Source organism: Mycobacterium sp., from assembly GCF_004298145.1.
Taxonomy (GTDB): domain Bacteria; phylum Actinomycetota; class Actinomycetes; order Mycobacteriales; family Mycobacteriaceae; genus Mycobacterium.
Map to the genome: position 1 here is coordinate 114139 of NZ_SCRH01000033.1, position 56384 is coordinate 170522.

General features: G+C 64.8%; 58 protein-coding genes and 2 pseudogenes (1 of these 60 running past the window's edge). 15 read left to right on the forward strand and 45 right to left on the reverse strand.

Features of this window, described 5'->3' with window-relative positions:
- The 4 genes from EPN51_RS13020 to EPN51_RS13035 all read left to right on the forward strand — a co-directional run.
- On the forward strand, positions 1–563 hold the 3' portion of the coding sequence (locus tag EPN51_RS13020) for a hemerythrin domain-containing protein (protein ID WP_293042963.1). The gene continues 10 nt to the left of window position 1, outside the view; 563 of the gene's 573 nt are visible here — the last part of the coding sequence; the start codon falls outside the window, past its left edge; it ends in the stop codon at positions 561–563.
- Positions 564–860: 297 nt separating this feature from the next.
- Positions 861–2192 carry an MFS transporter gene (locus EPN51_RS13025; RefSeq protein WP_293042966.1) on the forward strand — a complete coding sequence of 444 codons (1332 nt, stop codon included), beginning with the start codon at positions 861–863 and terminating at the stop codon, positions 2190–2192.
- 183 nt (positions 2193–2375) lie between these two features.
- Complete coding sequence (locus EPN51_RS13030; RefSeq protein ID WP_293042969.1) at positions 2376–3731, forward strand: wax ester/triacylglycerol synthase family O-acyltransferase; 1356 nt, start codon at positions 2376–2378, stop codon at positions 3729–3731.
- A 162-nt stretch (positions 3732–3893) separates the two neighbouring features.
- Entirely contained in the window at positions 3894–5111 is a 1218-nt protein-coding gene (locus EPN51_RS13035) for a cytochrome P450 (protein ID WP_293042972.1), read from the forward strand.
- Between the two features lie 25 nt (positions 5112–5136).
- Here the strand turns inward: EPN51_RS13035 and EPN51_RS13040 are convergent, their stop codons facing one another.
- On the reverse strand, positions 5137–5556 hold the full coding sequence (locus EPN51_RS13040; protein ID WP_293043253.1) for an ATP-binding protein: 420 nt from the start codon (positions 5554–5556) through the stop codon (positions 5137–5139).
- Positions 5557–5707: 151 nt separating this feature from the next.
- On the reverse strand, positions 5708–6682 hold the full coding sequence (locus tag EPN51_RS13045) for a 2-hydroxyacid dehydrogenase (protein ID WP_293042975.1): 975 nt from the start codon (positions 6680–6682) through the stop codon (positions 5708–5710).
- 85 nt (positions 6683–6767) lie between these two features.
- Between EPN51_RS13045 and EPN51_RS13050 the strand changes: the two genes are divergently transcribed.
- On the forward strand, positions 6768–7625 hold the full coding sequence (locus EPN51_RS13050; protein ID WP_293042978.1) for an LLM class F420-dependent oxidoreductase: 858 nt from the start codon (positions 6768–6770) through the stop codon (positions 7623–7625).
- Positions 7626–7645: 20 nt separating this feature from the next.
- Here the strand turns inward: EPN51_RS13050 and EPN51_RS13055 are convergent.
- A pseudogene (locus tag EPN51_RS13055) lies at positions 7646–8314 on the reverse strand (SulP family inorganic anion transporter); the annotation flags it as partial.
- Positions 8315–8371: 57 nt separating this feature from the next.
- On the opposite strand from EPN51_RS13055, the gene EPN51_RS13060 reads away from it, so the two are divergent.
- Positions 8372–9061 carry a class I SAM-dependent methyltransferase gene (locus EPN51_RS13060; RefSeq protein WP_293042981.1) on the forward strand — a complete coding sequence of 230 codons (690 nt, stop codon included), beginning with the start codon at positions 8372–8374 and terminating at the stop codon, positions 9059–9061.
- 265 nt (positions 9062–9326) lie between these two features.
- Positions 9327–9494 (forward strand): hypothetical protein, encoded by a 168-nt coding sequence (locus EPN51_RS13065; RefSeq protein ID WP_293042984.1) that lies wholly within the window; start codon positions 9327–9329, stop codon positions 9492–9494.
- A 53-nt stretch (positions 9495–9547) separates the two neighbouring features.
- Here EPN51_RS13065 and EPN51_RS13070 read toward each other — a convergent pair whose 3' ends face one another.
- The 13 genes from EPN51_RS13070 to EPN51_RS13130 all read right to left on the reverse strand — a co-directional run bounded on the left by EPN51_RS13070 (position 9548) and on the right by EPN51_RS13130 (position 22253).
- Complete coding sequence (locus tag EPN51_RS13070; RefSeq protein WP_293042987.1) at positions 9548–9919, reverse strand: hypothetical protein; 372 nt, start codon at positions 9917–9919, stop codon at positions 9548–9550.
- Positions 9920–9932: 13 nt separating this feature from the next.
- Entirely contained in the window at positions 9933–10157 is a 225-nt protein-coding gene (locus EPN51_RS13075; protein WP_293042990.1) for a hypothetical protein, read from the reverse strand.
- A gap of 274 nt (positions 10158–10431) precedes the next feature.
- Positions 10432–11691 (reverse strand): TetR/AcrR family transcriptional regulator, encoded by a 1260-nt coding sequence (locus EPN51_RS13080; protein WP_293042993.1) that lies wholly within the window; start codon positions 11689–11691, stop codon positions 10432–10434.
- Positions 11692–11820: 129 nt separating this feature from the next.
- Positions 11821–12606, reverse strand: a complete 786-nt coding sequence (locus EPN51_RS13085) for a mannan-binding family protein (protein WP_293042996.1) — start codon at positions 12604–12606, stop codon at positions 11821–11823.
- 12 nt (positions 12607–12618) lie between these two features.
- On the reverse strand, positions 12619–13218 hold the full coding sequence (locus EPN51_RS13090; RefSeq protein ID WP_293042999.1) for an Mce protein: 600 nt from the start codon (positions 13216–13218) through the stop codon (positions 12619–12621).
- A 37-nt stretch (positions 13219–13255) separates the two neighbouring features.
- Positions 13256–14506: an MlaD family protein gene (locus EPN51_RS13095; RefSeq protein WP_293043002.1), complete on the reverse strand. Its 1251-nt coding sequence runs from the start codon at positions 14504–14506 to the stop codon at positions 13256–13258.
- Positions 14503–15735 (reverse strand): MlaD family protein, encoded by a 1233-nt coding sequence (locus EPN51_RS13100; RefSeq protein ID WP_293043256.1) that lies wholly within the window; start codon positions 15733–15735, stop codon positions 14503–14505. The genes EPN51_RS13095 and EPN51_RS13100 overlap by 4 nt, the downstream gene beginning before the upstream one ends.
- Positions 15736–15737: 2 nt before the next feature.
- Positions 15738–16850 (reverse strand): MCE family protein, encoded by a 1113-nt coding sequence (locus EPN51_RS13105; protein WP_293043005.1) that lies wholly within the window; start codon positions 16848–16850, stop codon positions 15738–15740.
- Positions 16847–17890, reverse strand: coding sequence for an MlaD family protein (locus tag EPN51_RS13110; protein ID WP_293043008.1), 1044 nt, complete (start codon positions 17888–17890; stop codon positions 16847–16849). Before EPN51_RS13110 ends, EPN51_RS13105 begins: the two co-directional genes overlap by 4 nt.
- Positions 17883–18962, reverse strand: a complete 1080-nt coding sequence (locus tag EPN51_RS13115; protein ID WP_293043011.1) for an MCE family protein — start codon at positions 18960–18962, stop codon at positions 17883–17885. Before EPN51_RS13115 ends, EPN51_RS13110 begins: the two co-directional genes overlap by 8 nt.
- Entirely contained in the window at positions 18959–20524 is a 1566-nt protein-coding gene (locus EPN51_RS13120) for an MCE family protein (protein WP_293043014.1), read from the reverse strand. The genes EPN51_RS13115 and EPN51_RS13120 overlap by 4 nt, the downstream gene beginning before the upstream one ends.
- Positions 20525–21382, reverse strand: coding sequence for an ABC transporter permease (locus EPN51_RS13125; RefSeq protein WP_293043016.1), 858 nt, complete (start codon positions 21380–21382; stop codon positions 20525–20527).
- A 1-nt stretch (position 21383) separates the two neighbouring features.
- Positions 21384–22253, reverse strand: coding sequence for an ABC transporter permease (locus tag EPN51_RS13130; protein WP_293043019.1), 870 nt, complete (start codon positions 22251–22253; stop codon positions 21384–21386).
- 313 nt (positions 22254–22566) lie between these two features.
- Between EPN51_RS13130 and EPN51_RS13135 the strand changes: the two genes are divergently transcribed.
- From EPN51_RS13135 to EPN51_RS13145, 3 genes are all read left to right on the forward strand, one after another.
- A complete protein-coding gene (locus EPN51_RS13135; RefSeq protein ID WP_293043259.1) occupies positions 22567–23187 on the forward strand; it encodes a hypothetical protein in 621 nt (206 codons plus the stop codon).
- Positions 23178–23855: an Mce protein gene (locus EPN51_RS13140; RefSeq protein ID WP_293043022.1), complete on the forward strand. Its 678-nt coding sequence runs from the start codon at positions 23178–23180 to the stop codon at positions 23853–23855. Before EPN51_RS13135 ends, EPN51_RS13140 begins: the two co-directional genes overlap by 10 nt.
- A 320-nt stretch (positions 23856–24175) precedes the next feature.
- Complete coding sequence (locus tag EPN51_RS13145) at positions 24176–24931, forward strand: alpha/beta hydrolase (RefSeq protein WP_293043262.1); 756 nt, start codon at positions 24176–24178, stop codon at positions 24929–24931.
- An 8-nt stretch (positions 24932–24939) separates the two neighbouring features.
- On the opposite strand, the gene EPN51_RS13150 is transcribed toward EPN51_RS13145, so the two are convergent.
- From EPN51_RS13150 to EPN51_RS13205, 13 genes are all read right to left on the reverse strand, one after another.
- Positions 24940–25617, reverse strand: a complete 678-nt coding sequence (locus EPN51_RS13150; protein WP_293043025.1) for a Crp/Fnr family transcriptional regulator — start codon at positions 25615–25617, stop codon at positions 24940–24942.
- Between the two features lie 400 nt (positions 25618–26017).
- On the reverse strand, positions 26018–27454 hold the full coding sequence (locus EPN51_RS13155; protein WP_293043028.1) for an FAD-binding oxidoreductase: 1437 nt from the start codon (positions 27452–27454) through the stop codon (positions 26018–26020).
- A 99-nt stretch (positions 27455–27553) separates the two neighbouring features.
- Positions 27554–28294 carry an SDR family oxidoreductase gene (locus EPN51_RS13160; RefSeq protein ID WP_293043031.1) on the reverse strand — a complete coding sequence of 247 codons (741 nt, stop codon included), beginning with the start codon at positions 28292–28294 and terminating at the stop codon, positions 27554–27556.
- Positions 28295–28348: 54 nt separating this feature from the next.
- The gene (locus tag EPN51_RS13165) at positions 28349–28621 is read right to left on the reverse strand and encodes a hypothetical protein (RefSeq protein WP_293043033.1); all 273 of its coding nucleotides are present in this window, start codon (positions 28619–28621) and stop codon (positions 28349–28351) included.
- Positions 28622–28831: 210 nt separating this feature from the next.
- Positions 28832–29956 (reverse strand): acyl-CoA dehydrogenase family protein, encoded by a 1125-nt coding sequence (locus tag EPN51_RS13170; protein WP_293043036.1) that lies wholly within the window; start codon positions 29954–29956, stop codon positions 28832–28834.
- Positions 29957–31189, reverse strand: coding sequence for an acyl-CoA dehydrogenase family protein (locus EPN51_RS13175; protein ID WP_293043038.1), 1233 nt, complete (start codon positions 31187–31189; stop codon positions 29957–29959). It abuts the gene before it with no gap.
- Between the two features lie 407 nt (positions 31190–31596).
- The gene (locus EPN51_RS13180; RefSeq protein ID WP_293043041.1) at positions 31597–32199 is read right to left on the reverse strand and encodes a TetR/AcrR family transcriptional regulator; all 603 of its coding nucleotides are present in this window, start codon (positions 32197–32199) and stop codon (positions 31597–31599) included.
- A gap of 40 nt (positions 32200–32239) precedes the next feature.
- Positions 32240–32899, reverse strand: a complete 660-nt coding sequence (locus tag EPN51_RS13185; protein ID WP_293043043.1) for a hypothetical protein — start codon at positions 32897–32899, stop codon at positions 32240–32242.
- Between the two features lie 17 nt (positions 32900–32916).
- Positions 32917–33174, reverse strand: coding sequence for a cytochrome C oxidase subunit IV family protein (locus EPN51_RS29000; RefSeq protein ID WP_366509432.1), 258 nt, complete (start codon positions 33172–33174; stop codon positions 32917–32919).
- Between the two features lie 103 nt (positions 33175–33277).
- Complete coding sequence (locus tag EPN51_RS13190) at positions 33278–33919, reverse strand: cytochrome c oxidase subunit 3 (RefSeq protein WP_293043046.1); 642 nt, start codon at positions 33917–33919, stop codon at positions 33278–33280.
- A 10-nt stretch (positions 33920–33929) separates the two neighbouring features.
- On the reverse strand, positions 33930–34703 hold the full coding sequence (locus EPN51_RS13195) for a hypothetical protein (protein WP_293043048.1): 774 nt from the start codon (positions 34701–34703) through the stop codon (positions 33930–33932).
- Between the two features lie 1194 nt (positions 34704–35897).
- The gene (locus tag EPN51_RS13200) at positions 35898–36653 is read right to left on the reverse strand and encodes a hypothetical protein (protein ID WP_293043051.1); all 756 of its coding nucleotides are present in this window, start codon (positions 36651–36653) and stop codon (positions 35898–35900) included.
- A gap of 364 nt (positions 36654–37017) precedes the next feature.
- Entirely contained in the window at positions 37018–37545 is a 528-nt protein-coding gene (locus EPN51_RS13205; protein ID WP_293043265.1) for a TetR/AcrR family transcriptional regulator, read from the reverse strand.
- A 128-nt stretch (positions 37546–37673) separates the two neighbouring features.
- Between EPN51_RS13205 and EPN51_RS13210 the strand changes: the two genes are divergently transcribed.
- Both EPN51_RS13210 and EPN51_RS13215 read left to right on the forward strand, forming a co-directional pair.
- Complete coding sequence (locus EPN51_RS13210; RefSeq protein WP_293043055.1) at positions 37674–38831, forward strand: LLM class flavin-dependent oxidoreductase; 1158 nt, start codon at positions 37674–37676, stop codon at positions 38829–38831.
- An 11-nt stretch (positions 38832–38842) separates the two neighbouring features.
- A complete protein-coding gene (locus tag EPN51_RS13215) occupies positions 38843–39892 on the forward strand; it encodes an LLM class flavin-dependent oxidoreductase (protein WP_293043058.1) in 1050 nt (349 codons plus the stop codon).
- A 128-nt stretch (positions 39893–40020) separates the two neighbouring features.
- Here EPN51_RS13215 and EPN51_RS13220 read toward each other — a convergent pair whose 3' ends face one another.
- On the reverse strand, positions 40021–40614 hold the full coding sequence (locus tag EPN51_RS13220) for a TetR/AcrR family transcriptional regulator (RefSeq protein ID WP_293043061.1): 594 nt from the start codon (positions 40612–40614) through the stop codon (positions 40021–40023).
- 196 nt (positions 40615–40810) lie between these two features.
- Between EPN51_RS13220 and EPN51_RS13225 the strand changes: the two genes are divergently transcribed.
- The 3 genes from EPN51_RS13225 (at position 40811) to EPN51_RS29005 (ending at position 42399) form a co-directional block, all read left to right on the forward strand.
- Complete coding sequence (locus EPN51_RS13225; RefSeq protein ID WP_293043064.1) at positions 40811–41203, forward strand: cupin domain-containing protein; 393 nt, start codon at positions 40811–40813, stop codon at positions 41201–41203.
- 25 nt (positions 41204–41228) lie between these two features.
- A complete protein-coding gene (locus tag EPN51_RS13230; RefSeq protein WP_293043066.1) occupies positions 41229–41942 on the forward strand; it encodes a hypothetical protein in 714 nt (237 codons plus the stop codon).
- Positions 41943–42156: 214 nt separating this feature from the next.
- Entirely contained in the window at positions 42157–42399 is a 243-nt protein-coding gene (locus tag EPN51_RS29005; protein WP_366509433.1) for a helix-turn-helix domain-containing protein, read from the forward strand.
- 86 nt (positions 42400–42485) lie between these two features.
- On the opposite strand, the gene EPN51_RS13235 is transcribed toward EPN51_RS29005, so the two are convergent.
- The 15 genes and pseudogenes from EPN51_RS13235 to EPN51_RS13300 all read right to left on the reverse strand — a co-directional run bounded on the left by EPN51_RS13235 (position 42486) and on the right by EPN51_RS13300 (position 56336).
- Positions 42486–42986, reverse strand: a complete 501-nt coding sequence (locus EPN51_RS13235; protein ID WP_293043069.1) for a hypothetical protein — start codon at positions 42984–42986, stop codon at positions 42486–42488.
- Positions 42987–43021: 35 nt separating this feature from the next.
- Complete coding sequence (locus EPN51_RS13240; protein WP_293043071.1) at positions 43022–43213, reverse strand: hypothetical protein; 192 nt, start codon at positions 43211–43213, stop codon at positions 43022–43024.
- A gap of 27 nt (positions 43214–43240) precedes the next feature.
- Entirely contained in the window at positions 43241–44179 is a 939-nt protein-coding gene (locus EPN51_RS13245; RefSeq protein WP_293043074.1) for a sigma-70 family RNA polymerase sigma factor, read from the reverse strand.
- A gap of 10 nt (positions 44180–44189) precedes the next feature.
- Complete coding sequence (locus tag EPN51_RS13250) at positions 44190–45380, reverse strand: FAD-dependent oxidoreductase (RefSeq protein WP_293043077.1); 1191 nt, start codon at positions 45378–45380, stop codon at positions 44190–44192.
- A gap of 400 nt (positions 45381–45780) precedes the next feature.
- A pseudogene (locus EPN51_RS29010) lies at positions 45781–46005 on the reverse strand (DUF3732 domain-containing protein); the annotation flags it as partial.
- Between the two features lie 238 nt (positions 46006–46243).
- The gene (locus tag EPN51_RS13255; protein ID WP_293043080.1) at positions 46244–46867 is read right to left on the reverse strand and encodes a Fic family protein; all 624 of its coding nucleotides are present in this window, start codon (positions 46865–46867) and stop codon (positions 46244–46246) included.
- Positions 46868–47184: 317 nt separating this feature from the next.
- Positions 47185–48561 (reverse strand): replicative DNA helicase, encoded by a 1377-nt coding sequence (dnaB, locus tag EPN51_RS13260; RefSeq protein ID WP_293043083.1) that lies wholly within the window; start codon positions 48559–48561, stop codon positions 47185–47187.
- Between the two features lie 531 nt (positions 48562–49092).
- On the reverse strand, positions 49093–49551 hold the full coding sequence (gene rplI / locus EPN51_RS13265; protein WP_293043086.1) for a 50S ribosomal protein L9: 459 nt from the start codon (positions 49549–49551) through the stop codon (positions 49093–49095).
- 30 nt (positions 49552–49581) lie between these two features.
- A complete protein-coding gene (gene rpsR / locus EPN51_RS13270) occupies positions 49582–49836 on the reverse strand; it encodes a 30S ribosomal protein S18 (protein ID WP_293043089.1) in 255 nt (84 codons plus the stop codon).
- Between the two features lie 42 nt (positions 49837–49878).
- The gene (locus EPN51_RS13275; RefSeq protein ID WP_293043092.1) at positions 49879–50406 is read right to left on the reverse strand and encodes a single-stranded DNA-binding protein; all 528 of its coding nucleotides are present in this window, start codon (positions 50404–50406) and stop codon (positions 49879–49881) included.
- Positions 50407–50512: 106 nt separating this feature from the next.
- Complete coding sequence (rpsF, locus tag EPN51_RS13280; RefSeq protein ID WP_007771721.1) at positions 50513–50803, reverse strand: 30S ribosomal protein S6; 291 nt, start codon at positions 50801–50803, stop codon at positions 50513–50515.
- Between the two features lie 134 nt (positions 50804–50937).
- Positions 50938–51579 carry a DJ-1/PfpI family protein gene (locus EPN51_RS13285; RefSeq protein ID WP_293043170.1) on the reverse strand — a complete coding sequence of 214 codons (642 nt, stop codon included), beginning with the start codon at positions 51577–51579 and terminating at the stop codon, positions 50938–50940.
- Between the two features lie 64 nt (positions 51580–51643).
- Positions 51644–53290 (reverse strand): glycosyltransferase family 87 protein, encoded by a 1647-nt coding sequence (locus EPN51_RS13290; protein WP_293043173.1) that lies wholly within the window; start codon positions 53288–53290, stop codon positions 51644–51646.
- Positions 53287–55905 (reverse strand): transglycosylase domain-containing protein, encoded by a 2619-nt coding sequence (locus tag EPN51_RS13295; protein ID WP_293043176.1) that lies wholly within the window; start codon positions 55903–55905, stop codon positions 53287–53289. Before EPN51_RS13295 ends, EPN51_RS13290 begins: the two co-directional genes overlap by 4 nt.
- Complete coding sequence (locus tag EPN51_RS13300) at positions 55902–56336, reverse strand: DUF5318 family protein (protein ID WP_293043179.1); 435 nt, start codon at positions 56334–56336, stop codon at positions 55902–55904. The genes EPN51_RS13295 and EPN51_RS13300 overlap by 4 nt, the downstream gene beginning before the upstream one ends.
- Positions 56337–56384 lie beyond the last annotated feature (48 nt).

Here is a 56384-nt window from a genome sequence, read left to right on the forward strand (position 1 = left end):
TCACCATGTTGATCCTCGCCGACCATGACTGGTTCCGCGAACAGTTCGCCCGCCTCGATTACCTGCAGGGCCAGCGTCCGGCCGACCGGGCCGCGCTCGAACGGGTGTGGCGACCGCTCGGAGACAAGCTCGACGTGCACGCCTACATCGAGGAAAAAATCTTCTACCCGCAGCTCCTCAAACGCGGCGGTGACGACGCCGAAGGCGAGACTCTGGACGCCATCGGCGATCACAACGACATTCGCGACGGAGTGCGCGAGGCCGATGCGGCCGAACTCGGCAGCGAGCAGTGGTGGGCGGCGGTCGGGCGAACCCGGGCGGCCAACGACGATCACATGGGCGAAGAGGAGCGCGAAGGGCTGTCGGATTTCCGTCGCAACGCCCCTATCGGTCTTCGTGAAGCGCTCGGGCGCCAGTACAGCGGGTTCATGGCCGAGCACCCCACCACCGCGGGGTTGCCGATCGCGGACCGGGACCCGCGTCTCTACGTCGAGCAGGTGGAAGCCCCGCAGTCCAAACCTACGGACTTCTCGTTGCGCATCGGCAGCCTCAAGGGTCACTGATCTCCGATCGTGCACGGAGCAACGTGACAGGGATAACCCACCCGGGCTCCGGCGACTCACGATACCTTCGTCGCCGGTGGCGGCAACCCCGTCTAGCTGGCGTTTGTCACACGCGATGAAAGCCGCGCGAGAGCAAGCCGGGTCGCCGCGGTCGCCGTCGGCCGACCGGCGACAAACGCGGTTGCCCGACCCCGTTGGTTCGCCCCCGGAAAGTTTCGGGTAAGCCATCATTCGATGGTTATTCGACGCCGCCGGAGGAAATGGGCACGTAAAGAAATCAGAGTTGCCGACCCCGCGATGCGCCGAACCATCATGGGCACCGCGATCGGCAACTTCATGGAGTGGTACGACTTCGGGGTCTACGGGTATATCGCGACCACGATCGCCCAGGTGTTCTATCCCGGCAAGAGCGTCAGCGGAGTCCATCTGATCGCGACCTTCGGGACGCTCGCGGCGGCATTCGTCGTGCGTCCGCTCGGCGGGTTCATCTTCGGTCCGCTGGGTGACCGCATCGGACGACACCGCGTTCTGGTGGTCACCATCCTGATGATGACGGTGAGCACGACCATGACGGGCTTGCTGCCCACCTACAGCACCATCGGCATCTGGGCGCCGATCCTGCTCGTGATCGCACGAATATTTCAGGGCCTGTCGACCGGTGGCGAGTACGTCGGCGCCATGACCTATCTCGTCGAGCAGGCCCCCGACCACAAACGCGGCATGATGGTCGGGTTCTTGCCGATGGGCAATCTGGTGGGGTTCGTCCTGGCCGGCTTGCTGGTGACCGGCTTGCAGACGTGGCTGCCGGACGACGACATGCTGACGTACGGTTGGCGGATTCCGCTGCTGCTGGGCCTGCCTTTCGGCCTGGTCGCGCTGTTCCTGCGGCTACGGCTGGAGGAGTCATCGGCCTACCGGAACGCCCACGAGGATGCGCACGCGTCGGGTGGAAGCGGCCGGCAGCTGATTCGGCGCACCATCGTCGAGCAGTGGCGGCCGATGCTGATCTGCGCGGCGCTGGTGTTGACCTCTCAGGTCGCCGATTTCATGCTCACCGGATATCTGCCGACGTACCTGCGACTCTTCGTGCGGGTAGGGCACACCGCCGGACTGGTCATGATCGTGTCCACGTTGGCGATCCTGATGGTCACCGTGGTGCTCGTGGCCGCCCTGTCCGATCGCATCGGCGTCAAACCCATCATGTGGACGGGCTGCGGCCTGCTGATCGCCGCCTCCATCCCGGCTTTCCTGCTCATCCGCTTCGGCGGCATTTATCCGGTGATCTTCCTCGGCGTGCTGCTGATCGGCCTGATGGAACTGTGCTTCGACAGCACCGGGCCGGCCATGCTGCCGGCGCTGTTTCCCACCAACGTGCGCTACGGGGCGCTGGCCATCTCGTACAACATCTCGATTTCGCTCGTCGGCGGTATCACCCCGCTGATCGCCCAGGCACTGGTATCGGGCACCGGCAATGTGATGGTGCCGGCCTACATGCTGATCTTCGGTGGCGTGGTGGGCGCGATCACGTTGCTGTTCACCCCCGAGGTCGCCGGCAAGCCGTTGCCGGGCTCCGGGCCCGCGGTCGAAACCGAGCGGGAGGCTCGCGCGCTCGCCGACGACACCCGCTAGCGACAACGCGCGGGCGGTGGCGTTCTCGGAAAGTTCCGCGACGGCCGTTGACCGCCCGTTCCCGCCCCTTCCGGCGGGGGTACGTCGGCTCATTTGGGTGTGGCCGGCGTCCGCTTTGGCTATTAGAAGGTAGGCCGTCCATCCGGTGGGCGGCGCGACGGCAACAGCTTGGGGGCGGCACCTATGGAACCGATATCACCGACGGATGCGTTGTTCCTCATCGGCGAGTCACGCGAGCATCCGATGCACGTGGGCTCGCTGCAGCTCTTCGAGCCCCCGGAGGATGCCGGCCCCCATTTCGTGCGCGAGTGCTATCAGGCGATGCTCGAATGCACCGACGTGCAACCGGCCTTCAGCAAACGTCCGGCCTTCTTCGGCGGCGTCACCAATATCGCGTGGTCCTTCGACAAGAATGTCGAACTCGACTACCACCTTCGGCGTTCCGCCCTGCCGGAACCGGGACGGGTCCGGGACCTGCTGGAGTTGGTTTCCCGGCTGCACGGCAGCCTGCTCGACCGGCACCGCCCGATGTGGGAAGCGCACCTCGTCGAAGGCCTTCAGGACGGCCGGTACGCCGTGTACACGAAGTATCACCACTCCCTCATGGACGGCGTCTCGGCGCTTCGCCTGATGCAGCGGGCCTTCACCTCCGATCCGGACGACGACGAGCTGCGCGTCCCGTGGAGCCTGGCCGCGCGCAGGCGCGACGGGCGCAAGCGCCCGTCCCTGTTCGAGCGGGCCGGCCGCGCCGCGGGATCGGCGCTGGCGTTGGCACCGTCGACGCTGAAGCTCGCGCGGGCCGCGCTGCTCGAACAACAACTCACCCTTCCGTTCCAGGCGCCGCGGTCCATGTTCAACGTCCGGATCGGCGGCGCCCGGCGGGTGGCCGCGCAGTCCTGGTCATTGGAGCGCATCAACGCGGTCAAGGCGGCCGCCGGTGTCACGGTCAACGACGTGATACTCGCCATGTCCGCCGGGGCCCTTCGGGCCTATCTGTTGGACCTGAACGCGCTGCCGGACGCCCCGCTGACCGCGATGGTTCCGGTCAATCTGCGCAAGGACGACGACGACCGCGGCGGGAACATGGTCGGCACCTTCCTGTGCAACCTCGCGACCGACCTCGACGACCCGGCGAAACGGCTCGAGATCATCAGCGCATCCATCCGCGACACCAAAGAGGTGTTCTGGCAGCTGCCCCCGATCCAGCAACTGGCGCTGTCCGCCCTCAACATCGGGGGCCTGTTCTTCGGGCTCATCCCCGGCTACCTTTCCGCGGCCTCACCGCCGTTCAACATCGTCATCTCGAATGTGTCGACGGGCGGATCGGAGCAGCTGTACTGGCGCGGCGCCCGGTTGGACGGAAACTATCCGCTGTCCATCCCCCTCGACGGCCAAGCGGTCAACATCACCGTGACCAACAACGCCGACAACCTCGACTTCGGTCTGGTCGGCTGCCGACGCAGCGTCCCGCACCTACAGCGAATGCTGGGCCATCTGGAGGCGTCCCTCAAGGAGTTGGAGCTCGCCACCGGCGTCTGAGACGCAGTGCGCCACTTGATGGATCACGCGCGCGCTCCTAGCTTCGAGGCTTCAGGGTGCGCCCGCCGCGGCGGCGGCGCGACAATCCGTGATGTCTACCACGGAACCTACTGTAAGGTTCACGGTAAGACAGCACATGCCCGCTTCGGGGAAGGGTGAGCCGTGCCAAGCACGATCGACACACGCAACCAGCTGCGGCCCGACGTCGATCTGACCGACGGCGCCTTCTACGCGGGCGATTCGCGACCGGTGTATCGGTGGATGCGCGAGCACGAGCCGGTGTTTCGGGACCGCAACGGGCTGGCCGCCGCCGCCACGTATCAGGCGGTGATCGACGCCGAGCGGGCGCCCGAGTTGTTCTCCAACGCGGGCGGTATCCGGCCGGACCAGGACGCGCCGCCCATGATGATCGCGATGGATGACCCCGCTCATCTGTTGCGGCGCAAACTCGTCAATGCGGGCTTCACCCGTAAACGCGTCAAGGACAGGGAACAGTCGATCGGTGCGCTGTGCGATGCGCTGATCGACAACGTCTGTGAGCGGGGTGAGTGCGACTTCGTCCGGGACCTCGCCGCGCCTCTGCCCATGGCCGTCATCGGCGACATGCTCGGGGTGCTCCCCGAGGAGCGGCAGATGTTCCTGCGCTGGTCCGACGACATGGTCACCTTGCTCAGCAGCACGACCGCGCAGGAGGACTTTCAGGTGTCGATTGACGCCTTCGCCGCCTACACCGAGTACATGATGAGCATGATTGCGGCGCGCAAGGCCGAGCCGACCGATGACCTGGTCAGCGTGCTGGTGCGGGCGGAGGTTGATGGCGAGAAGCTGGCCGACCACGAGATCGTGACCGAGGTGTTGTTGTTGCTCATCGGCGGTGACGAGACCACTCGGCACACACTGTCGGGCGGCACCGCCCAGATCCTGCGCCACCGTCAACAGCACCGGCAACTGGTCAACGATGGGGCGCTGCTCCCCAATGCGATCGAAGAGATGCTGAGGTGGACCGCGCCGGTCAAGAACATGGCCCGCACCGTGACCGCCGACATCGAGTTCCACGGCACGCAGCTCGAGCAGGGCGAGAAGATCATCTTGCTGTTCGAATCGGCGAACTTCGACGAAACGGTGTTCGGCGATCCCGAGCGCTTCCGAATCGACCGTTATCCCAACAACCACCTGGCATTCGGCTTCGGAACCCACTTCTGCCTTGGCAATCAGCTGGCACGCCTGGAGCTGTCGATGATGGTCGAACGGTTGCTGAAGCGTCTCCCCGACATGGAGCTGGTGTCCGAGGACCCGTTGCCACTGCGGCCCGCCAACTTCGTCAGCGGTCTGGAGAACATGCCGGTCAAGTTCACGCCCTCGGCACCCTCAGGTGGCTGACCTCGCGTGGCGACCTGCGTGAAAGTTAGTGTCGGCCAGCGTAATCTGCGTCGGTCACGTAATCCAGGTAGACGCTGGTGCCGTTGGGTCGGGCATGGATGGTGCAGTGATCGGCGAGGCGCTGCATCAGCGGGAGGCCACGCGAGGCGCGGGGGTCGTTGGCCTGCCTCGACGACGGCTTGCGCCAACTTCCGCGGTCACTGACGCACACCCGGATTGACTCGGCACCGGGATCGTAGCTGGCCTGCAATTTCATCCCACCGGCCTGGCGACAGGAGCGGTAGGCGTGCTCGACGCAGTTGGCCAGGGCTTCGTTGACCCCGAGGACGACATCCTCACGAATTTCTTCCGGCGCGCGCACCTCCTGCCGCAGCCACTGTCGCAGGATACGGCGCCACTTTGCCGCCGTATCGGGGCGGGCCGTGCCGGCAAGCGTCAAGCGCACCGGCGCGGCGGCCTCCGGCAGTAGTGGGCTCATGAAAGCCGCATACCCAGTTGCGGCTGCAGGCATAACCTCCTGCGGGCATCCCTTCGGCCACGGACGTGTTTCCGGCGAGGATCCCCGGGTCAGAGGGTCGAAAGTGGCGCTGTGAGCGCTAATGGCGTGGTGCCAGTACGGGCGTCACGAGCTCACCGGTGTTGAGGTAGCTGTCGAGGTTGCGGATCGCCAGCAGCGCCATCGCCCTGCGGGTCCGGGTTGTGGCGCTTCCGATATGCGGGAGAAGCACCACGTTGTCGAGGTCACACAATTCGGCCGGCACATGCGGCTCTTCCGCGAAAACGTCCAGACCCGCGCCCGCCAGCCCTCCCCCGGCCAGCAATTCCACCAGTGCGTCCTGGTCGACGACGCTGCCGCGGGCGATGTTGATCAGGTATCCCTCGGGGCCTAATGCCCGCAGCACCGCGCGGTCGACGAGCTTGTGGGTGTGGTGGTCGCCCGTGGTGGCGACGACCAGCACATCGACCGACTCGGCAAGCTCCAGAGGCGACGGGGCATAGCGGTACGGCGATCCGTCGATGCGGCGCCGGTTGTGATAGGCGATGGCGCAGTCGAATCCGAGCAGCCTGGTGGCGATCGCCGAACCGATGCGGCCCATGCCCAGGATGCCGACCTGAAGGCCGCTGACATCCTTGACATCCCCGGCGTACGGAAACCGGCCCTCGCGCGCCCACCGGCCCGCCCGCACAAAACGATCGGCGGCGCCGAATCTGCGCAACGTCATCAACATCAGGCCCAGCGCCGTGTCGGCGACCGTGTCCGACAACACATCGGGGGTGTTACTCACACCGATCCCGCGGCGCTTCGCCGCCTCCAGATCGATCAGATCCACCCCGGCCCCGTTGTTGACGATGACCTCCAGGTTGGGCAACGCCGCGATAGTGTCGGCGTCGACGGCGGGCGGCCCCCATGTCACCAGCACGCGCACTTCGCCGGCGTGCTCGGCCAGGAACCGGGCTCGCCCCGGGCCGTCGGGAAGCTTCGGAATGTCGTAGCGCGCGGCCAGCTCGTCTTCGAGCATCGGCTCCAACTCACCGATCCGCAGCACGCCGCTGACCTTCTTCGCCGTCACGCCCCCATCATGCTGGAAGCCCGCACCCCAACCGCTCGACGGGCCGCGCGGGAAGTAACCGCGTCGCGACGAGGTTGGACCCGGAATGCGCATTGGAGTCGTCTTCCCACAAACCGAGCTTGGATCGGATCCCGCTGTCCTACGCGCCTACGCTCAGCGCGTCGAAGAACTCGGGTTCACCCACATCCTCGCCTACGACCACGTCGTCGGCGCCGACACGACGGTGCACCACGGCTTTCAGGGCCCCTACGACATCGACTCGACGTTTCACGAGCCGTTCGTCATGTTCGGCTACCTGGCCGCGGTCACCACCCTCGAACTCGTCACCGGCGTCATCATTTTGCCGCAGCGGCAGTCGGTGCTAGTGGCCAAGCAAGCCGCCGAGGTCGACGTGCTCACCGGTGGACACTTCCGGCTCGGTGTCGGGTTGGGCTGGAACACCGTTGAATACGAAGCGCTCGGGGAGACGTTCACGAATCGCGGCAAACGCTCCGAGGAGCAGGTCGAGCTCATGCGCAAGCTGTGGACGCAGCGATCGGTCACCTTCGAGGGCAGATACCACACCGTCACCGGGGCGGGGCTGGCACCGCTGCCCACCCAGCGGCCCATCCCGGTGTGGTTCGGTGCCGCCTCCGATCGCGCCTACGAACGTGCCGGTCGCCTCGGCGACGGCTGGTTTCCGATGACCGAACCTGGCCCCGGCCTGGATTACGCGCTCGCGCAGGTGAACCGCGCGGCCGAAGCGGCGGGTCGAGACCCGGTGAGTATCGGAATGGAAGGCCGGGTCAGCTGGACCGGCGACCCCGATAGGCTCGCCGCCGACATCGCCGCATGGAAAACCGCTGGCGCCAGCCATCTGTCGGTGAACACCATGAAGGCCGGCTTCGCGCATGTCGACGACCACCTTGCCGCATTAGAGCGGGTGGCCGCCGACCTGAGGTAGCGCCCCAACGGCTCGGCGTCCTACACTTCTTCCGCGGTGAGCTGAGCGACCAGGCTCAGGTGCGCATTGCGGCGGTGAGGTTTCGACGGCTTGCCCTCGTGCCCAATGGATTCCACCTCGACGGTGTCGCGGAGACGGACCTCGCCGCCCGTGGCGCAGTGCCGTCGTTGCCAGTCGCTGATGGCCTGGTGCGCCGCGTGATCGAGGTAATTCGTGAGCAGGTGGATGGTCACCGACGTGCGTTCGGGGACGGCCGCCAACACACCGGTCAGCCGCGGCAAAGCCAGGAACGTGCACGCCCCCTCGACGACGACGTGCCATCCATCACCCACGGGCCTTGCCTCGATCCTGGCTCGCATCACCCACCATCCGGTCACGACGACGGCCAAGGCGAGTCCGATCATGACACCGTGCAGCAGATTGAGGAAGACGACGCTGACGACGGTCACCAGGTAGACGGCGAGATCGCCATTGCGCAACGCGGTTTCGATGTGCGCCGGCTTCAACAGCTCAATCCCCACGACGATGAGTAGGCCGGCCAGCGCAGCGGTCGGGATCATTTCGACCAGCCCGGCGAAGGGTACGGCGAAAAGCAGGATCCAGACACCGTGCATGATCGTCGAAGCACGGGTTCTCGCACCGGCATTCACGTTAGCCGCGCTGCGCACGATGACGCCGGCGATGGGCAGTCACCTTATATATCAGGTTCATTGACATATATCAGGGTGATTGATATAAACGGTGATATGACTCAGCCAACTCAGGAGATGTTCGAGGCCGCCTACCGGGGCGAGGCCCCCGAGATGGGCGAGGGCAACCGGCCGCCGTGGAGCATCGGTGAGCCGCAGCCGGAGATCGCGGCCCTCATCGAGGCCGGCAGGTTTCATGGTGACGTGCTCGATGCCGGTTGCGGCGAGGCGGCGGTGTCGCTGAACCTGGCCGAACGCGGTTTCACCACGGTGGGCCTGGACCAGTCGCCCACCGCCATCGAATTGGCGCGTGAGAAGGCCGCCAAGCGCGGTCTGACCAGCGCCTCCTTCGACGTCGCGGACATCAGCGCCTTCACCGGATACGACGGCCGCTTCGGGACCATCGTCGACAGCACCCTTTTCCACTCGATGCCCGTTGAGCTGCGCGACGGTTATCAGCAATCGATCGTGCGGGCCGCCGCGTCCGGGGCCTCGTACTTTGTGCTCGTCTTTGATCGCGCGGCGATGCCGGTCGATGGCCCCGTCAACGCGGTCACCGAAGTCGAGCTGCGCGATGTGGTCTCGAAGTACTGGGTGATCGACGAGATTCGGCCGGCGCGTATCCACGCTAACGTGCCCGACAGTTTTCTGGCGGGCCTTGAGGTCTTCGCCGGCGCCGACATTCGCGACGAGGGCAACGGCCGCAAGTCCCTCGGAGCCTGGTTACTGTCCGCGCATCTCGATTAGCGACACGATAGAGAGCGGCCTACCGGCCGTCCCACCATCGCCACCGTTCGCACCCCGACACCGATCGACCTGGGCAACTGGGTGCGCCCGGTGCTGCTCGACGGACTGGCCGTGCTGCTCCTCGAGCCACCGCGCCGACAAGACAGCGGCGGCAGAACCTGGCGAACGGCGCCGCGCGCCGTGGTCAAACAGTACTGAGTGTTTCGACGCATGCGATTCGGGAGACCCTGACTGGAGCCATTACAGACGCTCAGAGGAGATCCCCGTGGATCAGCACGTCAACACCGACCCGCCCACTGCGCCCGAGGACGCCCGAAAAACGACCGAGAAACAGCGCAAACTGCAGCAACAGCTCGAACACCAGAACGAAGACTTGGCTGCGCCGGGTTTGCACCAGTCACGGCACAACACCCCCGACGAGAGCACACGCTAGCCTTCACCACGACTGTTGCGTCCCAGGGGTTTTCGGCCTGTCGATACGGCCCATCAGCTTCCGCTGTGCTCGGCCCCATCTCGCCGGTCGTGGGCGAGCGCCGCGGCCGCCACCCATGTCAGCGTCAGCCCTCCGAGGGCCGCCGCGGGAATGGCCCACGCGCGTCGGGTCATCAGCGCGTCATTGCAGTGGCCGACGTAGTCGGTGCCCGGCGTGCCAGGCGCGTCGACGTTCGCGTTTTGGCCGGTCGGCTTTCTCTCGGCGCTCGACGCTTGGGTCAGATCGGTGGTAAAGCCACTGCCGCATTTGACTTGCCAGCCGAACTGGTCGTAGGCCTGGATGAAGACCGGGAACCGCAGCGCCAAGAGCCCGCCTGCCAACAACACCAGCGCCGCGAAGACGACGAGCGGCCCGCGGTTGACCATGCGCCTGAACCCCCTAGGTCATGCAAACATTGGCGAAAAGCAGCACCGGCCATGACACGATCGAGCCGAGGAACGACACCACCAAATCGACGCCGTGCATGTCGTGCAAATGCGCTGTGTGGGTGCTCGACCAGATCACCCCGACGATCAGGTACGGCGTCCCCAGCAGGACGCCCAGGCCCAGTAATTCGGCGATGGTCAACTGATACTCGAGGAGTTTGCGGATCCTGCTGAGCATGGCCATCCCTTCGCGCGGGCGCTGCCGGAGTCGCGGCCGGCCCACACCAAGCGGTGAGGACCACCACCATTCCGGCGCGCGGACTATACGCTAGATATGTTAATCGTCATTCGGAATATTTGGTAGTGCATCGTGCTGATCGGGAGCGATTCGCGTCAGCCGATCCACGTGGAGATACGCTGCCGGAAAGGCGCGTTCACCTCTGTAGATGCGTCGGTCGCGTCGGACGCCGGACCGGCAAGTGCAGCGCTGTTCTTTGAATTTGAGAGGTTAATCAGCGACGTTGCCGGCTACCGCCAGGCGCATCGTGGGATGCCGCGGGTCGTCCCAGCACCGTCACTTCCATCAGACGCCGAACCGTGATGCTGGCCGGCTGACCGGTGTCGGGGTACACGAGTCGCCCGATGTCCACCGCGAGCGCGAACGCGGCGTGCACGGCGTATCGCGCGCGACCAAGGGTGAGTTCCGGTCTTGCCGCTACGGCCAGCCGGGCCCAGGATTCGACGGTCGAGCGCTGAATGTTGTACAGCAGCACCGCATCTGTGTCGGGCAGGTTGTGCCGCTCGGTGTAGTACACGCAGGCCAGTTCGGGGTTGGCGAACGACCGGGTCACGTAGGCGTCGATGAGTTGCGCGAGCGCCTGCTCCGGATCGTCGCTGGTGGCCAGAATGCTGGACAGGTCACCGGAGAGTTGGTCGGCGGCTCGCCGGTAATAAACCGCCAAGATCGCGGCCTTCCCCGGAAAGTATTGGTAGATGCTGGCAACCGGTATGCCCACCGCCGCGGCGATGTCCTCCATCCCCGTCTCGCGGTAACCACGTTCGTTGAACAGGCGCATCGACTCGTGGAGCAGCAGTTCGTAGCTGCCGGCGGCGCTGGTCAGCGCCGATGTCCGTAACGGTTCGGAGCCACGCCCGCGCTGCGCCGGCAACTCGGCCATCAACACCGCGGCCGCGACATCGGTGAGCGCCGCCCGGATCTCCGCATTACCGAGGCGGGATCGATGATCGGTGATGCTGCCGATGACGCTGAGTGCGGCCGCCGACAGCGTCCAGCGTTGCCGCGATGTGAGTTTCGGCCGCAGTTTGACCAACGGCCGCTGCACGCGCCGGTTGATCAGTTTGATCTGCTCGGCCAGAGCCCGCTGGTCGTCCCCGCGCAGATACCGGCCCTCCCACCGGTATAGCCCGCCGGCGGTGCGGTTGACGATCGTGGTGTCGATCAGCGCACGGGTGAGCGCGCTCAAGGCTTTTTCGGGATCGGTATCGGCGGGCAGGTCGTCGGCAAACGCCGTGGCGTCGACCAGTTGCCGGCCCAACGCCAGCACGACATCGCGGAACAAGTCGTATTTGCCCTGCGAATGCCGGTACAGCGCGGCCGCGGAGATTCCGACCCGCGCCGCGATGTTTTCCATGCTGACCGCGTGGTAGCCCAGCTCGCTGAACGCATCGGTGGCGGCGCGGGCGATCTGGATCTTGCGGTCCTTCGGGCGCCGCTTGACGTGATCCGCAGACGAGCGGCTAGCCGATGGCATACAGATCACCGTAGCCGCAGCGGCGGCTGACCGGACGATGGGTAGACGGCCGAGTTCGCGGTGACGGCGGGCTGGGGACGCGGGGCCGCGCGCAGCGATGTACCCGAGGTCATTGGCCGTCTAACCCCGTTACGCCCCGCCGAATTCCGGCCGCAGCACCGAGCCGAGCGCGCTGAGCGGGATGTGTGGCTGGGCGGTGCCTCCGTCCATGAACCATTGCTCGGACTGCCCGTACTGGATGGGGGAGTCGTGTCCGACCGGATAATCCGGCAGATAAAGAATGAGCTCGTCGGGCGTGAGCGCCCACGCCTTATAGCCTCCGGAGAACACCTTGTCCGGTGTCCACCGGTCGGCGGTAAACGGATACGTCCCCGGGGAGTGCTGCCACGCGGCGCGGTCGAGTGCCTCTTGAATGAACGGTTCGGCCAACGGTGGAATGGCGGCCAGCGGGTCGACACCGGGTTTGGTGATGTCGGTCAGCTGTAGCCGCCGACCGCCCGCGATATCGAAGGTAAACGTGCGATAGGCGTTGTTGAATGACGGTCCGTCGGCGTGGTAGTCCTCGTGGAAGGCCACGCTGCGCGCGCGCCCGTGGGGGAAGACTTGGAAGTTCTCCTCGCCCCAGCTGTCTTGGACCATAGAGGCGCCCTTGGTGCGCCAGTTGTTCATCAGGTTGTGCAGGTATTCGCGGATCGCAGGACCGCTGGTGGGGTTTTCGACCAGATCTCCGGGCACGGCCATCTTGATGTCGCGCAGGGCTTTTCGTTCGGAGAGCACCGAGGTGTGACAGTAATGTCCGTCCCAATCGCCGCCGAGATCGCCGCAAAACGACTGCGCCGACGCCGACGCCGCCGGTGCGGTCACCACCGCCGTCGCCAGCACCGCGACAGTGGCCGAAAGCCGGATGATCCACATGACCGAAACGTCCTAGGGTAGCTCGACTTTGCTTGCCAGCCAACGGCCGCCGACATCGTCCATCGTGATCCTCATGCGGCTGCGGTCGACGCGGCCATCGGGACGCACCGCGTTGCTGACCGTCTGGTCGACCATCAACAACACGACCACCTTTGCTTTGCTCTGCGATTGGATCGCGGAGTCCACCACGGTGCCGTGCGCGGTGGCCTTGTTATCGACAAGCAATTGCCGAAGCTGCACGCTGGCCTTGGTATACGTATCCTTGAATTCCCCTGTGGCCCCCTCGAGTACGGCGGAGAAATTCTGGTCGGCCTGGTTGGAATCGATGCTGGTCAGCACCTGGGCGTAGTTGACCGCGGTCCGTTGGGCCGCCTGTCCGGCCCGGCTGATCGTGTGCTCATCCCACAGCTTCCAACCCAGCACGCCCGCGAGGCCGAATGCACCCACATACACCGCGACCACAACCGCGATGCGGGAGTTCCGCGTCCACTGCCGCACCGGGGCTTTCGGCTTCTGCGCGCCGGGGTCCGCCGCGGCTTCGTGGTCATCGTCATCAGGTGGCTTCTCGACGTCCTGGGCGGCGCCGCATTCTTGGTCGGCGGTTACGGTCATGGTGCTGTCTCCTCGCGGTCGTGGGCTGTCGGTGGGCTCAGTGGGGTGGCTCTATCGGCAGAGCCGGACCGCCGTACGGCGTTGGAATGGTGAAGCGCCCCTTCGGTGTTGGATCGGCGGTCTGACCGAGGTCGGCACCCGTGGGGGGCCCCGCCGTGTCGTCGCCGCCCGGCCGGGGCGCATTCTTCGCACCGCGGATCAACACCTGAGGGTCATCGTCTCGGCAGTAGGTGTACAGGAACGGTTCGGGGTAATCCGCGGATGACGACGGCCGCCGCGGGGTGCCGTAATCACACGTGTAGCGCGGGTAGATATCGGCGGTCGCCCACAGCCCGTGCTCGTGCATGGTGGTCATCAGGGCTTCGAGTGTGGAACCGCGATAGTTCGGGAAGACCGCGTTCAAGGCCGGGACCCGGACGTAGATGATCCGCGCGGTGGTCACCAGGTTGGCCAGCAGCCCGACCATGGTGTCGGAGTTGTCGTCGAACAGGTTGTCCACAGAGGACATCGCGTGCGGGGTCTGATCGGCGAATGTGCGATAGCCGCGGTCCATTTTGTTCACACCGGTCATGAGGTCGCCGAGATTGCGCGACGTCGCCGCCAGTCCGGCGTTGACGTCGGAGAGCGTGGTCAGGACCACCCGGCTGGTCTTGAGCATGCTGACCGTCTGCGGCAGCACCGGGTCCATTGTCGAGAGCAGGAAGGTAGAGCCGTCGATGATGTCGGTGAGCTTTCGCGGGCCCTCTTCGCTCAAACTCAGTTCCCGCTTGACGATTTCGAGCTTCTTCGGGTCGGTCTGGGCGAGCATCCCGTCCGCGTCGGCGAGGACCTGGGACAGCGGGATGGGGGTCGTGGTGTGCTGTGGTCCGATCACGCTGCCGTTCGACAGGAACGGTCCGGCGTTGGACGCCGGCTCGAAATCGATGTACTGCTCGCCCGCGGGAGAGAGACCGGACACCCGCACCGGACTCGCGGCGGGAATCTTGGCATGCGCGTTGATATTCGCGATCACTTCGACCCCGGTGGGTGTGGGTCGCAGCGATTGGATTCGCCCGACCCGGATCCCGCGGACGGACACGTCCTGGTTGGCCAGCAGCCCGCCGGATTCGGGCAGCCGGATCCTGACCTGGTAGGTCGAGTCCAGCGGGTTGATACGCAGGGCGCCGATCGCCAGGTAGGCCACCCCGACCACGAGGGTGAGCGCCAGGGCGATGCCGGACAGCCACGCGCGCTGTCGGTGACCGGCTTTGACCGCGCCGACGATGAATCGGGCAAGGGTGTCGATCACCGCGGTGGCTCCGGGCCGAGGGGATCCGGTGGCGCCTCCCCGGCGGGGGCCGGCGGCAGCGGCGGCCCGACCGGCGTCCACGGACTTTGGCCCATCGGCGTTTGCGGGCCGCGCCCCACGACGCGTTCCTGCAGGCGCCATAACACGTACTTGATCGAGCCGATCATGTCGTTCCAGTCACGGCGCATCGGTCCGTGAAACGCCGGGTCGCCCTTGAAGCCCCCGGTCTCCGCCCCGGTGCCCGGCCGCGATCCCATGACCAGCCGGTCGAAGCTTCCGCGTACCGAGATAGCGTCGCTGGGGGTGGTTTTCACGAAGGGCGGGATCAGCCGGTTCAGGCCGGCGAGGCTGGTATCGGGGCTCAACACGACATCGTTCCATGCGGCGGCGATGGTGTTGGCGTCCTTGATGACGCTGCGGCCGGTGTTGTCCGTGCCGGCGATGGACGGGAACTTGGAAAGCTGGCGGGTCGTGGCGCCGAGTTCCTCGACGACGTCCGCGATGTCATCGGCGTTGCCGGACAGCACATTCGTTGCCGGGCCCACGGCCCGCAGAACATCGGTGATCGCTTGGTTTTTCGCATCCAGCCGATCGGCCAGGCCCGCCGTCTCGGTCACCGCCGCGTCGATCTGCTCCGAGCGGCTGTTGAGCTTGCCCAACAGGAGGTTGGTCCGGTTGATCAGGTCACCGAACGCGCGTCCCTGGTCGCCGGTCGCCTTACCGGCACCGTTGACGATATTGGTGAAGTCGCGGACCGCGCCGCCGTTGACGAGCAGGGCCGCCGAGCTGAGCACACTCTCGACGGTGGCGGCGCCGCGGGTGGCCGGCAGCCCGATCGTTTCACCGCCCTTGAGCAGTGGCACATTCGGGTCCCTCGGGTTCGGCGGCTTGATGGCGACGAAGACGTCGCCCAGGGGCGTCGCGGACCTTAGCTCCGCGGTGCTGCCGACGGGGACACGGACACCGTCCATGATGCGCAGGGTGGTCATCGCGGTGTAGTTGCGCGCGACCATCGATTCGAGTTGCCCGACATCGGCGCCGGCGAGTTTGACCTTCGCGTGGGCGGGCAGGTTCAGGGCGTTGGAGAACACCGCGTTGAGCAGATACCCCCCGCCGCCGATTCCCGGCGCCGGCAGCGGCAGGCTGGCCAGCCCGTTGCTGGCGCAGCCCGAACTGACCATGACCGCGCTCAGCGCCGCCGCCACGGCCTTTCGCCTACCCCGGTCCAGCACTACTGCCCCATCGCCGAAAGTCCGTCGAGAATGTAGGTCAGGCCGAAGTCGGGGCCGTAATCCTGCAGTGTCCCCGTGCTGCAGCCTAATTGACGTAGATGCATCAGGTTGCACAGTTCCTTGGCCGACTGGCTGTCGGTGAGTGCCTTGTCGAGCAGACCGTGCACACGGATCGCGCCGTTGTTCTGATCGACGGTGTTATAGAGGTTTTCCAGTGTCAGCGGCAGCACGTCGAGCATCTCGGCCACGTTGCGCTGATCATCGACGAGCGTCTTGGCGACGGTGTCGCCGTTGCGGACGGCCTGTTTGAGGTTGTCTCGATTGTTCTCGATCAGCGTGGTGATTTCCTCGAGAATCCGGTTGACGGTGCGTCCGGTGGCGCCCGTACCGAGCTTCTCGTCGGCCAGTATCTGGCTGAGCTGGCGTGTGGTGGAACCGAACTGGCGCACCTTGGTGTCGTTGCGTGCGGCGGCCTCGGTGATCGAGCTGAGGTCGGTGACGATGGTGGCCAACTGCTCGCGGGTGGTCATGCCCCGCTCGGAGCTGAGTCGCAGCGCTTTGGAAAGCTCGTCGAGAGCGGCCAGGATTTTCGTGCCGTTCCCATCGGTGATGGCGACCGCCGCGTTGCTCAGGTCGGCGACCGGTCCGCCGCCTTTCCCGTCGCCCTTGAGCGATTTGGAGACCTTGTCGAGCATGTCGAGTACGCGGTCGAACGCCACGGGGGTTTTCGTTCTGGTCAGCCCGATGGTGTCGTGGTTCTTGAGCACCGGGCCGCTGCGGTAAGGCGGGGTCAGTTCAACCTGCCGGTCGGTGAGGATGGAGGTGGTGATGGTGACCGCGCGGGCCGCGGCGGGGATCTTGACCTTTTTGTCCACCGTCAGCTCGGCCTCCACGTAACTGCCCTTGGGCGTGACCTTGCTGACCTTCCCCACCGGCATGCCGAGCACCGCGACGACGTTGCCTTCGTAAAGTCCGGCGGCGCTGTCGAATTGAGCGACCACCGTCATCGTGTCGAGGCGGGACTTGACATAGTGGCCGACCACGCCGATGGCGACGGCGGCCGCTGCCGCCGCGGTGGCCGCGGCGATGGCCTTGCGCCTACCGGAAATCATTTGCAGTCCTTGAAGTACTGGATCATCTTGAATTCCTTCGCGCGGCCACTGATGGCGCACATCCACGAATCGATGGCGAGCCCGTTGGGCAGGTTGAATTCCACGACCGGCCCGTAGCCGGTGGCGTTGGTCAAGCCGCGCAGCGTCACCGGTGCGACCTGCAGGAGATTGCGCACCAGGTCGTCGTGCCGGCCGATCATGTTCGTCAGGTGGTGCAGGTTGGCGAACAATTCGTCAAGCATTGGCCGGTTGGTGACGACGACCTTGTCGAGCTGGTCGACGAGCTCGGTCAACGCCGCGAACATGGCGTGGAAGGTTGCCTGACGTGCCACCAGGTGGCCCAGCAGGTCCTGACCTTGGTCCATCAGATGTCCGATGTTGGTCTGCTGGCTGCGTAGCGTATTGACCACTCGCTGTGTGCTTTTCAGCAGCGTACCGAGCTGTCCTCGGCGATCCGCGGTGATCGTCGACAGCGTCTGCAGATTCGCGACGGCCTGAGGAATCAGCGGCGGCACCCCGCCGAGTTGCTTGCCCAGCACGGCGAGTGAGTGCGCGAACTGGTCGGAGTCGACCTGCTCGAATGTGGTGGTGGCGTCTTCGAGCAGCGACTGCAGGTCGTAGGGCACCGCGGTGTGGGCCAGCGTGATCGTCTTGGCCGGAAGGGAACCCGGGCCGTCGGGCGCCAGCTCCAGATAGCGCGACCCGAGAATGGTCATCACCTTGATGACCGCTCGGGTGTCCTTACCGATCGGGATGTTGTCTCGCACGCTCAATCCGGCTTCGACGTGATCGCCGTCGAGTTTCATGCTGGTGACGTGCCCGACCTCGATGCCGGCGATCGTGATGGGGTTTCCGGGCCGCAGGGTGGCGGCTTGCAGGAATTCGGCTGCGTAGTGGGTGTATCCGACACCGAGAAGCTTGATTCCCAGCGACACCGCGACGAGAACCGCGACCACCGCGAGCCCGGCCAGTCCGAGCCACGTCCGGTTGTACGACTCGAGCGGACGCCGCCACCACCGGACCCTCAGTGAGTCAGCCATTGGCCATGTTCCTGCATCGCGGGGTGTGCCACCCGAGGTTCTTCGCGGTGATCGGATAGGCATTGCCCGGGGTGGCCGCATTGACGATGAACGTGGTGATGTCGTTGAGTCCGGGGAAGAAACCCGTCGCGTTCAGGTCGCACGCGTAGGCGTTGCCGTAGGAACCCTCACCGACGGCCCGCGCAAAACCCTTGAGCAACAGGGGCAGGTTGTCACCGGTGAACGCCAGCTGGGGTTCGATCCCCGCCATGTGCTTGCTGAATCCCGGCTCCCGGGTGATCAGTTCGTTCAACGCCGGGTCGACCTCGTCGGCGATCGCCGCGAGGCGGCGGGTCACCCGGGCGATCGAGCCCACCGAGTCCTGCAACGACGGGCGTCGGTCATCGAAATCGGCGATCGCGGCGCGGGTTTGATCGAGCGCATGGTCGAGGTCGTCGTCCTGGCGTGCGACGGTGTCGGTGACCTTGGTCAGGTTGCTGATGAGGTCGCCCAACGACTGATCGCGCGCCGACAGCGTCCGGGTGATCGTCGAAGTCTGCTGCACCAGTAGCGGAATGGAGGCCTGATCCCCTTGCAACGACTGCAGGACACCCTTGGTCAGGTCATCGGCCTCTTTGGGATTGAGCAAGGTGAACAGGGGCTCGAACCCGTTGAGCAGCTTTCCGACATCGAAGGAGGGCTCCGTCTGCTGCACCGGTATCACGCTTCCCGCCGAAAGCGGGCCCCTGCCGCCGGTTTCGCCGAGTGATAACCCCAAATACCGCTGGCCGATGATGTTTTGGTAGGTCACCGATGCGACGGTGTTGCCATACAGGCGCTGATCGTTCTCGACGATGAACGACACTTTCGCCAGTTTTCCCGTGAGTTCGATGTTTTCGACGCGGCCCACCCGCACGCCGGCCATGCGGACGTCATCGCCGATCCGTAATCCGTACACGTCGGTGAACATCGCCGCGTACGAGGTGGTCGGCCCGGCCACGTCACGCCCCAGGGTGGCGTACACCATCCAGGTCACGGCGATGGCCATCGCCATGAACAGCGACAGCCCGATCAGTGGTCGGCGCAGCTTCATTTCGGTTCACCCGCCGCGGGCGGTGGCTGCTGCGGCTTGAGTGAGACCGCGGCACCACGCGCCACCGGGCCCAGGAGCAGCTGCGTCGCCACCGACGCCGGGCGGCCTTGGCCGGTGATCGCGCCGAGCTGGTCGCGTTCGTGTTGGCTACCCACGGAGCCGACGTTGCCGCCGTAGGCCGATGGCGCGGCCGCGCCGGGTGGGGCCGAGCTCGGCGGCGGGGGTCCCGGCGCCGGAGGCGGCGCGTCGTCGGGATCGGCGGTCCCCGGCACTCGGGGCGTCGGCCCGATCCGCCAAGGCCACCACGGCAGCGGCGGATTGGGGTCTTCCAGGCTGGGGTTGGGATTGAACAGCGGCGGACCCACCGCCGCGAGATTGCCGCCGGGCCCGATCTGGGTGCCCGGGGGCGGCGCCAGATCCGCGGGCGGGTGGTAGTTCTGCGGTAGCAATACCTCGGGTAGGTCCGGCCGGACCGCGATCGTCGGGGCCGTGAAGCAACTCGGTCCCTGCAACTGGCCGTAGCGCGGGCAGTCGGCCCGAGTATAGGTGTAGCTCGGTGTCAACGAGAGATTGACGCGCATGTTTCCGGTGTCCATTTCCGGATCCCAGACCTCTTCAAAGAACCTGTCGGACAGCCGGTTCAGTCTGGTGAAGATAGGCACGAACTTGTCACTGTTCAGGGCGAATACGCCGAGGGCAGGCGTGAGGTTCTGAGTCATTTCGATCAGCTGGTCGGTGTGATTGTCGAACGCTTGCCGGTTCACACCGAAGGTGTGGTGCGAGCCGGTGACCAGCGACCGGAACTGCTCGCGCTTTTCGGCCAGAGTTTGCATCGGTCTGACCGCGTCATGCAGGACGTCGACAAGGTCGGGCGCTGTGGACTGCAGGCCGCGAGTGGCATCCAGCAGCGCCGAGACCGTGGATGGGCCGGGATCGGTGGTCACGATGGCGTTGAGCTCATCAAGCACCCGGGTCAGCTGCGCACCCGCGGTGAGCAGTGCGCCACGCCGGTTCTTGGTGGCGGCGGCGACGGCGGCCAGGATTCCGACGCTGTGGTCTTCGCGACCGCGGCCGGTCGCGGCGAGGATGTCGCGCAGCTTACTGATCGTGGTCTGGAAGATCACCGTCGAAAGCTGAAGGTCTTCCGGGATGCGGGTCCCGTTGCGGATGCTCTGACTTGGGCTGCCGTCGACGAGTTGTACCGAGGAGACCGCGAACACGTTGCTGGGCACCACACGCGCGGTCACCGCACCCGGGATTTCCTCGGCGTACTCGGGTTTGAGGTTGATGTGCACGTAGTTGGGCTTGCCGTAGGCCGCCGGGACGACATTGTCGACGGCGCCGACGAGCAGCCCGTGATATTTGACATCGGACCGCGCCGGCAGCCCGTCCCCTACATTTGTCAGCTCTGCGATCACGCGGACGTAGTCGTTGAGCCGTCCGGTGGACTTCAACAGCAGGCTTCCCGTGATCAGGCCCGCGATCAGCAGCACCGCCACCCCGAGGGCCAGCAGTTGTTGGTCGGTGGGCCCCCGCCCGTCGAAGTCTAGCGAATTCGCCATTCAGCCACCGAATCTCGCGCCGGCGTCGATGCTCCACAGCGCCATGGTGAGCAACATGTTGACCATGATCACGACGGTGATGCTCGCCCGCATGGCATGCCCGGCCGCGACGCCCACGCCCTCGGGCCCGCCGGCGGCGTAGAACCCGTAGTAGCACTGCACGGTGGATGAAAGCCACACGAAGACAACGCACTTGAGGACCGAATACGCGATGTCTTTGGCGCTCAGCATCATGGTGAAGTAGTGCAGATACGGGCCGATCGATCCACCGCTGATGACGTTGGCGACCACCTGGCAGGTGAGGTAGGTGACCGCGAGACAGGCTATGTAGAGCGGGATGACGGCGATGACGGAGGCCATCAGCCTGGTCGTGACCAGGAACGGGATCGGGCGTATCGCCAGGGATTCCAGGGCGTCGATCTCTTCGGCGATGCGCATGGCGCCGAGCTGCGCGGTGAACCGGCAGCCCGCCTGCATCGCGAAGGCCAGGGAAGCCATAATTGGTGCCAGTTCGCGGGTGTTGACCAGCGACGAGATGATGCCGGTCGCGGGGCCCAATCCCAGCAGGTTGAGAAAGTTGTATCCCTCCACGGCCACCAGTGCGCCCGCGGTGAAGCCGAGCACCACGGCGACGCCGGCGGTGCCGCCACCCACCACGATCGAGCCGTTGCCCCAGGCGATGTTCGACAGCAACCGCACGAATTCCGTCCGGTATTGACGCAGCACGCTCGGCACCGCGAGCACGGCCCGCGCGAAGAAGACCAGCATGTGCCCCAGCCGCATGGTGGGCGCGGCCGCGGCGCGGTACGCGCCGAGGATCGGTCGTGCCAGTCCGGGGACGTATGCGGAGGCCGTCATTTCACAGTCCCGTCCGGGGGAACAGCGTGTTGTACAACTGACTGATCCCGACGTTGACGATCATCAGCACCAAAATCGACTCCACCACCGCCGCGTTCACCGAATTGGCCACACCCGCCGGGCCGCCCTTCGTGAAAAGCCCTTTCTGGCAGGCGATTACCGCGACGATGGCCCCATAGATCACCGCCTTGAGCAGCGCGACGATCATGTCCTCCGTGGTGGCGAACGACGAAAATGTCGCCACGAAACTTCCCGGTGCGCCCCGCTGGAAGTAGACATTGAACAGATAGCTGGCCAAAAAGCCGACGAAACAGGTGATTCCGGTCAGGGCGACTCCGACCATGATGGCCGCGGCGAACCGAGGAACGACCAGACGGCGGATCACCGAGACCCCCATGACCTCCATCGCGTCGGTTTCCTCGCGCATGGTCCGCGAACCGAGATCAGCGGTGATGGCGGACCCGACGGCCGAAGCCATCAGCACCGCGGCCACCAGCGAGGCGGCCTGACGGATGACGGCGAGCCCACTGGCGGCGCCGGCGAGTGAGGTCGCACCGACCTGGTTGGCCAGCAGGGCGAACTGGATGGACAGGGTCACGCCGATCGGCAGCGCCACCAAGACGGTGGGCAGCACCGCGGTTGCTGCCATGAACGCGCCCTGCCGCACGAACTCGGCCCATTGAAAGCGGCCGGCGAACAGGTCGACCATGCAGTACTCGAGTGTGCGGACCGCAAGGATGTACTGCTCGCCGAGGGTGCTCAGTGAGGCAAGGGGGTGCCGTGCGACGTAACCCGCGGACCACTCCCCAATAGTGGCCACGCTGTCGGATGCCCGGTCGTCATTGAGCGAGCGGTCGTCCTGGGCGGTCATCGCCGGATACGCCCCAGTGCCACCACGCGCTGGTGTCCGTGTTCGTCGGTGAACCTTCGCCGTGCCCCCACGGGCGATTATGTTAACGGCTACTCAGGTTCTGTGGAAGATGTTGCTTTGCACTTTGTGCATAGCCGGCGTCCGATTTGCCGACCCGACGACGTAATGACCCGTGGTCACTTGGCATTCGTCCCTGATAACGACCCCTTGACGCGCCGGGGACTTCGCGAGAAGATCCCCTTTCGAGGCGTCGATGTTAATCGTTGTTTATCGCCATATCGGATGGCTCGGTATTCGGTGGCCGCGGGTTATCGTGTTCCTGGGGAAGGCGCGGATGGTTCTGACGGGGTTGCGACGGGCGGCTAGCGGCATCGCGTGTGCGCTCGCCACCACCGTCGTGCTGTCCGACCACGCCTCCGCCGATCCGGGTCAGCCTCCCCCACCGTCACCGGTGTTCGCGCCGGCGCCGAGCGATTGGTCACCGAACTTCGACATCTGGCCGTACAACACGTTCACCTCTCGGGTGACACCCGAGATGGTCGGCGGAATGTCCGACTCCTGCCAATGGTTCAAGTCCCAATTCGACCCATTGATGGGCCAGATCAACGACTTCAACCGCTACCTCGGTGACCACCATGACGACTACGCGACCGGTGGGGTGCAGCGGAACGCCAAAGCTGTTGTCACCGATATCGATCGCTCGACGGCCTTTCTGGGCCCGCGGGTCAAGCCGCTGATCATCACCAATCAACCCGACAACTTCGGACCGTATTCCCCGATATACGGCGGGGACTCGATGACCCACTTGACATTTCAGTTATCGCGGATCAGCGACAGCATCAAGAGAAAGGATCCGTCGGGAGTCACCCATGCGAATATCGTCTCGGCCACCGGCTGGGCGGACGCGTTGCGTGACTCCGGCGCATGCAACTGATGAATCATCGCCCATCGCTACCAACAGTCGGCAACCCACGGACGTGGTTGGTGAGTCGCTTCCGTATTGCCGCAGAAGGCACAGAAACGGACGGCGGCGCCACAGAAGCGGTGCAGCCCGACGAGGTCGACGACCACCACGAGGACTCCCTCGACGGGGCCAATGACCGGCGGCCGAGCGGACGAAAGGGCCGCCGACTCAACGTCGCTCGTTGGGCCGCGGCCGGAACCTTGGCGGTCGTACTCGCGGGCGCCGGATATGAGGGCTGGCTGCTATTCCAGCATCACCAGAAGGATGTTGCCTCGGCGCAGGCACTGGATGCGGCAAAGAAATACATCCTCGCGCTGACCAGCGTGGACACCAACGCCATTGACCAGAACTTCGCCGAGGTTCTCGACGGCTCGACCGGCGAGTTCAAAGACATGTACACCAAATCCAGTGCGCAGCTGCGCCAAACGCTCATCGACAACAAGGCGGCGGCGCATGGCAGCGTGGTCGACGCGGCCGTCCAGTCGGCGACCGAGGACAAGGTGGACGTTGTGCTGTTCGTCGACCAGTCGGTGAGCAATGGGGCCGCGCCCGCACCTCAGCTGGACCGTAGCAGGGTCAAGATGACCATGGAAAGAGTCGACGGCCGGTGGCTGGCCAGCAAGGTCGAGCTCCCGTGAACTGATGCGCCGGCGGTTTATTCAGGCGCACCTAGCCCGTTGGGCCACCCGATAGAAGTTTCCCCCGAGCACCGCCTGGACGTCGCGGCTATTCGAACATCCTTCCGGAATCGTTCCGCTGCAGTTAAAATGCTACGTCGGCGTGGCTGACCTGTATTGCGAATAGGGAGGGTCAAAAACTGTTTTCCCGTTCGCGCCAGACGGCGGTTACCCCGGCTTGGTTCACTGCCGCACTCGATCAACAGCCCGAGCTGGGTGACGTTGAAGTCGACGGCTGCCGCATACACCTACGTACCTGGGGCGCCGTGGACCAACCACCGGTGGTGCTGGTCCACGGCGGCGGAGCACACTCCGGTTGGTGGGACCACATCGCGCCCTTCTTTTCCCGTACCCACCGGGTGATCGCACTGGATTTGTCCGGTCATGGCGACAGTGGCTCACGTGCCGGTTACGACCTGCGGATCTGGGCAAGCGAAGTGATGGCCGCTGCAGCGGCCGCCGGACCCGCTGGGCGGCCGACCATCGTCGGCCACAGTATGGGCGGTTGGGTCGCGTCCACGGCGGCGATGCACTACAGCCAGCAGATCAACAGCATGCTGGTGATCGACTCGCCGTTGTGGGAGCGTGTGCCGGAGGAAAAGCGCCTACGCCGGCACAAACACACCGAATACCGGACGAGAGACGAGATCCTGGCCCGCTTTACGGCCGTGCCGTCGCAAGAATTGATCCTCCCCTACGTCCGACAGCACATCGCGGCAGAGTCGGTGCGCAAGACCAACACGGGGTGGGTTTGGAAATTCGACCCGGCGATTTTCGGCGGCGAGTTTTTCGAGGCAACACCCGCCGATGAGGAGTCGTTGGAGAGCATGCTCGCTGCAATGCGTTGCCGTGTGGGCTATTTGCGTTGCGAGGCCGGACTGGTGCTGCCGGCGATGGCCGAACGGATTCGCTCCCTCCTGCAGCTGAGAGGTCCCTTTGTTGAGCTGGCCGAAGCCGGTCATCATCCGATGCTGGACCAACCGCTCCCGCTGGTCGCGACGTTGCGCACCCTGCTGGAATTCTGGTCGATCACCTAAGTTGGACGTCAGGCCCGTGCGCGGCGGGCCAGTTTCGCGGGCTGGTCGATGATCAGGGCCTTACCCTGCTGCCGGATCCAGCCGCGTTGGGTGAAGTCCGATAGCGCCTTATTGACCGTTTCGCGCGAGGAACCGACGAGTTGAGCGAGCTCCTTCTGGGTGAGGTGGTGCTCGACGCGCACCGGCCCACCGTTGTTGGTTCCGAATCGCATTGCCAGATCAAGGATTTGCTTGGCCACTCGGGCGGGCACATCGGTAAAGATCAAGTCGCACAGGGTATTGTTGGTGTGCCGGAGTCGACGCGCCAGCACCCGCAGCAGCTGCTCCGCGATTTCGGGTCGTTCGACCATCCAGGTCCGCAGGGCGTGGCGGTCCATCCTGACCGCTTGCACTTCGGTCAGCGTGATCACCGTCGAGGTTCTGGGGCCCGGATCGAAGAGTGCGAGTTCACCGAACACGTCGCCGGGGCCCAGCACCGCGAAGACGGTTTCACGACCGTCCGCTGTCTGGTGACGGATCTTCACCGCCCCCGCCAAGATCACGAAGAGGTCGTCGCCCACGTCGCCTTCAACGAAGACGGTGCGCCTGCGCGGGAACGATACGTGCTGTAGGTGGCGAGCCAACGCGGCGACCGCATCAGGTGCAATACCCTGGAAGATGCCGGCTCGCGCCAAAATGTCGTCCACGCCGCCCCTTTCAACGCGTTCTGCACGGCGTCTGCGCGCACTAGGCGCTGCTCCGGTATGGGGGCGTCTTGGCTCGCGCCCTCGACTTTACACGAGGGTTAAATTGCGTAACGCAGCAGGTCGGGAAGCTGGCCGCTAGGCCGCCGACGTCGTGGCGGTCGACGAGATGGTGACTTCGGAATAGAAGTTGCCACACGTATCGCAACGGACCTGATACTCGAGCTTATCGTCGCGCTCCAGAAAACTGTACTGCGCCCACGCCATGCATCGAGGGCACCGTGCGCGACCGTGTTCCACCGCCATTGCCAACCCCTTACTCGCACAGATGCAGTGGAAGTACCCCGTGCGAAGCTGGTCTAACCACCGACTTGCGAGCCCGCGCCGCGGCGGCGCCCAGCGGCTAGTAATTGAGCCCGGAGAACATCACCCGGCCGGGATCATATTTCTGCCGCACCGCGCTCAGCCGGGACAGGTTCGGGCCGAAGTAGCGCGCCGGGGACTGGTTGGCCTCGATGTAATTCACATAGCCGCCGACCGAATACTGTTGCACCGCTTGGTGAGCCGTGCCGAGCCAACTGGTTGCGGCCGAGGGGTCCCCCGATGTTTCGACGTACCACTGCACCAGCGCCGACTGGCGACGCCACGGAAACGCCGTCGCTCCCGGCGCCACCGTGGCGAGGGCGCCATCGAGGGCGTGCATGATCGCCAACATCCGGCCGGCGTTGCGGGGAAAGGCGTTGACCGCCGTAGCAATCCCCTGTGCCACCCCCGCGTTGACGGTGGGGAAGACATCGGATCCGCCGACGTACCCCAGCGGCGACGGGTTGAGATTCCCGACCGCCAGGTAATTCACCAGGTCCATGTAGTTGAAGGTGTGGTTCTCGGTGCCCGACGGCTGCAGTCCGACCGCTTGGGTGATGGCAGCCGCCGTGCTGTTTCCCGACCCGGCCGGCGAGGTGGCCATGATTCGGCAATGCATGCCCGTCGCGTCGACGGTGGCATCGGCCAGCGCCCAGCTGTTGCGGTCGGCGGTACGCAGCCAGTTCTGCCATCCGACCAGGACCTGAGCGAACGACTGCGGCGGGAAGTTGAGGTTGACGACGTCGACGTCCTTGGTGGGGAACGTCGCGAAGGTCAGCGAGGTCGTCACGCCGAAGTTGCCGCCACCGCCGCCGCGCAACGCCCAGAACAGGTCGGGGTTGCTGGCGGCGGACGCGGTGACCGCCTGGCCGTTGGGCAGCACCACCGACGCCGACGTCAACTGATCACAGAGCAGGCCCGCATGCCGGGACTGGGCGCCCAGGCCGCCGCCTAGCGCGTGCCCCGCGGCGCCGACCGACGGGCAGGTACCCGTCGGGACGCCCCGGCCGGCCGCGGCCAGGGTCCGGTGCATCGTGTACAGGCTGGTGGCCGGCGTCACCGTGACCTGCCCCGTGGCGGCGTCGTAGTTGGCATCCCCGGGTAGTTGGCGCAGGTCGAGCACCATGGTCCCGTTCGCGGTCGACGCGCCGATATAGGAGTGCCCGCCACTGCGCGGAGCGACCTTGAGGTTGTGGGCGGCGGCGAATGCCATGGCCTTTTGCACATCGGCCGCCGACGTCGGGGTCACGACAGCCGCCGGCGTCGACCCGTTGTAGTTGGTGTTGAAAACCTGCTTGGCCCCGGCGAATTGGGAACTGTCCGGAAGCAACACCTTGCCGCCGAGCGCGGTGGAAAGACCTTCCCATCCGGACGGCCGTGGATCGGCGACAGCCCGGGGTGAGCCGAGAACCGCTCCGGCGGCTAACGCTCCGACGGCGCCCCGCAAAAACGTCTGCCGTGAGATCTCACGCGCCACCGTCGGGCTCCCGGGACTGCCTCATGTCCCGAATTGTCGACCACGAGAATCGTGGTGCCGCATGACATGTCGGTGGTTGACCGAAACGTGCCCGAACCGTTACCCGGCACCCTTGCCGTTGTCGACCCGATAGACGGCGCCATGAATGGCGGCCGCAGCGTCGCTGGCGAGGAAGGCGATCACATTGGCGACGTCGAGCGGCCGCATCATCCCGCGCGGCGAGGCGGTGCGCATGATCAGGTCGTAGTTCGGATTGTCGGGCGCGCTGAACTGCTCGATTTGCGGTGTGAACATGCCGCCCGGGCACACCGCGTTGACGCGCAGGCGATCCGCCGTGTACTCCACGGCCAATGCCCGGGTAAGGCCAATCAGCCCATGCTTGGCTGCGCAGTAACCGGCCGAATACGCCTGACCTTCGACCCCGGCGATAGAGCTGACGTTGACGATGTTTCCGCCTCGCTCCAGCAGGTGGGGCAGCGCGGCCCGGCACAGAAAGAACGGGCCGTTCAGGTTGACCGCGACGTCGCGCTCCCAGTCGTCGTCGGTCATCGACTCCGTCCGGCGCATCTGATGCTTCCCGGCGACGTTGACAAGAATGTCCAATCCGCCGAACTCGCGGACGCACTGCTCGATCGTGTCTCTGCACGCCGACGCCGAAGCAATGTCTACCGATGCGTACATACCACTTTCGACGTCGGCGAACACGTCGGCCAGGCGCCCGGTATCGCGACCGATACCGAAAACCGTTGCGCCCTGGCGGGAAAACAACTTGGCCGTTTCCGCGCCCAGGCCCGACGACGCCCCGGTCACCAACGCCACTTTGTCCTGCAGTGCAGCCATACCAGTTCTCTTCCTTAGCGACGCTCGATGCGGCGGAATGCCGGTGGCGCTCTATTACGACCGTATCCGCACGACGCCACCCCGCAGAAGTTCAAGTGGGACAATCAGTCTCGATCCCCGCCTGGTGGAGAACATCCGCCCGGTCCGTAAGCTCTGCTGGAGCCGGCGTGCCGTGATCGTCGCGAGCAGGTTGATCGCCAGCTTGCCCAGTGCGATCCGGCTGGTGCGCTTCGTCCAGCTTGGCCGCGCGGAGCCCGCACGACGTCCGAAGTAGTAGCCGATGCATGTTGCCGTCGTGAGCGCGCAGATGGCCGCGATTACCGTCACGTGATGAGCGTCCTTGGTCGCCGTCGCGGGAAGGTCACACGCGGGCTACACCTCGGCCACCAAGTCTCGATTCACCACTCAGCGCCAGCACCCACTCGATGGGCTAGCCACGCTCTGAAGCCGCGCGGTCACACCCGGCCTCGGCGGTGAGGCATCGAACGTTGGTAGCGCAGCCGACACGCTGCCGCGGCGACAGGCTGGGCGGGTGCCTTACGTCTTCGTCAGCTCGGCGTATCGCGCGATGTGTTGGTCGGTGGTGCCGAACTCGTATTGGATCGCGGTCAGCCGCTTGAAGTAATGGCCGATCGCCAGCTCCTCTGTCATCCCCATCCCACCGTGCAGCTGCACGGCTTGCTGGCCGATGAACCGCGCCGCACGGCCGATGGTGGCCTTGCCGGCCGACACCGCACGGGCACGGGTGGCGTCGTCGGCTTCGAGATTGAGAATCGCGAGATAGACTGCGGCGACGGACTGTTCGAGTTCCAAAAGCATGTCGACCATGCGGTGCTGCAGCACCTGAAAGCGACCGATCTGCTGGCCGAACTGCTGGCGCTGTTTGCAGTATTCGACGGTGTCCGCCAGAACTTTTCGCATGCAGCCCACCGCCTCGGAGCAGATCGCGGCCGCCCCCTCGTCCCGTGCCCGGCTCACGGACGGCCATGTGTCACCCTGCTCGCCGAGTATCGCCTCAGAGCCGAGCCGCAGATCGTTGAACGCGAGGTCGGCCGCGCGGCGGTCGTCGATGGTCCGATACGGGTGCATCGCGATACCCGGTGAGCCAACATCTGTGAGAAATAGCGAAATTCCATCTACGCCTGGTGTGCGCGCAGTGACTAGCAGGTGCGTTGCCAGCGGCGCACCGACGGCCATCGTCTTGTGGCCGTTCAACACCCAGCCGTCGCCATCACGTTCGGCCAGCGTCGAGACGTCCTGCCACCGATCCGCCGAGGCCGGCTCCGCGGCTGCCAGCGCCACAATCGCAGTGCCCGCAATGATGTTGCCCAGCAGAGATATTGCCGCAGGGGTTCCGGAGCGGCGCAACAGCCCACCGGCAACAACGACCGTGTCGACGTACGGTTCGACCACCAATGCGTGACCAAGCGCCTCCGTGATGATCATGAGTTCGATTGGACCACCACCACTTCCGCCGACGTCCTCCGGTAGCGTGGCTCCCAGTATGCCGAGCTCGGTGGCAAAGGCGCGCCAAATCTCGGGCTGCCACCCGGCTCCGGTCTTGGCAGCAGAGCGGCTCTTCTCGAGGTCATAGCGGCCGGCAAAAAACCTCGCCAGCCCGTCGCGCAGCAGTTCTTGCTCGTTGGTCGGATTGAAGTCCATCTACAGTCCCAGCGCCGCTTTGGTGAGAATGTTGCGTTGAATTTCGTTGCTGCCGGCGTAGATCGAACCAGCACGGTCGTTGAGGTACCGTAGTGGCGCTACTGCCTGCCAGGGCTGGCCCGCCACGTATCCATCGGCGGGCGGCTCGAACTCGGCGACCGGGCCGCCCGGCTCAGTAACGTGCGGTTGGTAGGCCCGACCGCGGGGTCCGGCCGCCTCCAGCGCGAGTTCGGTGAGTGCCTGACTGAGTTCGGTGCCCAAGATCTTGAGCATCGACGACGCCGTACCGGGGTTGCCGCCGCCGGCCATCGTCGCGAGCGCGCGGTACTCGAGGATCTCCAACACCTCGGTGCGAATCCGCGCGTCGGCCAATTTGTGCGCGAAGGCCGGATCGTCGATCAGACGTCCGCCACCCGGTCCGGGTTGGTCTTTTGCCACCGCGGCGATCTCTTCTGCCCGCACCTGCAGGCCCGGCGCTACCGCACCGCCGCCCCGTTCAAATTCCAAGAGATACTTTGCGACCGTCCAGCCCTTGTCGATCTCGCCCAGGACGTTGCCCTTGGGTACCCGTACCTCGTCGAAGAACACCTGGTTTTGAATCTGTTCGCCCGACGTCATCACCAGCGGGCGAATCGCAATACCGGGTGAGGTCATGTCAATCAGCACGAACGTGATGCCCTGCTGCTTCTTCTCCATGCGAGACGTGCGCACCAGGGCGAACATCCAATTTGCTTCCCCGGCATGGGTGGTCCAGATCTTGCTGCCGGTGCAGACCAGATCGTCGCCATCGTCGACGGCGGCCATCGACAGCGCGGCCAGATCCGATCCGGCCTCGGGCTCGGAGTATCCCTGGCAGAAAAACACCTCGCCGGTCAGGATGCGGGGCAGGAAATAGCCTTTTTGCGCGTCCGTTCCGTACGCGATGATCGCGTGTGCGACCATCCGAATCCCCATCGGGGACAACGGTGGCGCGCCCGCCAGCGTCGATTCGCGACTGAAGATGTAGTGCTGCGTGAGGCTCCAGTCGCAGCCGCCGTACTCAACCGGCCACGCCGGCGCCGCCCAGCCTCGCTCGTGCAGAATCGCCTGCCACGCCATACTCGCCTCGTGTTCGGCGTAGACGCTGGTCATCAGCCGACCTGCGCGCCGCAGCTTGGGCGTGAGCTTTTCATCGAGAAAGTCGCGGACCTCATCTCGAAAGTTCAGCTCATCAGTTGTCCACTGCAGATCCATGAGTTTCCCAGCCGAGACGTCGTGGCAGCCTATCGTCCGCGTGAGTTTAGCCCACGCCATCAGCCGTGCTCATGGGTGCGCGGCTGTAGCAGCTCCAGGTTGCCGAGCCATATGGTTTGCCACGAAGAGCCGCGCTGAGCGCTTCGCGCGCACGGCCGCATCTGCGATCTCGTTCATGCCACAGAGGCAGAGAGTTGGTTTCTTGGAGCCGTCGCAACACATCTGGTTTCTGGAGGTTGTGTTGTCATCGTCTCGCCGTGTGAAAAAGGGCCCGGGCCGGCGGAGCTGCGAGCTCGGGGCTGGTACATCTCGACGGCCGGTCGCGAAGTTGAAGTGTGCGGACCTCAGCAAAACAACTGGGCACCACCCTACGGTGGAGGCTGCCGACGCGCCTCGGAAAAGGATCGTCAAGACGTTGCGTGTCGCCGTCGGCTATTCGGTGTGCGGTCGCCAGAGAACACTGAGGGCAGCGCGAACTTGCGTAATTCGTGACGCAGCGATTCGGGTGTTGGATTGTCGCGCAGAAGGGCAAAGGTCAAGACGCCCTGTAGCCATCGGCTTGCCTCTTCGATCGTGACCTCGGGCCGCAGTCGGCCGCAGGATTGCGCCCGTTCCAGGATCGGACGCAGACTGGACCGGATCAGGTTCTCGATCGGGTGGGATTCACCAAAGACCGTCTTGACGCGGTCTGGCGGCAAGCTGGCTGACAAGCCGGCCAGTTCTTGATGACTGCCAGTGAGTTCAACTGCTCTGGCTAGGAATTCGACGAGGGCTTCGTCGAGATCACCTTCCTCAGCGAGCTTCCATGAGTCGATCTGTTCTTGCAGTTCCTCGCAGCATTGCACGATGGCCAGTTCCAGGAGTTGGTCGCGGCTAGAGACCGTGTAGTACAAAGTCTGCCGGACGACCCCGGCCGATCGTGCCACGTCGGTCATCGTGGCACGGTCAGGCCCGTACTGCGCGAAGGCTCGTCGCGCTGCCCGCACTAGGCTGGCCGTAGGTTCGTCCATGCTGCAAGCATATGCAGCGGGGTGGCCATTGCCGCGCCGCTCACCCCGGCTCCGTGCCCTCGGCGATCTGTTGCGTAAGCGCCTTGTGTACTTCGTAACTGATTGCGCCCATCCAGATGGCGAAGGCTGCCAGCGGTATGTAGATGCCGACGATTCCGTTCCATGCGAATGGGCCGGTCTTGAAGAACAACACCATACCTGCGGGTGTGATGAGGAGAGCCGCCCAGGCAGTCAGGTAGGCGAGCCAGCGGGGCAGGACGGGGCGGGGACGGCGATCAATGAGGATCGCGGCCACGATGCACCACATCTGGACCCACAGTGACCAGATTACGGTGACGAACAAGATCCACCCCACATCGTGCAGCGCTTCGGTGATCTCGGCCGCTCGTCCGTCGAAGCGGAATGCCCCAGCCATCCACACGCCGATAGGTGTGATGAATTCCAGCGACAACAGACCGCACGACACGACCTGGGTAGTGGCTAGGGCTCGCGCTCCTTCAATTCGCCTGAGCTGGCCCGAAATCGCTGCCGACCACGGCACCAGCAGAGCCGAGGCGGCCATCACTACGACCAGCCCGATCTTGATCAAGACGGTGTTGTCCGCGTAAAGCTGTCGGATCTGGTCTGCTGACGCGCTGGGTCGAGAGGGCGGAAAGAAGCCCATCACGAAGATGAAGGTTGCGAACCAGATCAAGACCATCAGCGGCCCAGCCCAGATCAAGACTCGCTGAACACGTGCTTCCACGATGAATTCCTTTCAGATGAACAATATTTAGCCAACGAGGTACAAGACGGAAGTGAGGACGCACACGCCGTGGACCACCCTTCAAGCAGTGCGCGCCACACCAGCGGTGCATCCTTGAGGTCCATGAAGTAGAGGCCGATGTAGCGGATCTTGACAAACGCGATCGCCAGGATGTCAGGCTCGCCGCCGTGGGATCGTCGACGATCCCGCGGTGCGTGCCTAGTGCCCACGACAGCACAGTGCCGGAGATCAGCAGGACCCAAACCACAGTGACCGCAGATTTAAGCGGGTCTGCGCGGCTTCGAACGGACGCTAACTGACTCGTCACCGCGATCACTGAACCAGGAAGATCAACGGGAACAACACGATCCACAACAGATCCACCATGTGCCAGAAGCAGGCACCGCCTTCGAAGAAAGCGAATTGACGCTCGGATATTTCGGATTTCCGCGTGAGGGTGAACAAGACAATCAGGACCGCCAGACCAACCATCACATGGAAGGCGTGCAGGCCCGTCAACATGAAGTAATACATGAAGAAGTCGCTACTCTGCGGGGTGATGCCATGGCTAATCTTCTCGGCATATTCGATCACTTTGATGATCAGGAAGCCGACGCCGCATGCCCATGCCGCCGCAATGAACCGGGGTGCGAGGGTGCGGTGGACACCAGATCTGACCGCTCGCACGGCAAGCACGACACATAGTGAGCTGGCCAGAAGCAGTACCGTATTGACCGCACCCAAGTTGGCATTCAGTTCGGCCTGGTCATGCGCGAACGCAACGGGACTGAACCTGCGGGCGTTGAGGAAAACGCAGAACAGCAGAGCGAATACGCACATGTCACCGAAAATGAAGATCCATGTTCCCGCTTCGCCGGGAACATGGGGATGCCCGACCTCCGGCGCCTCGGCTGGTACCTGCGGTCCAGCTTCCATCGACGGTGCGTCGTCGGCGTCTCGCCGGGGCAGTCGCACGTTGGTCCCGCTAGACGAGCGTGTCATGCGCGGCCTGCTCTACGCCGTATTCACCGTTCTGCTTCGCCGCGGCCTGTTCACGCAATGCGCGGAAGATCAGCCCGCACTGGACGATGATCCATACGGTGAAAAGGCTTACCGGCGACCAGAAGACGAGCAGACCGTCCCACGCCAACGGGCCCGAGCGCGGAACGAACGCGAATGCGCCGGCCTCGAACATCACCGTGATCCATAGTGAAAGATAGCCCCACCAGCGTGGGAACGGGTTGTGCGCAATCAGCTGCGTGGCAGGCCGCAACGCGATCACCGTAACGGCCACCCACATAAAAATGTAGAACTGGTCGCTGGTCACCAACGTCAAGACGCCGAGTTGGTGCATCAACGCGGTCACCTCGGGCAAGCGATTGGCGGTAAACGCCGCCGTGCCGAAGAAAATGGTCGGCAGCGCCAAAAACAGCGACATCAACGCACCGCTGACCAGCGATAGTACCGTCCAGATTTTGGCTCCGCCGACCTCCACCCGCGCCATCTGTATGGTCAGCACCGCCAGGATCGGCATCATGAACGCCCCTGACCACCCGGCGATGACCGCGCCCCAGCGAATTCGGATGCTGTTGTGCTGGTAGAACTCCGCGATCTGAGTGGCCGACCACTGCGCACTGGGTGGCGGCACCATCTTCAGGAGCACTACTAAGGCGAAGCCGTACACGACGGCCAGGCCGATTCCCCACCAAAGGATGACGCGCTGACTCTTTTCGGAGAACAAGCTCTTTTGGACCCCCACGTGTGGCTCCTCACCCCTAGGCAACGAAACGTGCGGTAGATCACGCTAGCACGCATACGACGGTAGGACAATTAATGTCGTACTGTCGTGTTACTGGCAGGGGGCTCGTGTTGACGAACAGCTGTCAGGGGCTGCTGCTGTACTTGGCGGCTACCCGGAGGAGGCGACGGCGCGGAATGCCCGTTTCTGCGAATGATGGTCTCCCCTGGCATCATCGACACGATCGCCAACCAGCACGCCGCCCGCAGCGAAGGGGTCGTCGGCTGCGTGAGATCACTCCAGCGCTCAATGTCGAGATCCGCCGTGCCTCGGAACACGACGCCTCGAACTACTACTCACCGGTCTTCATGCCCACAGCGGACCGAAACTCGGGTCCAACGATGCCGGGTTGACGGTAGCTATTGGCTCATGTAGCCACCGCATGGCGGGCTGTGGACTATCAGCCGCAGCCGGTACCGACACCGTTTGAGCTGTGTACACCGAATCGCGCACCTCATGGCCAGCCTGTCGGAGGTGACGCCGCTGACGACCTTGTGGACGGTTGCGGCTGCAACCCAACGAGAGTGGAACAGGTTGGGTTTCACGGCCTGTCGAGTTCGGCGGGTGTGAACGGCGCGGGGACGTTGCGTCGGACGCCGCTCTCACACTCCCTCGCTGGAGTCCCCGCCGGCGCCGGTCTGAGACAGCACATCGACCAGCAGCTGACCGACTCGGACTTCGGGTCCGGTGGAGTGCTGGTACCGCCACATATCCACTAAGCGGTGCATGCCTTCGGGCAGCCCCGGGATTGTTGAGCCGAACGATTGCCTGTAGGTCAGCAGGTTGCGGCAACAGACTGGCCAACACCACTGGTGTTGGCAGCGTTTCGCAGAGTGTTGCGAATCATGAACCGATGGTCGCCGTTGTTATTCACTGACGTTTTCAACCCGGGCATGACCGCCTTTAAACCGAAAGCCGAGCGAATCGCCACTTTGCATTCCGCTGACACGCCTCCGATAGGCAACGCGGTCGCCGGTGGCGAATCGATCATCCAATAACTTGGCAGTCCGGAAAGGCTACGTACTGTGCCTACCGTCTCCAACTCAAAGCAGACCTGCGCGCCCGCGATAAGGGCAAATTGTCAAGCTCAACTCCTCTCGGGCGCCACAATCTCCATCTCTGCGTCCGAGAGCTTCGCCTTGACGTCGTGGTGTACTAACCGGCCATCCCGGCCGGGACAGACGAAGCCGTCGGCTCGTAGCAGTACTTCTCCGCGCGGATCGTCCGATAGAACTGGATGAATGTGACGATGAGGAACGGGACGTACGAGCCAACCGGAAGCCAGAACCCGATGATGCCGTTCCACGCCAACGGTCCGGAGAAGAAGAACATGCACGCGAGGCCGGTCCCACCGATCGTTGCCATCCACAGATTCAGATAAAGGAACCACCGGGGGAACACCTGCGGCCCCTGCCGCTGAGTGAACCCGGCCATCGCCAGACAGAACAGCTGCATGCTGAAGGCCGGGAAGAACAGTAGGAACTCGATCCACGTCATGTCGTTGATCAGCTGAACCAACTCGGGTGTGCGGTCGAGGCGATAGAAGGCGCCGGCCCAGAAGATGAACGGCAGAATGAAGGCCACGGCATTCACGCAGCCGGCGCCGAACGCGAAGATGGCCCAGAGCGGGACGCGGCGCCCCTCCTCCATCCGCGCGATCTGCAGGGCGACCATCGCCGACCACGGCACCAACAGGGCCGCGCCCAGCAGCCCCACGACGATTCCCAGCTTGACCCACGTCAGCCTGGGTCCGAATTCCGCCATCAATTGAGCGCCGGTCAGCTGGGGTGATGGTGGCGGAATGAAGCCCGACAAGGGCATGAGTCCGACAAAGAACAGCAATCCGAACCCGATGCCGCAGCCCCAGAGCGCCAGTTGAAGCTTCTCATGGGCGAACTGCGATGGCGTCATGACTTGTCCTTACCTCACTCTTCCGACTTAGGTCGGAGTCTGGCGTGACCGGGTCGGGTCGTGTCGGTCACTGAACCGGATGTAGTTGCCGATCATTGCAAGAGCGCGCAGCGCGAAGACGACTGGTTTGTGCGCGACAATTGCGTCGAACTCAGCCACATCTGGCTTGTGCAGCACATACTTCACGGGGACATTTGATTGAGATAGTTTGTATCATAAACATCACTGGCTCAACACCCTCACGTCGTGTCGGTGGGTCTAATGCCGCCAATACCTCTGTGCAGCGGGATCGCTTCCGATCGCGTTGACTGGCAGCGTTGTTCAAAAGCTGATTCGAAGATGCGCGGGCGTATTCGTCGTCGAGCTAGCGCCTCCTGGTCAGTCCCGCGTCGAAGATCTTGGCGAGTCCGTCGACGATATCGGCCTCACTGCGGCCCGCTGTCGCCTCTTCGTGCAGCGCCAACGTCGTGACCGCCGCGAATACGATGCGCACCGCGATATGCGGATCGTAGGAATAGCCCTGCCGCTGCGCGATCTCGCCTGTCAGCTGCTCAAGCCGATCCAGCACCGGTGTCACATGCGCGCCAAAGGGGTCGGTGCTCAGCGCGCGGAACAGCGCCCGGTTGTCGCGGACCAGGGCCCATAGCCCCTCGACGTAGACGCGCATCATCCGGTGCGGTTCGGTGCCCGAGGCCACCGTGTGCTGCCATTCGACCAGCTGCTGCTCGACCAGTGCCTCGAAGGGTCGTAGCACCGCGGCGGCGAACAGCTGTTGTTTGGACTCGAAGTGGTTGAACAAGAGCTGTTCGGTGACCGTCGCTCGCTCGGCGATCTCCCGAGTCGTGGCGTTGAAACCCTTGACCGCGAACACCTCTCGCGCGGCATCCAGCATAAGCACCTGGACCTCAGCCCTGGTTCTGCGTCTGCGGCCAAGATTATTGATATTCGACATCTTGAAATTCCCGAGGGATCAACTATAGAGTGTTCACTCTACAATAACCCCCCGGAATCGAGCAGACGATGACGACTGTCGACGTGGCCCTTAACTACTGGCCGAGCCGCTATCTCCCGCCCCAGGCCGGCGCTGATTTCGCCAGGCAGATCGAGGCGACCGGTGTTGTCGACTGGTTCCAGACCTGGGACCAGTTGGTCAGCTTCTTCCCGCAGGCGCTGTGGCGGCCCGATGTCACTCCCATGGCCAACCTCAGCGCCGACTGCGACTCGTACTACAACGCCGCGATGGTCGCGCTGCTGGCCGCCACCGCGACGAGCAGGCTGAACATCACCACCACCCTGGACGCGGTGCGCAACGGGCCCGCCGAGTTGCTACAACAGATCCTCACTCTCGCGTCGGCCACACCGGCCAAGGTGGCTCTGCAGTTGGCAGCGGGCGAGCTCAAGCAGTGTAAGCCGTTCGGCTGGAAGCGATCCCAGGGCCTGTCTCGAATGGAGGACATCTTCGCCATCGTGCGTAAGCTGCTGTCCACCGACGGGCTGGTTAGCCACGACGGCAACCACTGGAACTACTCCGGCGCATGGATCGGCACCCACTTCCCCAAGGTCCCCGAGATCTGGGCACTCGGCGGCGGCCCCCAGCTGATCGACATCGCGACCACCTACGCCGACGGCTTCATCAGCATGGTGCCCAGCGCATTCACCACGCCGGAGCAGTGGGGCGAACAGGTCGCGAAGATCGACGCCCAGCTGGAGAAGAAGGGCCGCGACCCGGAGAAGTTCACCAACGGATTCTGGCCGTTCGTCATCGCCTACCGCAGCGAGGACGAGCGCGAACGCCTGCTCAACAGCCCGATCACGAAGTGGATGGCAGCGGTGTTCGGGCGACTGCATCACGGCGCCTGGCGCGACGAGGGCGAGCAGTTGATATTCGAGGAGAACTGGCACTACGCGCTGAAGATGCTGCCGCACCAGATGAGCAGGGCCGAGGTCGACGAGGTCGTCGCCTCCGTGACGCCGTCCATGGTTGAGAAGTCCTACATCATCGGCACGCCCGACGAGGTGGCCGCCGAACTCCAGAGGTACGTCGACGCGGGCGCTGACTACATCGCGCCGAGCGACCTCGCCCCGGCGATCTTCGAGGCCGAGGAACAACCGCGAGCGTTCGAGACGATCCTGCAGGTCTGCGCCCAGCTGAAGGGCGCGGGAGTCCTCACCTCCTAAGGAGAACCCATATGTCGCAAGGAAATCCGAGCCGTCTCGGCGTCTCGCTCCCGATGCTCAACCAACCGTATGCGCGCTATCCCGAATTCGCCGCACTGGCCGAGGAAGCCGGCTTCGACTCGGTGTGGGATTACGAGTTCTTTCGCAACCCGTTCATCACCCACGGACTGAATGCGCAGGCCACCAACCGGATCTCGTTGGCCACCGGTATCGCCACCGCGGTGGCCCGCACCCCGTTCGAGATGGCCAACGCCGCCGCCGATATCGACGAACTCTCTGGTGGCCGCACGATTCTGGGCCTGGCCACCGGCGGCGCAGGCTGGACCGATGTGTACAACGGCGGCGAGATCGACAAGCCGCTGGCGCGGCTACGCGAGTACATCACGGCGGTACGTCAGATCTGGGATCATTTCGGCACCGACGAGCCGTTCGACTTCCAGGGCAAGTTCTACCGTGCCGCCAACCCGCCGGTTAACCCGTGGGGAACCAGAAACCTTGTCCGCCCCAGGATTCCGATCTATCTGGCCGGCCTCAAGCCGGGCATGCTGCGTCTGGCCGGCGAGATCGCCGACGGTGCGCTGGGATTCCTGTGTACGCCGTCGTTCATCGAGCAGCAGGTGCTGCCGCATGTCGCCGAAGGTGCCGCCAAGGCGGGCCGGGACCCGTCCGAGATCGACGTGACAGCGCTGGTGATCTGCAGCGTGTCCCACGATCGCGACGAGGCGATCCGCCGTGCCCGGATCCAGGTGGGCAACTACGTGGCATACCCGGTGGGCAGCACCCCGATCGAGTTCATGGGGCTACAGGAAGACCGCGATCACGTGTTGATGAAGTTGCTCACCGAGGGCATCGGGGCGCTGACTACGGCGGCCTCCGACGAACTGGTGCGCACCTTCGCGATCGCGGGGACACCCGAAGAGGTGGCCGAACAATTAGCCGCCTACGAAAGGGTTCTGCCGCACATCGTGCTGCACACGCCCTATGTGCCGCCGATCGACGAAGCCGCCAGCGCCGACGCGTTCCGCACCATGGTGCAGGCCTTCGCGCGCTCCCGCGCCTGACACCGTACCCGCGTGCGGTTGAAAGCATCGGGCGCCCAAGGCTTCCGCACGGTCACTAGGCCTCCTGCGACACCGGTCTAGAACGCCTCATCGAGACCGCGCGGTGTCGGTGGAGACCGCATAGGGCGCTACGCGTGGTGATCGTTGCCGCTGCGGTTCGTACCCAATCCGGTCAGGGGCTCATAGAGCGCGCGGATCCAAATCTCGGTGAGCGCCTCGGCAAGTCCGGGTGTGCGCTGGCCGGTTGCGACGATCTGCCGTACCTCAGTCTCGAAAGCTTGCCAGTTCATTCCCAACAGGATTCGAACGTAGGTGGCTGCAGGAGGTCCTTCGGTAGCCACGCCGTCTGCCCGTTCTTGTTCGACAACGGGCGCGATAAACGCAGCCATCCGCGCGCGAAAGTCGGCCCACGCGCGCGCGGCCTCGGGGTCACTGGCTTCGGCATCCAGCAGCGCGACGAAGCGCCGGGCGTGAGAGCTCCACAATTCGACTGTGTGCCGCGTACCGTGGGCAACACTCACCCGGGGAGACGTGTCTCGTTCCACCCAGAGCTCCTTCGTTGCCTGGAGAAGCTGTTCGGTGAATTCCCCGAGTACAGCGGCGAGTGCGGCGCCCTTGGTCGGGAAATAGAAATAGAACACCGGTCGGGTCGCCCCCGCCCTGGCGGCAATCTCGTTGACGGTGATCTCGTGGTAGGGCCGTTCCTCAATCAGCTCGGCCAACGCGGACAAGAACGCGTCGCGTCGCCGATCTCCTCGTTCGCTTTGCCCGATTCGTTTCGGAGGCACCGCTTGATCATCTCAATCGAGAAGCCGACATGCGTAGCACCTAATGTTGACACGCGTGTAAAACTCCAGTTATGGTTCTACCGCTCGCGCCGGTCGGGTTCGCGAGACATCCTTGGACAGGAGGGTTTCCATGCCAAGTATCTCGTCGGACACCGTTCCGCAGGTCGTCAATTTCCCCGGATTCTGCGAGTTCCGTGCTGGAGAGATCGCCGCCGATCGCGCCTTTCTTGTCTCCTTCGAGACCTACCTGAAGGACAAGGATTGGGGCGAGGAGATGAAAGGCCTACCCCAGGATCACTGCCAGTCACCACACTGGGGTTACGTGTTCGAAGGCAGAGTCGGCATGCGTTACGACGACGGCACAACTGAGGAGTTCCCCGCCGGCAGCGCGTTCTACGTCCGCCCAGGCCACATCCCGATCACCTACCAAGGTGCCAAATGCCTATTCTTCAGCACCAAAGAAGAAGGCGGTCAGACACTCGAGGTGGTCCACCGTAACCTGCTCGCTGCACAGGCGTCGTAACGTTCCGGTTCACTACCGCGCACCGATGCCGTTCAGCACGCGCACTCAGCTGGCCTGCGCCTGGGCAGGTCCCGCGGCGATCGCGACATTCTTCGTGGGGTTCGCGATCGCCGGGTTCTTCCCACCGCACAACCCGAGCGCGGGCGCGCTGGAGATCCAGCGGATCTACGTCGGCCACGCGAACCAGATCCGCATCGGGACGATCATCATGGTGGCCTCGAGCGGTGTCGTCGCGCCGTTCGGGGCCGTAGTCGCAATCCATATGCGGCGCATCGAAGGCCGGGACGCGCCCGTCCTCAGCCTCACCCAGTTCGGCGCCGGGGCGACCGGCATCATGATGTTCTTGACCGAGGCGATGTTCTGGAGCATTGCCGCATACCGGCCCGAGCGGTCGGCGGAGGCGACGCAGACGCTGAACGACATCGCCTGGTTTTTCACCGTAATGCCGTTCTGTCTGATCGTCGTCCAGGCGATCTGCGTTGGCATCGTCATCCTGGCCGGCGATCCCGACCAGGATGTGTTCCCGCGCTGGCTCGGATATTTCAATCTATGGTGCGCGCTGCTCTACATTCCCGGTGGAACGATGACCCTATTCCATCAGGGGCCGTTGGCGTGGAACGGCATATTCGCGTTCTGGGTTCCCGCGATCGTCTACTGCACATGGTTCGTGACGATGGCCATACAGATAACACGAACGCTGCAACGCGCGCAGCGCTCTCAGATGTCTGCCACCGCGTAAGCGGTCTGAACCACCCCAGGTTTTGTTCCGATTGAATGCGGCCCTGCGGGCCGCCGAGGAACTCGGCAGAGATGTTGCCGACGTGCCCGTCGCTGCGATCGCCTGTCACGCGAGGATCTCGCGCAGTACCTTGTTTCGGCGACTTGGCGGGTCGCGCGCCCCATTGGATGAAGCTGTGCGCGCCCGCGGAGTCGACCCGGGCGGAGACCCACCAGTGCGCACACGCGCACTTGACGCCGCCGCCTTGATCACCGAAAGTGGCTTGGCAGCAACCGCATTTGAAGCCATCGTCGACCGCGCTGGATTCTCGATCCCGAGCTTGTATGTCAGCTTTGGCACACGCGACGGTCTGCTATGCGTAATCTTTGAGCGCCGCAGCCCCCGGCCGAAATCGAGTATTTCCTGGCCGGAGACGCAGGGGACATTCGCGCTACAGTTCGGCGGCTGTATGGGTTGATGGCTGCGGTCTTTGGTCGCCGGCCGCAGGTAGCCCCAGGGATGTTCGCCGATGCATTGATCCGCCCCAACAGCCCTGTCGCACACTCACTTAGTCGGCGGCGGGGCGTTGACTGTTCTCGGGACAGTCCCGCGGTCGCGGGCGATCCGTGCGGCGCCGATGGCAGCGAAGATGCCGGCGCGCAGCGTCGCCCCAAGAGCGGTGCTGCGTGGGACCTTGCCCCGCACCAGATCGCCGATTCCCGCCACGACGTCGGAGATGTCGCAGAGCAGCGCGAGCTGCTGCCAGCGACGGCGGGCGTCACCCGTGGTCGACAGGTAGCCGAGGCCTAGGGCCATGGCTCGGATCCCGCAGACGCGGACGACGTAGTCGAACTCCGGGGACCGCTCGGCGGCTGCGCCAAAGAACCGTGCCGTGCCGCTCGGAGTGACGCGGCTCGCCGCGCCACCCCCGACGCGGCCGACGGCCATCGCGAGCAGGCCGGTCTCGACGGCCCTGTCCAGGCCTGTCTGGATCGCGTCGCGCGCCTCGCCCGTACCCGGACCCGCGGCCGGGCGGTCGGTGAACTGGGTCGTGGCGTCGGTCATGTCTACTCCTCGGACAGTCTGGCCGTGAACGATACTCATCGCAGGGTGAGTGGGGTCGCGGATTGGATGTGGGTCAGCTTCTGCGGGTTGCGGACGAAGTAGAGGCCGGTGATGCGGGTGTCCTCGACACGCATCGCGTTGACGCCGTCGAGTTCACCGTCGACGTGCAGAACCAGCGCGGGGCTACCGTTGACCAGAGTCGGCTCGACAGTGGAATCGACGGACAAATGTGAGATCGATTGTCGGACATCCGATTACCATGATTCGATGAGCGGAACATCATGCTCCTGCCGCAGCCATTCCTCGGTGAGGCGACCGAGTCGGTCCCGGGCGGCTATGCCGCGCACGCCTGCGATCTTGTCGTCACGGATCTCCAGGATCGTGACACCCAGGACCCGGTCATCGAGCGTGAGCAGCATGGCCGGGCAGCCGTTGACCACCGCGGCATGGATCGAGGGTGAGCCACCGGCCAATCTCCGCTTCGCCGGAGACGGTTTGAAGCCGGCCCGCACCGCGGCGGCGATCCGCTCCGGGGTCGAGTACCGGATCAGCTTCTCGGCCAGCCCGCCGGCACCGTCGGAGATGGCGGTCGCGTCGTCGGTCAGCAGCGCCACCAGCAGTTCGGTCCGGCCCGAGGAGGCGGCAGCGACGAACGCCTCGACGATTCGGCGCGCGGCGGCATGGTCGATGTCAGTGTCGTTGCGGGCGGCGGCGATTCGGCGCCGGGCTCGGTGGGTGTGTTGCTGACTTCCGGACTCGGTGATGCCGAGAATCTCGGCAATCTCGGCGTGGCTGTACGAAAATGCCTCGCGCAGCACGTAAACGGCCCGTTCGACCGGCGACAGACGCTCCATGAGCGTCAGTACCGCCAGGGTCACCGATTCGCGCTGCTCGACGGTGTCGGCCGGGCCCAGCATCGGGTCGCCGTCGAGGAGCGGTTCGGGCATCCAGGCGCCGACCGCGCGTTCGCGCCGCACCTTCGCCGAGCGGAGCCGATCGAGCGCCAGGTTGGTGACGATCTTGGTCAGCCACGCCTCGGGCGCCTCGACGTACTCCCGGTCGGCGGCCTGCCACCGCAGGAACGCGTCCTGCACCGTGTCCTCGGCGTCGGCGGCCGACCCGAGCAGACGGTACGCGAGCGAGGCCAGGCGATTCCGGCTGGCCTCGAAACGCGCCACGGCGGGAGTGTCCATGAGCACGACGCTATCCGGCGACCGTGTCGGGCGCGTGCTCTCGGGTGCTGGCCAAGCGGTACTTGTGACTCGGCCTTCCGAAAGTCGGGTGGCTAAGGGCCCAGGCGCCAGTCTTGAGGACTGCCGACTTGACCCGCGCGGCCGCCCGGCCACGTAGGGCCCACGACTTCGATCGCACGTCACGGTCGACCAGCTGGAAGATCCCGTCCTTCCGGCCGAGGCTGATGTGGTTGCCGACATACGACAGCGAGGTCATCGCGATCTTGCGCCCGGTCCGGTCCCCGATGATCGCGGCCGTCGCCTGCATGCTGGTGAATCCCGCGGACGCGCAGGACATCGGCAACGGCCGACCGTTCTCGCCGATGACGAAGGTGCTGTCACCGGCAACGTAGACATCCGGGTGCGAGACCGACCGCATCTGACGGTCGACCGTGATCTGGCCATTGGGTTCCACCGCGAGGCCGCTGGCGGCGGCGATCGGATGGACGGCGAAGCCGGCGGCCCACACGGTCGCGTCGGAGTCGAAAGCGGTGCCGTCGGCGGCGACCGCCAGCGCCTCCTCGACGCGCTCGATGGTGGTGTGTTCGTGGACCGTGATTCCAAACCGGTCGACGGCACGCAGGAGGTGACGGCGGGCCTTCGTGCCCAGCCAGCCGCCCAGTTCACCGCTGGTGGCGAGGCTGACCCGAAGTCCTGGACGGGATTCGGCGATCTCGGTGGCGGCCTCGATCGCGGTCAGATTGCCTCCGACTACCAGCACCTTCCCGTCCTCGCCCAGCTCATCCAGGTGTGCGCGCAGGCGCAGCGCGGACGGCCGCGCGGCCACGTGGAACGCGTGCTCCTCGACGCCCGGAACGCCGTGGTCGGCGGCGGTGCTGCCGAGCGCGTAGAGGAGGGTGTCATATTTGAGGCGGTCGATGCCCTCGCCGTCGGCGACTGTGACAGTCCGGTGCTCGGCGTCGACGTTCGTTACCAGCGCCAGTCGTAGCCGGATGCCGGTGCCCGCGAACACCTCCGCCAGCGGCCGGTGGCGGAGATCCTGCCCGGCGGCGAGTTGATGCAGGCGCAGCCGCTCGACGAAATCGGGTTCGGCGTTGACGACGGTGACCTCGAAGTCGTCGGAGTGGAGTTGGCGGGCCAGGTATCCGGCGGAGAAGGCACCGGCGTATCCGGCGCCGAGGACCACGATGCGGTGCTGCATGGTTCGTTCTTGTCTGGTTCGCATGCTCCCTGAACGAGACAGCCCGCCAATTCCTGACAGCATCAGCCGGTGACGTGGACCACCCCCGAGCCTCGCGCAGCGGATGAACTCCATTCCGGAGCACGCCAGCCCGCGCAGGTTCTCGACCTCATCGACGAGTTGCGCTCACGAACCGCGCAAAGTGTTGGGTGCACAACGCCCAGCATCACGGGAACCCCAAGCCCGATTCCACGAATGCCAGAACTATTGGGCTGAAACGAATCAGGCAGACGGCATCTCGCAGGTCAACGACAGGCCGCAATGCCAGATCGTACCAACGCGCAAAAGGCCATAATTGGCAAGCGCGTCAGACAATCAGTGCACGCTTGTCAATCTTCGCTGCAAAATGCCAGCTCATCCTTTAACTCCCGTCGGTCGATGAAGGGGGCGCTGGCCACCGATGTTCTACCGCGTTCTGGAACCACCCCTCGTCAACGAGGTCAGCGTGATCGCTCACGATAATCTGCAACCGCGGCGCAAACGTCTCGACCACGTCGCGCATGACAGTGAACATCGCCAGCACGGCGGCGCGGTCCGCGTCGCCGACAGTCCCTTCGTTCTTAGCGGCATCCGATGGATAAAAGGCCTGCGGTGGTTGTAGGTTCTCGCGATCGGCCGCATCTGCCGACTTGTCTGACCTGAGGTTTTCGTTTCTGTCTCACTGCGGCTGCGTGCGGTTTGTCTCACGAAGCGCTTCATTTTCTAGGAGGCACGCGATCGACGTTGCCGGGTTCTCAGGGCGTCTTGAATTTCTTCTCTGGTGGCTACGTGGATCGCGGGCGCGCCGTCGCACGCAAACTCTGATCCGTGAATCTCGCAGGGGTTTACGGCTCGATCGGCTCCACACCGACGAAAGCCGCAAGATCGGCCACGTCTCGGTGTCCGTCGTAAGCCCGAAGCAGCTGGATGTACCGCGTCTTGTCAAGCTCCCAGTCGTATTGCAGTTCGGTGGGATCTTGAGCTGTCGCGAACACTAAGTCAGCGAGAAACCTTGTGGTACGCCCATTTCCATCCGTAAATGGATGGATGCGCACAGTCTCGGCGTGCACCACGATACCCAGTTGCCGAGGCGTCCAGTCGTCGGTGTACTCCCATCGGTAAGCGATGGTGTCAAGCGCGCTTCGCAGGTCAACGGCAATCTGCTCCGGCGGTACGCCGATGTTCAGCTCCAATCGCCGCCACCGTCCGGCCCAGTTCCACACCGGACCGAACATCCGCGTGTGGAGGTCGCGGACAAAGTAGTCACTGAGGAGCTCGTCGAGCGGCAACGAGCCGTCGAGTGCAGCCGGCATTAGTTCATCGAACACCCGGTCCTGAAGCCCTTGTTCGAGGTCATACACGGCAGCGCGGGTGATGGGCGTGCCCAGGACGTCGACAACCTCAGGGAGTAGCGCAGTCAGTTCGTCATGTGGAAGTGGGGTCTCACCGTAGCCCGGCGTCAGCGGCATCAGCGCTTAGGCGGCTGTTGTTTCGCGATGTAGGCCCTCACGGTGGCCGACCGTCTGTAGCCAGCGGGAACCACTCGACCCTCCAATTTGGCGGAGGCCTTCGTGGCGCGCACCCCTGACTTCTTGACGGCAGCCTTCGACACCACCACCTTCTTTGGTGTCCGGCGTTCCACGACTGCACCTCCTCTAAGCCTTGGCTCATCCTACCGGCCAACCGTGGCCTCTAACCAGGCCGTTTGCGACCCGCGTCCCCGATTTGGCGGTCGCCGACACACCCCGGTATTGAACAGCGTTGCTGAACCTACAGCAGCTCTACCTCACCGCGCCATGTTGGCGAAGCGCGACAGATGCAGCTGGTGCGCGACGGTGACCGTCTTGGTCGGACCGTTGCGGTGTTTGGCCAGAATGAAATCCGCCTCTCCCCCGCGCGGATCGTCCCGCTCGAACGCGTCCGGCCGGTTCAGCAGGATCACCATGTCCGCGTCCTGCTCCAGCGATCCCGACTCACGAAGGTCGGACAGCATCGGCTTTTTGTCGGTGCGTTGCTCGGGACCACGGTTGAGCTGGCTGATCGCCACGACGGGAACCTCGAGCTCCTTGGCCAAAAGCTTGAGCTGGCGCGAGAATTCGGATACCTCTAGCTGGCGCGACTCAACCTTCTTTCCCGACGACATCAGCTGCAGATAATCGACCACTACCAGACGCAGGTCGGCTTTCTGCCGCAACCGGCGCGCCTTGGCGCGGATCTCCATCATGGTCAGGTTGGGCGAGTCATCGATATACAGTGGGGCCTCACTGATTTCGCTCATCCGCCGCGCCAGCCGCGTCCAGTCTTCGTCGCTCATTCGGCCCGAACGCATATCGGCGAGTTTGATTTTCGCTTCCGCCGACAGCAGCCGCATGACGATCTCGGACTTGCTCATCTCCAACGAGAAGATGACGCTGGCCATGCGATGCTTGATCGAACACGATCGCAAAAAATCTAATCCCAGCGTCGATTTCCCCACGCCCGGCCTGGCCGCCACGATGATCATCTGTCCGGCATGCAGACCGTTGGTCACCTCGTCGAGTTCGGTGAAACCGGTCGGCACGCCGCGCGCCACGCCGCCGTTCGACGCGATGGCATCGATCTCGTCCATCGTCGGCTGCAACAGATCCTCGAGCGGTACGAAATCCTCCGTCGTGCGACGGTCGGCAACCTCGTAGATCTCCGCCTGCGCGCGGTCGACCACCTCGGCCACATCCGCACCCTCGGCGCCCGCGTAGCCGTACTGGACTACTCGCGTGCCCGCCTCGACGAGGCGCCGCAGTAGCGCCTTCTCGGCCACGATGGTCGCGTAGTAGCTCGCGTTGGCCGCGGTGGGCACCGTCGAGATCAGCGTATGCAGATATGGCGCTCCCCCGATCCGGCGCAGTAGGTTGCGGCGGTCCAATTCCGCGGCGACCGTCACGGCATCGGCCGGCTCACCACGCCCATACAGGTCCAGGATCGCGTCGTAGACGTTCTGGTGCGCGGGGCGGTAGAAGTCTCCGGGCCGCAGCCGCTCGAGCACATCGGCGATGGCGTCCTTGCTCAGCAGCATGCCGCCCAGCACGGCCTGCTCCGCCGCGAGATCCTGCGGTGGCTGCCGCCCGAAGTCCTCGCTGGGCGACGAGGAATCCATGCCCGACGTCAGATCATCGACGACCGCCATGGATTCCCTTCGCCCCTTTTCCACGCATCCGAACATACATTCGATAGACGACATTCAGAGTAGGTCCAGGTGCTGACACCCTTCGCCCCAGAGCACCCGCACGCCCGGCGCCGGGACGACGTTAGACGTTGCTGGCTACCGGGCAAAAGGGGTGCTGTTCATGAAGCTGTGCATCGTGTGTGCATATCTGTCGACACCTGTGTTGAGCGGGGTGTGGAGAACCTGTGGATTAATGCAAAGGGCTCGGACATCAGTGCAGATACTGGCCATACAACGCCATGAAATTGGTGTGGACAAGAATCCCTACGGCGTGTCGGGCCAGGTTACCGTCCCGGGCGTGTTGGCTTTCCGCCACATTTTCCCAGCGTTACGGGCCGGTAAAGGGGACCGGCGGAAGACACCACAGAAATAGTTCGCTAGGGACCGCGTCCGCGACAGTACGGGGCGAAGCGCGGCCACAAGCCCGCAGCGCAACGAAGCCCAGCGGCGGCCGATCAAGGCCACCGCCGGGAATCAGCAAATGTTGAGCGCTTAGCTCTGCGCGACTACCTCGACCGCGACCTCGACGTCGACCTCCGGGTGCAGGTGCACCGCCACCGGGTGGGTACCGAGGGCTTTGATGTGCGACTTGGGCAGCCGGACGATCCGTTTGTCCAGGTTGGGGCCGCCGGCCTTCTTGATCGCGGCGACGACATCGCCGGCGGTCACCGAACCGAACAGCTTCCCGGAATCCACCGCGGTCTTCACGGGCAGCGAGACCGGCCCCAGCGCCTCGATGGCGGTCTTGAGTTCATTGGCGTGGCCGAGGTCGCGCACCACCTTGGTTTGGCGGGCCCGGCGGATATCGTCGGCCTGCTTCTGCGCGCCGCGCGAGGCCACGATCGCCAGGCCGCGCGCGAGCAGGTAGTTGCGGCCGTAGCCGTCCTTGACCTCGACAGTGTCACCGACGGCACCGAGGTGGTCGACGTCAGCCGTCAGAATCAGCTTCATCGTTTCGTACTTTCAGTTGGCCCTCGGCGGCTATCGCGCCGAGGAGGTGAAGGGCAGCAGCGCCACTTCGCGGGCATTCTTCACCGCGATCGCGACGTCGCGTTGGTGCTGCACGCAGTTGCCGGTGACGCGGCGCGCGCGGATCTTGCCGCGCTCACTGATGTACGTGCGCAGCAGCGTGGTGTCCTTGTAGTCGATCGTTTGGCCCTTCTTGGAGCAGAAGACGCATTTGCGCGCCTTGATCGGCTTTTCCGGTGCCGGGCGCCGCTTGTTGGACTTGGCCATGTCTGTCTTTCTTTCCCTTTTCTACTACTGAAGTTCTTTGCGTCAGAACGGCGGTTCGTCGTCGCCGCCGCCGAACGAGCCCGATGCCGGCGCGCTGCCCCACGGGTCGTCAGCCGGTGCGCTGGTCGCCGGTGCCGCCTGCTGGCGGGATCCACCGCCGCCCCCACCGCCGAAGCCGCCGCCACCGCCGCCGCCGCCGCCACTGCGCGAGGCCTTGTTGACCTTGGCGGTGGCATACCGCAGGGAGGGGCCGATCTCGTCGACCTCGACCTCGAAGACGGTGCGCTTCTCACCTTCACGGGTCTCGAACGAACGCTGCTTGAGCCGGCCCGTGACGATCACGCGGGAGCCACGGGTAAGGCTTTCGGCGACATTCTCGGCGGCTTCCCGCCAGATATTGCACCGCAGGAACAGCGCCTCGCCGTCTTTCCACTCGCCGCTTTGGCGGTCATAGATCCGAGGCGTCGACGCCACCGTGAAATTTGCGACGGCGGCACCCGACGGAGTGAACCGCAGTTCAGGGTCTGCGGTCAGGTTTCCGACAACGGTGATAGTGGTGTCACCAGCCACAGTTTCCTCCTCGTTCCGCCGCTCCGGTAGTGGATGTCATGAGCGTGTTCTCGCTGAAGCCTACGCAGGTGCACCCCGCCGTGGGTCCACGGCGCGGCCACGATTGTTAGTGCTTGTCGGTGCGCATCACCTTGGTGCGCAGGACCGACTCGTTGAGGCTCAGCTGGCGGTCGAGTTCGGACACCGTCGCCGGCTCGGCTTTCAGGTCGACGACGACATAGATGCCTTCGGCGTGCTTGGCGATCTCGTAGGCCAGCCGGCGGCGGCCCCAGATGTCAACCTTGTCGACAGATCCACCATCCTTGCGGACGACGTTGAGGAACGTCTCCAAGGACGGGGCAACGGTGCGCTCGTCGAGCGTGGGGTCAAGAATGACCATGATTTCGTATGGACGCATGGAAACCTCACCACCTCCTCTGGTCTCAAACGGCCACGGTCGATCCGTGGCAGGAGGGTCGCCTGCGTCGGCAACCGCCCCAGGCTACCGGATACCGGGCTGACCAGAAAAATCCGGGCAATGGGGCAACCTCGCTATTGCCGGGCGGTCGAGTATTCCTTGGCCCTGGCCACCGTCCCCGGGTCGGCCTTGGCGAGCGCACCGGAGTCGAAGGGCGGCTGCGGGTCGTATTCGATGAGCAGCTGCGCGGCCTGCGCGGCCTGGCGATCGACGAGCAACTCCACCAGACGTAAGGCCATGTCGATGCCGCTGGACACCCCGGCGGCGGTGACGATCCGCTGCGGTAGGTGTTCGACCACTCGCTCGGCTACATAGTGGGCGCCCAAATCGTTGAGTAGGTCGGCGGCTTTCCAGTGGGTGGTGGCGGTCAACCCGTCCAGCAAGCCGGCGGCGGCCAGCAGCAGCGCGCCGGTGCACACCGAGGTGGTGAACGCGGTGTTCGGATGTACCGCCTGCAGCCAGGCCCGGACGGCCTCATCGTGGATCAGCTGGCGGGTGCCGATGCCGCCGGGGAACACCACCACATCCGGTGCGCTCACCTCGTCGAACGTGGCGTCGCAGCTGATGCCGAGCATTCCGTTCTCGGTTCGCACCTCACCCCGGCGGTGTCCGACGAACACGACGTCGATCGACGGGATGCGTTGCAGCACCTCGTAGGGACCCACCGCGTCGAGCGCGGTGAAGCGCGGAAAGATCGGAATCGCGACCTGTGTCATGGCGCCACTCCTCCGATCCCGGCTTGAAAGCTGTCCGAGCCGGCATCATCGTCGCCGGCGCGCGTCATGGCGCCATTGCGGGTTGTTCTTCGGCAGGGTCGGACGCCGGTGCGCTCGCGCGGCGCGACCCCACCGGTCGCAGCCAGTCCGGCAGCCAACCGGGCGGGGCGTCAGGTGCGCGGTCGAACGGGCCGCCCGCCGGATCGTCGACCCGCCCGCCCCATCGCACCAGATCCTCGTCGGGCCGGTAGATCTGACGAATCACCAGCGCGCACAACGCGATGACCGCGATGTCGCGCAGCAGCACCGTGGTCGTGAAGAACTGTTCGGGCAGCGAGCGGTTCGGGTTGCCGTAGAGGTAGTACATCCGCGGCACCCAGACCAGCGCGTCGATGGTCATCCATGCCAGCAGCACCCGGCGATGCGGCAGCGCGAGCACCGCCAACGGCACCAGCCACAGCGAGAACTGCGGACTCCACACCTTGTTGGTCAGCAGGAAGGCCGCCACCACCAGGAACAACAGTTGCGTCACCCGCGGCCGCCGCGGAGCCGTCAAGATGATGAATGCGATTGCCGCACAACATGTCACGAACAGCACCGCGACCACGGAGTTCAGCACCGTCGGCGGCTGCCAGAACCCGAGCTTGGGATCGAAACCCCGCCAGCCGGTAAACGACTTGACGACGTTGTACAACGAGTCCATGTCGTCGCCGCGACGCGTATTGAGGCGGAAGAACTCCGACCATCCGCGCGGAAAGAACACCAGCACAGGCAGGTTCACCAACAGCCAGGTCGTCAGGGCCGCCGCCGCGGTGCGGCCCCACGCCCGCAGACGCCCGGTCCGGATCGCCAGCAGCAGCATGGGTCCCAAGAACAGCAGCGGGTACAGCTTCGCCGCGGCGCCCAATCCGATCAGCACGCCGGCGACCACCGGCTTGCGCCGCGCCCAGGCCAGCAACCCGGCCATGGCGAAACCCGTTGCCAGCGCGTCGAAGTTGGTGAAGATCTGAAAAATCAACACCGGCGACGCAGCCACCAGAGCCGCGTCCCAGATTCGCCGCCCGGCCAGGCCCGCGGACGCCCAGACGGTGGCCAGCCAGGCCAGCGCCAACCCGAACGCCGCCACATTGAAGAACATCACGACCTCGGCGACCACCGGAAGCGGAGCGAGTTTGCTCAGCGCGGTGTAGGTCTTGGCCAACGCCATCGACACGTACTGATAGACACCCGTCAGCACCGGATACTCCATGTATCGCACTGCGGGTTGGCCGTCGTAGCGGATCTGCTGGGCACCGGTGGAGTCCTTCTCGACCCAGCTCGACTTGTAGGGAAACTTGCCCTGGCTCAACAACTCCGCGCCGTAGAGCGGCACCGTGTCGGAGTAGCACAGCTCGTAATAGGCGCGCTGATTGTCCCAATTGGCCACCCGCTGATCGCCGGTGCCGCTGCCGGTGCTTTGCAGGCAGGCCGCTTTGGTGGACCAGCCGAGTGCCAGGAAGACCAGCCCGATCAAGAACATCACCCGCAGCGGGGTCATCAAACGAGCGCGGCCGATCAGCGCGTGCCGACCCACCGGGCCCCCGACGACCTCCGAGAGCGCGGCGCCCAGAAAATCGTTGCGGCTCGGGCAGTCTCGGTTGGCGACGCTGCGCAGATCCGCAGCCAGCGGACGCGGTGAAATGGTGGCGCGGTGCTCCCCAGCGCCGGTCACGGTGGCGGAGGCGGAGCTTGGGGCCCACCCGGCGGGACACCACCGCCCGGCTCCTGCGAGCCCGGCGGGCCGCCCGCGGGCGGTGGTGGCGCCAGTGTGATCGTCGTGGGCGGACCGACCGGGATGGTGATCCCCGGTGCCACCTCGATGGTCGGCTGGATGACGGTCTCCAACGGCGGCGCCTTCGGCGGGGGCGGCGCCGGCACACCCGCGTAGCCGCCGATCTCGGCCGGCTTGGGGAAGGATTCGTTGGAGGTGCCCTTGAGCGCCCCGTCCATGGTGGCCTTCCAGATGTCCGATGGCAGGCCCGACCCGTAAACCGGTGAACCCGAAGCGGTTACCAGCGGCACGTCGCCTTTGGCCGTGCCCAGCCACACGGCCGTCGACAACGACGGTGTGTAGCCGACCATCCAGGCGTCCTTGTCCGAGTTGGTGTCACCCAACTGCGTGGTGCCGGTCTTGGCCGCCGATGCCCTGCCGCCGGCCAGGGCGTGGCCGCGCGAATAGCTGGCGATCGGCGCCATGGCCGCGGTCACGTTGTCGGCAACGGCCTTGGGGGTGCGCTGCTCACCGTTGTTCTCGGACTTGCCGGCGTCGAAAAGCACCTGGCCGTCGGAGTTGACCACCTTCTGCACGAAATGCGGCCGGTGATAGACGCCGGAAGCGGCCAGCGTGGCATACGCCGACGCCATGTCGAACACCCGGGTTTGATACTGGCCCAACACAATTCCGTTGTTCGGGGGTCCACCCTTACCGTCCTCGGACAGCGTATGGGCCACACCGGGGAAGCTGGTCGCGACACCGGCTTGGTGCGCGGCATCGGCAACGGCCTGCGGTCCCCCCTTGAGCTTGAGCATCAGCCGGTAGTAGGAGGTGTTCAACGATTGCTTGAGCGCCTGGGCGATGTTGCACGTCCCGCAACTTTCGCCCTCGACGTTCGTGATCTTGATGCCGTCGACGGTCAATGGCGAACTGTCCACCTGGAAGCCCAGGCCGATCCCTTGTTCGAGCGCAGCAATCAGGCAGAACACCTTGAACGACGACCCGGTCTGCAATCCGGCCTGAGCGAAGTCGAAGCCGTTGGCGTCGCTACCGCCGTAGTAGGCGCGGATGGAGCCGTCGTGCGGATCGACCGACACCACCGCCGTGCGCATGTCGGGGTCTTGGCCGTCGAGGTATTTCGACACCGCCTTTTCGGCGGCCTGTTGGGCCTTGGGATCGATGGTGGTGGTGACCTGAAGTCCCTGGGTGTTCAGCGTCCGCTCGTCGATGTTGAAGAGCTCCATCAGCTCTTTGGTCACTTGACGCTCGATCAGCCCGTTGGGCCCGGTCGTCTGGTTCTGCGCGCGCGCCTGATCGGGCGGCACAGTCTGCGGGAAGACCTGCGCGGCGCGGTCGTTCGACGACAGCGCCTTGGTCTCCACCATGCCGTCGAGCACCCAGTTCCAGCGCGCCAGGGCCCCCTTGGGGTCGACGGCCGGGTCCAGGGTGGATGGCCGTCGAATCAACGCCGCCAGCAGCGCCCCCTCCGAGACGGTGAGCTGCTCGACAGGCTTGTCGAAATAGGCCTTGGAGGCCGCCGAAATACCGTAGGCACCTCGGCCGAAGTAGATGATGTTCAGATAGGCCTGCAGCACATCGTCTTTGGACCACTCCCCCGACATCTTGGTGGCGATGACCAATTCCTTGGCCTTGCGCATCAGACCGCTGATGCCGTGTTGCGCCGAACCCACCAGTGCGTTTTTCACATATTGCTGGGTGATCGTCGACCCACCCTGCAGGTCGCCGCTGCCGAAGAGATTGTTGTTCACTGCCCGCGCGAAGCCGTTGAAGTCGAATCCGGGGTTGGAATAGAAGTTGCGATCCTCGGCGGCGATCACCGCCTGGCGGACGTGGACGGGCACTTGATTCAGGTTGACATCGACCCGATTGCCCTCCGGCGGAATGATTTTGGCGATCTCCGAGCCGTCGCTGGCGAGGATCGTCGAAACCTGGTTGGTACGAAGGTCACCCGGCTTGGGAATGTCGACGATGAAGTACGCCATTCCAAAGGTGACGATCGGCAACAGCACCAACACCGCCGCACACAGGTAGGCCGCCCGACGTACCCACAGCCAGTTGATCTGCTGGGTCCACGTCCAGTCGCGCCACGGTCCGACCCCCCGCCCGCCGGGCCCCCCGGGCCGCCCAGGCCACGGGGGAGGAGGGGGAGGTCCGCCGGGTGGGCGACCTCCGAAGCTTGCGCGCTCCTGCCGGCCGGACGCCGGCCCCCGGCTGTCCAAGGCGGCCTTGACCTCGTCGAGCGCGTCACGCCGCAAGGGTGTCGACGGGGGGCCCGCCAACGCGGCTTTGACTTCATCGATGGGGTCGGAGCGCCGGGGTCCCCGGTGATCTCTGACCGGCGGCAGGATGGTCGTCAGCCGATCGTCGGGCGGACCCTGGCGGCGGCGGTCGGCCGCCGGCGGCGCATTGCGTTGCCCCGGATCCTGCGGATCGGCGGCCCGACGCCCGGGATCCGGACGGTCGTCATTGCCGCGGTTGCCCACCTGCTCAGACCCTGGCCCACGTTGGTCACCGGACGACTGACTGTGCCGTCCTTCGTCATTCGAGCTCATTCAGTGGCCGTGCGGGCGCCGTTGCGCGCCGTCCGCGAGCGCCTGGTGCCCTTGGGAGGAGATGCCGGGCGCGCCGCACCGAGCACATATGACTTGACGAGGTGATTCCAGCTGCACGTGCGGCACACCTCCACCACGTGGACCGCGAACTCCTCGAACCGGGTCGCCAGCATCACCAACTCTTCGGCCGTACGCGCCGAGCCCGAGACCGGACCCAGGTGTTCACCGAACACCCACGACACCAGCGTCAGCTGCTCCTTACGGCAGATCGGGCACATGACCTGGCTCGGTTTCCCGTGAAACTTGGCGGCGCGCAGCAGATAAGGGTTCGCGTCACACACCTCGGACACACCCGTGCGGCCCGAGTACACCTGGGCCAGCAGTGAGCGCCGCCGAAGCGCGTAATCCACCACCTGTCGCTGCAGTCGCACGCCCACCAGAGTACGACGCCATCCCGACCAGTGATACGCAACCAAATG

What these genes read in the sequence shown, in the direction of transcription:
- EPN51_RS13245 (WP_293043074.1), bottom strand. Translation starts at nt 44,179, where the DNA reads ATGGACACTCCCGCCGTGGCGCGTTTCGAGGCCAGCCGGAATCGCCTG.
- EPN51_RS13170 (WP_293043036.1), bottom strand. Translation starts at nt 29,956, where the DNA reads ATGGACTTCAATCCGACCAACGAGCAAGAACTGCTGCGCGACGGGCTG.
- EPN51_RS13235 (WP_293043069.1), bottom strand. Translation starts at nt 42,986, where the DNA reads ATGACCGACGCCACGACCCAGTTCACCGACCGCCCGGCCGCGGGTCCG.
- EPN51_RS13175 (WP_293043038.1), bottom strand. Translation starts at nt 31,189, where the DNA reads ATGGATCTGCAGTGGACAACTGATGAGCTGAACTTTCGAGATGAGGTC.
- EPN51_RS13180 (WP_293043041.1), bottom strand. Translation starts at nt 32,199, where the DNA reads ATGGACGAACCTACGGCCAGCCTAGTGCGGGCAGCGCGACGAGCCTTC.
- EPN51_RS13085 (WP_293042996.1), bottom strand. Translation starts at nt 12,606, where the DNA reads ATGTGGATCATCCGGCTTTCGGCCACTGTCGCGGTGCTGGCGACGGCG.
- EPN51_RS13110 (WP_293043008.1), bottom strand. Translation starts at nt 17,890, where the DNA reads ATGGCTGACTCACTGAGGGTCCGGTGGTGGCGGCGTCCGCTCGAGTCG.
- rplI (WP_293043086.1), bottom strand. Translation starts at nt 49,551, where the DNA reads ATGAAGCTGATTCTGACGGCTGACGTCGACCACCTCGGTGCCGTCGGT.
- EPN51_RS13030 (WP_293042969.1), top strand. Translation starts at nt 2,376, where the DNA reads ATGGAACCGATATCACCGACGGATGCGTTGTTCCTCATCGGCGAGTCA.
- EPN51_RS13130 (WP_293043019.1), bottom strand. Translation starts at nt 22,253, where the DNA reads ATGACCGCCCAGGACGACCGCTCGCTCAATGACGACCGGGCATCCGAC.
- EPN51_RS13200 (WP_293043051.1), bottom strand. Translation starts at nt 36,653, where the DNA reads ATGACGCCATCGCAGTTCGCCCATGAGAAGCTTCAACTGGCGCTCTGG.
- EPN51_RS13080 (WP_293042993.1), bottom strand. Translation starts at nt 11,691, where the DNA reads ATGCCATCGGCTAGCCGCTCGTCTGCGGATCACGTCAAGCGGCGCCCG.
- EPN51_RS13250 (WP_293043077.1), bottom strand. Translation starts at nt 45,380, where the DNA reads ATGCAGCACCGCATCGTGGTCCTCGGCGCCGGATACGCCGGTGCCTTC.
- rpsR (WP_293043089.1), bottom strand. Translation starts at nt 49,836, where the DNA reads ATGGCCAAGTCCAACAAGCGGCGCCCGGCACCGGAAAAGCCGATCAAG.
- EPN51_RS13050 (WP_293042978.1), top strand. Translation starts at nt 6,768, where the DNA reads ATGCGCATTGGAGTCGTCTTCCCACAAACCGAGCTTGGATCGGATCCC.
- EPN51_RS13205 (WP_293043265.1), bottom strand. Translation starts at nt 37,545, where the DNA reads ATGCTGGATGCCGCGCGAGAGGTGTTCGCGGTCAAGGGTTTCAACGCC.
- EPN51_RS13255 (WP_293043080.1), bottom strand. Translation starts at nt 46,867, where the DNA reads ATGCCGCTGACGCCGGGCTACGGTGAGACCCCACTTCCACATGACGAA.
- dnaB (WP_293043083.1), bottom strand. Translation starts at nt 48,561, where the DNA reads ATGGCGGTCGTCGATGATCTGACGTCGGGCATGGATTCCTCGTCGCCC.
- EPN51_RS13215 (WP_293043058.1), top strand. Translation starts at nt 38,843, where the DNA reads ATGTCGCAAGGAAATCCGAGCCGTCTCGGCGTCTCGCTCCCGATGCTC.
- rpsF (WP_007771721.1), bottom strand. Translation starts at nt 50,803, where the DNA reads ATGCGTCCATACGAAATCATGGTCATTCTTGACCCCACGCTCGACGAG.
- EPN51_RS13075 (WP_293042990.1), bottom strand. Translation starts at nt 10,157, where the DNA reads ATGCTCAGCAGGATCCGCAAACTCCTCGAGTATCAGTTGACCATCGCC.
- EPN51_RS13070 (WP_293042987.1), bottom strand. Translation starts at nt 9,919, where the DNA reads ATGGTCAACCGCGGGCCGCTCGTCGTCTTCGCGGCGCTGGTGTTGTTG.
- EPN51_RS13060 (WP_293042981.1), top strand. Translation starts at nt 8,372, where the DNA reads ATGACTCAGCCAACTCAGGAGATGTTCGAGGCCGCCTACCGGGGCGAG.
- EPN51_RS13225 (WP_293043064.1), top strand. Translation starts at nt 40,811, where the DNA reads ATGCCAAGTATCTCGTCGGACACCGTTCCGCAGGTCGTCAATTTCCCC.
- EPN51_RS13115 (WP_293043011.1), bottom strand. Translation starts at nt 18,962, where the DNA reads ATGAAGCTGCGCCGACCACTGATCGGGCTGTCGCTGTTCATGGCGATG.
- EPN51_RS13185 (WP_293043043.1), bottom strand. Translation starts at nt 32,899, where the DNA reads ATGGTCTTGATCTGGTTCGCAACCTTCATCTTCGTGATGGGCTTCTTT.
- EPN51_RS13210 (WP_293043055.1), top strand. Translation starts at nt 37,674, where the DNA reads ATGACGACTGTCGACGTGGCCCTTAACTACTGGCCGAGCCGCTATCTC.
- EPN51_RS13160 (WP_293043031.1), bottom strand. Translation starts at nt 28,294, where the DNA reads ATGGCTGCACTGCAGGACAAAGTGGCGTTGGTGACCGGGGCGTCGTCG.
- EPN51_RS13285 (WP_293043170.1), bottom strand. Translation starts at nt 51,579, where the DNA reads ATGACACAGGTCGCGATTCCGATCTTTCCGCGCTTCACCGCGCTCGAC.
- EPN51_RS13125 (WP_293043016.1), bottom strand. Translation starts at nt 21,382, where the DNA reads ATGACGGCCTCCGCATACGTCCCCGGACTGGCACGACCGATCCTCGGC.
- EPN51_RS13230 (WP_293043066.1), top strand. Translation starts at nt 41,229, where the DNA reads ATGCCGTTCAGCACGCGCACTCAGCTGGCCTGCGCCTGGGCAGGTCCC.
- EPN51_RS13025 (WP_293042966.1), top strand. Translation starts at nt 861, where the DNA reads ATGCGCCGAACCATCATGGGCACCGCGATCGGCAACTTCATGGAGTGG.
- EPN51_RS13120 (WP_293043014.1), bottom strand. Translation starts at nt 20,524, where the DNA reads ATGGCGAATTCGCTAGACTTCGACGGGCGGGGGCCCACCGACCAACAA.
- EPN51_RS13140 (WP_293043022.1), top strand. Translation starts at nt 23,178, where the DNA reads ATGCAACTGATGAATCATCGCCCATCGCTACCAACAGTCGGCAACCCA.
- EPN51_RS13105 (WP_293043005.1), bottom strand. Translation starts at nt 16,850, where the DNA reads ATGATTTCCGGTAGGCGCAAGGCCATCGCCGCGGCCACCGCGGCGGCA.
- EPN51_RS13090 (WP_293042999.1), bottom strand. Translation starts at nt 13,218, where the DNA reads ATGACCGTAACCGCCGACCAAGAATGCGGCGCCGCCCAGGACGTCGAG.
- EPN51_RS13295 (WP_293043176.1), bottom strand. Translation starts at nt 55,905, where the DNA reads ATGAGCTCGAATGACGAAGGACGGCACAGTCAGTCGTCCGGTGACCAA.